The following is a 46,682-nucleotide window of genomic DNA, read 5'->3' as shown; positions in this document are numbered from 1 at the left end:
CGTAGTAAAAAGTAAAGTACCATATAGCCGAGATTATATATGCCTTGACCCTAGAGAAAAGAATATTAATAATAGCTCCTCAAAAAATGTGGCTTAAAATTTTGATTTTACTAGAGTATATCACCCGGTCGCACTTAAGTTTGAGGCAAATAAGAGAGATCTTTAAAAAGCAGCCTTGATTTTTTTTGCTTCGTTTTTTGGATTAAGCCAAAAAATGAAGTCGGGTTTGGGCGAAGCGCCAATTCTACTTTTCTCATCTAAGGGGATAAAGTAGAAGCCTGTCCGGCTTGAGGACAATAAACAAAACCTACTCCTCTTTGGAAATCAAGCGAGCTTTCTGCACCAACTGTTCCGTTACTTCAGCAATATTGTAGAGCAGGACCAGTTTCTGACGATGAGTTCCTCTATCGGTTTCATGCAAGGTATCGCTAAGTCTTTCAATTACCTTCCCCAATCCTAAATTGGAATCGCAAGGATTATTTTCCCGTATAGCCGCAGCCGCCTTCGCCAATACATTTTCTACCTCCTTATAAATTACATGTTCTTCCTTATTCATATAATCAGGCGTATTTCGGTGCGCACCCAAAGCCGATAAATAGGAGAGAAGAGCATGATTTAAATAGGTAAGAGAGAAAGCTCTTTTCTGTAGCTTCTGATGTTTCTTGGGCTCCAGTTTCATTCCTCTCCAAGCCAGTGTTAAGGAGTTATCCGCCTGATGCGCCTGATATCTCGAAATTCTATAGTTCAGGTCGTCCTCATCCGATTGATCGTATTCCTTTAGGATACTACTGAAATACTCCTTGTTTTTTTCAACGGCAGTAGCCAGTAAGTTGGGCAACCTTTTGTATTGCCAGTCGGGCCACATGAATCGAACCACTCCTATGGCCAAAACGGCGCCAATTATGGTATCTAAAATTCGTGGACCCATAACCGCAACTCCTTTGCCTGCGATAATATTAAAAGCAGCAATCACAAAAATGGTAACAAAGACAACCGATAGGGCATAGTTTTTCTTTAGCCACACAAAGAATGCATAAGCAGCCGTGAGCAGTAAAACAATTTGCCCTGCCATAGTCGGAAGAACCTGTACAATTAATACCCCTGCAACCACACCACTTAAAGTGCCCAATATTCGCTGGAAGAGTCTGCGTCGTGTCTCGCTATAACTGGGCTGACAAACAAACAAGCTGGTCAGTAAAATCCAATGTCCTTTTTCCAGATGCAGAAAATGCAGCAGTAGGTAGCCAATCAAAAAACAGGTACTCAAGCGAATTGCATACCGTAGTTTAGGATGGTTCCAATTCAGTTGACTGGTAAATCTTTTCCAAAGACTTTCTTCATCTCTGTCAACGCGGGGAAGCAATCCGGTTTCCAGATTGTAATTCATATTTTGCAGCGACAGATGAGATTGGCTAAGGTTGTGAAGCAGTAAACCCAGATCGTTTTTCTTTGTATCGGCTTTTGCCTTTTTAATTTGACTTCGCAAAGCATTAATGGTCCATTTTATGGATATGGGATGCTGGTACACCGTTCCCATCAGTAAACTTTTTGACAATTCGTGTGCCGCCTGAGAAAGTTGAACCATAAGCTGACCCAAACCTTCCAATATTTCAGCATTCACCTCATCTTTACTCAGTAAATCGTATTTTTCATGACTCGATGCTGCTCTTTCGTGCAAACTTTGCAGCAGGATAAATTTGTGCAGATAAGGTCGAAGTTTATTTTGATCCTCAATGGCATCGGCAAAACTGTTCAGAACATTTTTACATCTTCCCAGGGAGTTGACCAATTGAATGTTCAAAGTTGCCAATCGGTTTCTGGTTTTTTTCTGTACAGATTCCTCGCTGGGAAAGAGTTTGGCTTTCTCTTTCATATAAATCGATAAATCCTCAAAACCTTCTGCCAACTGCTCTTCCAGTAAGCGTGCCGGATGAAATATCAACAAACCCAGTGAAAGCAAGCCGTAACACAAAGCACCCAAAGGCAACAAAATAGGCTGAGTGTACCAATTGGGCGAAATATCAGATCCCAGCATGGTATAAATGGCTACCAGTAAGGCACCAAAAGTGACCCCGCGGTATCGCTCACCCAATCCGCCAAGGATAATAAAAGTAACAGTAGAACCCACCAAGCCTACTCCAAATAAAATGGGATAAGGCATTAAGATCTCTACCGAAGCGCTCGATACGGCAAAACTAAGGATAGTTAAAAACAGGGCTTTTACTCTTCCTTTCGGATGGTCATCGGTTTCCGATAAGGCTCCGGCCAATGCTCCTAAGGCTAAGGTAACGCCAACAAATTCAGAACCCATAAGTACAAAAGGAATTAGTAAAACCCCCATGGCAATGGCAGCCTTTAAAGCCAACAACCTGTTGGGATAACGCCACATGGTGCGTATCCAGAATTCATACCACATTTTCCCCTGAAATCGATTGACCTTTACTCTATTTTGCATGTATTCTTACAATTTGAAGAAGCAAAGATAAAAGATTCCTTCTAATAGCATTTTATCTGTAATTTTAGAATTCGGATGCTTAAGACCTGACTCATGAAATATTGATTGACGTATTATTCTTTTAGAGATCTAAGCCGTATGATAAATGTTTTTAAGAAAGGAATAGTACAGTATTTTACTAACTTTTCATTTGATATTACGTAGAATAGGGGTTATGATGTGATTAAGATTTTTTTAAGAATACTTGAATTCTTCATACTTCAGAAAACAATTCTCTCCACCATTCGTGATAAGACGAATATTGAAAATATAGATGAGTTAAGTTGTTAATGACCGAATATTGTATACTTCGGATTTCATTGTTGACAAAAATAAGATAATCGAATAGTATTGATTGCGAAATTTAGTTTTTCCATTTGTTGGTTCTTCTTTTCTGATTACTTGCTAAATATTAATTGCTTAACAAATAAATATTGCCATAAGTAATAATAAGCTATCTCATGAAAAAACAAAAAATAATTCAAGGACTGCTACAGAATTCAATTGAACTAGCTCATGCAAAAAAATATGTTTTTTCAGGACTAACTCTTGTTCAGCTTAAGCTTATGATTCGAAATGGAATAAAATCTTTATCCAAAACTGATATAGAATCAGATATTGTTAGAACTCTATTGAAACTAAATATTGAAAAATTTATAAGTGCTATGTTAACAGATTCGAAACGACGATTTATGACTAAGCGACTTGAACACCGATCATTTGTTAATGCTCAATTTGACATTAAAGTTTTATGGCCATTTTACTAAATCGATACGAATGAACGACTTTATTTGACTTCTATAATTACTTATAAAGTTGAGATAAAAAGAAAGCAGATTAAGTATGAATATACTTCTTATATCTCCGGTGCCCTGTGAAAATGTAAGAACAAAAAAGGAGTTAATGATTCCGCAACTTGCTCTTTACATCTTAAAAGGATTAACTCCATTGAACCATCATGTTCAAATTGTAGAGGAAGAAGTGTCAAAAATTGATTTAAATTATGATTGTGATTTGGTGGGAATTAGTTGTATGACTGCCAATGCACCAAGAGCTTATGAGCTTTGTGAGGAATTTAGGAATAGAGGTAAGGTTGTTATATTGGGCGGAGTACACCCCACAATTCTGCCCAATGAAGCTTTAAAACATTGCAATAGTGTGGTGATTGGAGAAGCAGAAGGTGTTTGGGAATCCTTACTAAATGATTTGGAGAAGGGAGAATTGAAATCGATTTACCATCAGGAAAATCCTGCATTAGATGAATACATTCCTAAAGATTTTAGTGAGCTCCTGAAAAAGAGATTGTTCAATATTATCCCAATTCTGACCAGTAGAGGCTGCCCATATAACTGTGAATTTTGTTGTGTATCCAATTTGTTTGGTGAAAGAATTAGACATATTCCAATTCCAAATATCATTAAAGACATAAGAAGTTCAAAAGCCAAAAATTTCATCTTTCTTGATGATAATATTATTGGAGATCTTGCTTATGCAAAAGAACTTTTTAAAGCCATAAAACCCTTAAGGATTAACTGGGTTGGGCAAGCTTCTATTGCTTTGTTGACTCAAAATGAAGAAATCTTGGAGCTAGCTGCCCAAAGTGGATGTAAATCCTTGTTTATTGGATTGGAAAGTGTCACAGAAGATAAGATGAAATTTTTGCATAAGAGTTTTAATGAAATTAATAAACTCGAAGATGCTTTGAATAAAATAAGCAAAATGGGAATATTAATTCATGCTTCAATAGTCTTTGGGTTTGATACAGACACTACTGAGATTTTTAGTAAAACGACTGATTTTCTAATTAAGAACAGAGTTAGTACGGTATCATTTAATGTTTTAACCCCTTACCCGGGAACTAAGGTGTACGAAGAATTCAAAAAAGAAGATCGTTTGCTCACAACAGATTGGAAATATTACAATCACAATACAGTGGTTTTTTATCCTAAAAATATGACACCTTACGAATTACAGTATGGTAAAACTTATGCCCGCAAAAAATTCTATCGATTCAATTCACTTGTGAAGCGTTTTTATAAAAATTCGCACAATCCCTTCGTTTATTTTTTAACCAATTATGGACATAGGCAGCAAGTAAAAGTTGAATTGAAAAGAATCACTGAATTGAAATATGATTTATTTGAGAATATCCCTAGTCGAATCGATAATTAATGAGTATGAAAGATAAGAAAGCTAAAGAGAAAATATTGGAAGAGGAAAGAATACGTTTTATTGCCACTATTGCTCATGAAATAAGAACGCCTTTAATTGGAATTATTAACTTCTCAGGACTTCTGAATAAGCCAAATATATCCGTTGAAAAGGTTAAATCGTATTCCAAATATATTAATACATGTGCTAGCAAATTGATGACTCTTCTAAACAATTTGATAGATATTTCAAAATTCAATTCCAACAAAGATAAGATCTCAAGAGATACACTGGATTTAAACTTATTCCTCAAAGAGTCAACAAGCCATTTCACGATGCAAAGTGATATATTGGGCGTTCAATTCAAGATTTCATATGGCTTAGATAATAAATCTGCACAAATATATACTGATGCTTTAAAGCTAAATGTAATTTTAAACAATCTAATTGGAAATGCAGTTAAGTTTACCAAAAAGGGATTCGTTGATGTTGGCTATATTAAGAAAAATGATTGCCTCGAGTTTTATATAAAGGATACGGGTGTTGGAATTTCAGAGAACGATCAAAAAACAATATTTACTCCCTTTTATCAAGTGAAAGATAATAATGAATGCAAAGTAAATAGTTCGGGTCTGGGACTTTCAATCACTAAAAATCTGGTGGAGTTGTTAGGAGGAAAAATATGGGTAGAATCTAAATTGAACGAAGGATCGGTATTTTCATTTACTATTCCATATGAACAGTTTGAATTACCTGTAGAAGTTCTTAAAATGATAGAATTGTAGTTGAATGGCTTATTATATTTCTCAATTCGCCTTGGCTTTTTAGAAGATTTCCCTGAAACCGATTCACTCATAATCTATTTTGCATTGACCTTACTAATTTGAAGGCACAAGGATAAGAGTTTCCTTTTGATAACATTTGATACCCTAATTATCCCCCGAAAGGATTCCCAAAGTATTGGAAATATCTTCATATATTATATACACAAAGAGATTGTATCATTTATCGATATGGTGGATTGATATGCTATGAATTAAAACAAGTTGATGCGATGAAAATAATTAAGGAGTTCAAAGAGTTTGCAATCAAAGGAAATATGTTTGATATGGCTATTGGTATCATTATAGGTGTAGCATTTAATAAAATTGTATCCTCTTTAGTGAATGACGTGATATTGCCAATGTTTAGTGTAATAGTTGGGAAGGTTAATTTTCAAAGTCTTACTCTTGTGTTGAAAGAGAAAAAGATAGATGCTAATGGAGGGATACTACAGGAGTTGGTGGAGGTGAAATATGGTAATTTTATTCAAGTCACATTGGATTTTTTGATTATTGCATTGGTCATATTTGCTGTAATAAAAGTGATTAACAAGATTAGAAGAAAAGGGGAGGATGTTAAGGATGAAACGGTTTCTACACCAAAAGATATAGAGTTGCTTACAGAAATAAGAGATTTACTGAAGCAAAATAGTGAAAAGTAAAGCTTCAAAAACAATATAGTATTGGCACATTTACTTTTCGTATTTAATCCAGAAATCAAATTTGTTAAGGTGATTTCGCTTTTGGGGTGGATAAATACATTCTCCAATTACATCTTTGAAATCATTTATTAAAAAAACTATCGCCCCGAAGAAGCAGTATACTTCTCTTATTTCGTATACTGCCTTCAGAACGCAATCACATTATTTATTTCAATGGTTTCAGGAACAAGATTACCTCTTTGTATCAATCATCTTCTGTAATAGAAGTTTACAATTTCCACAATCGGTACCCGCTCCTGTTAGTTCTCCTAATTTTTCAACAGTATCCGCTCCATTATTTACTGCGTCAACAACAGTTTCCATAGTAATCATTTTGCAGCTACAGGCTAAGGCAACTATTTTTTTAATATCCTCAATACAGTTCCCACATTCGGTACCCGCTCCTGTAATTTCCTGTATATCCTCTACAGTACGGGCACCAGCAAGCATTGCCTTCCTGATATCACCGTAACTAACCTGTTTGCAGTGGCAAATAATTCTGTTTACAGGTATAAGAATAGCCGTTACATATAGTTCTTTATCCGTCTTAATTGTATGCATCGAACCAGCAGGCGCAAGCATTACATCTCCTACAGTTAACTCTACTTCTTTACCGTCTACTATGCCAAGCCCGGAACCCTTGATGCAATAAAAAATTTCATCTTGAGTTCCATGTTCATGATAAGGGACTTTTAAATCTGGATGGATATGATATACATTTGTTTTGATTGCTTCTTCAATTCTTTTTGTATCCATTATTGTTGTTGTATGTTTTAATTATTCTATGCTTTGTCTTAAATCAATAATATGCTTCTTATAGCAGAGAAAATCATGGACTTAAAAATCCATTAGTGAATTAAGAATAAACTTCTTTTAAATATTGTTCCACCGAAGTGGCTTTTCTACCAATCAATTGTTCAATTACTGAGTTTGTATTCTCAAGTTCTCCCTGCTCCATTGCCAATGAAAATCCTGCAAACAAACCGATATACATTTCTGGTACTCCTGCTTCAGTCAATGTTTTATGGAACTCTTCAACAGAAGGTGATGTGTAGCCAACTGTTTTACCACTAATGCCAGAAATAATCGCTGCAATATCATGATACGAATGAGCTTTATCGGAAGTAATATCGTACTCTTTGTTTGCATGCCCGTCGGTAGTAAGAATGTGTGCTGCAACTTCTGCCATATCCTCGCGAAGTGTAAAAGCCGCTTTCCCATTACCAGCCGGTTGATAAATTACGCCTGTTTCAAGTACTTTTTCACCAATAAACAAGGGCAGCATATCCATATATAAATTGTGTTTTAATAGGGTATAATTCATTCCGGATTCTTTTAACTGTATTTCCGTATCGATATGATCAGTAACTACAAATGAAATTGGTGAAGCTGAGCTTTCATCTTTTCGTAGGAAACTGGTGTATACAACATGCTTAATACCGACTTCTTTAGCTGCGTTTACTACATTCTCATGCTGTTTTGAACGACCTTCAAACTCGCTGCCCGAGATAAAATAAAGCTTATCGATTCCTTTAAATGCATCAACTAGCGACTGGTAATTCGTGTAATCGCCAATTCGCACATCCATCCCCAGGGATTTCAAATCACTAGCTTTTTCTATATTTCGAACCAATACAGCTATATTTTCGGCTTTTGTCTTTTTCAATACATACTTGATAACAGATTTACCTAGATTTCCTGAAGCTCCTGTAATTAAAATTTTACTCATCTTTCTATTTTTTAACTCTTAAATAAAACTTGATTACTAAATTACTTTAACTTACTTTTAGTGCGTCAAAGCTAATTAAAGAGTGCCTGTAATACAATAAGTTACGCCATGGTTAGATACTTACTTTGGAGTAACTATTATTGAAAATCAATAGGATAAAATGGAAAAAAAATTAGAAATATTTTCTCATTTTGAGGAATGCCCAGTAAGAAAAGTATTAGATAGAGTTGGAGATAAATGGTCTATATTAATACTCATGGTTTTAGGTGAAGTCGACAATATGCGTTTTAATAAATTGCATAAAACAATTGGTGACATATCGCAGAAGATGCTAACAGTTACTCTACGTACTCTTGAAGCAGACGGATTAGTCAAACGAACCATCTACCCGGAGATTCCTCCCAGAGTTGAGTATGAAATTACGGAGAGAGGTAAAACTTTATTAATCCACATTAATAAACTGGCTGATTGGGCTGGTGAGAATATGGAGGCTATTCTGGAATCAAGAGCTCAATTTAAGTCTTGATTTGTACCTTTATATAGTGCTGTGTATTTTTGAACTATCATAGGAATAGCGCCACATACTGCGTATCCAGAATTCCAATTCTTATCTTAGTCTCTAGCCTAATACTACCCAAATTTGATTTTCGATAAAGTAAAATCAGAGGTAGGATGGGCATTGGAAGGACAAGCTGATTTATTTGTAGTAAAACTTCTAGTAAGACGTGGAAGCTACCCCCGGACTAGAATTTGTAAGCATTTGTTTTTCAAATGCCACAAAATTCAGAATTGGGAGTAGATCACCTCGCCGCACTTAAAGTTTTCAAGAATAATTAGTTTGTGCTTACGCGCCCTGGATTTTTTGCTTCCTTTTTGATCAATGCAAAAAGGAAGAGCCCATCCGGCTTTAGGATAAAAACAGAGTAAGATGTAGTTTACCAGTACCATACACTACAATAAGACCTCAATCGTAACACAACCCAAATTTAATTTCCGATAAAGTAAAATCAGAGGTAGGATGGGCATTGGAAGGACAAGCTGATTTATTTGTAGTAAAACTTCTAGTAAGACGTGGAAGCTACTCCCGGACTAGAATTTGTAAGCATTTGTTTTTCAAATGCCACAAAATTCAGAATTGGGAGTAGATCACCTCGCCGCACTTAAAGTTTTCAAGAATAATTAGTTTGTGCTTACGCGCCCTAGATTTTTTGCTTCCTTTTTGATCAATGCAAAAAGGAAGAGCCCATCCGGCTCGAGGATAAATGATTTGTTAGCATTACACACTACAACTATACCCGTTGTAGAATCCAATCCTTTCTTTTATTTAATATTGAGTAGTGTACATTTTGTTCTCTAATTCTCCAATAATTATTTTGGCTTCATCTTTACCAATCTGTTTGCCTATCAACTTCTTTTTTCTTCCATATTTAAAGCTTACATGAATAGGTGATAGACCAAGCATTCCTATCCCAATGTCCCCAAATTTATTTGTAGAGTCATCTAATTCTATATTACGAATTTTAGGTTTTAAATATTTTTTTGAATGGCTTATTTTCCAAACGTTTCGTGTATGTTTGATATAATTATCATGAATTTCAATAATTTCATTCCCAACAATTATATAATAGAAGTTGAATAAATTGTAATATGCTGCCCAAAAGAAAAATCCTACAATTAGTATAAGAATTGGGTTTAAATCTGCTGTAAGCATTTGATTAACTATCTGTATTAAAATAAAAACAAAGCCAAGAAGAATCAATGATAGGAAACCAACCATCCCCCAATTTATTTTATTCGGCTTAATGGTTATTATTGAATTATCTTCTTGTTTTTTTATTTTTAAACTCATGCTATAGGTATTAAATTCCTTTTGTCACTAATATTAATAACAAGTAGCTTATAATATTGGCGTAAATTGTGTTGATCCAAATCCTGCTTCTTATTTTTTTAGATTTTAGGATGATTGTATTTATAGGAATTTCAATTAGAATGGTTAATATCCACGCAATTAAAAAGAAGGCGATCTTAAAATATACAGAAGTATGATCAATATCTAGTGTAAATGTTTCAATTGACCAGTCTATCAAAGCTCTCCAAAAAATACCTAAAGTTAAAAAACCAAAAATAGTACTGCTACTATTTGAAATGGTAACGGCAATAATTACGTTTAGTTTAATGAATTGTTGAAATAGCTTTTTACTAATAAATATGACTTCTACTAAGATCACTACTAATAGCATTACAAGAGCAAGCTGTAAGCCATAAGTTCCAATCATAATATTTAACAGTTCCATATGTACTTTATTTTATCGATATAGTTTTAACTTTTGTTAGCCTCTGGTTGTTTACTAACTAGTTCCGCTAATTTTGCAAGCAATCCCAAAAATTGCTTTTTTGTTCCCATTTGAGTTTGACTAATTTCCGAATTGTCTTTTAGTCTTAGTAGTATTTCATTGTTCTGTGTTGGGAAAAGGTAGAATTCTGGTAATAAATATCTTGCAATAGGTTTAAATTCCTTATTAAATCCAATTTGGTCTATATCTACGATTGAAACCTTTTTAATATTACTCATAAATGATATAATATTTTTATGCTCTATCAAGAGATAATCATTTGTCAATACTATTCTGGAAGTTCTTGATAGTAGAATAACGCATAGAGCAACAAGTGAAAATATTGTAAAGGCGAGTGGGTTAATTTCAAAATTATAAATACACAAAGCAATTACGATAATACTTATAATTCGTACTGAATATGTATATAATTCTATTGGCTCAATCTTGAATATTATCTGTGAATCCATTTTTTACTTTTTTCTTATCATCTTCAATAAATACTCTAAAGTGTAATCCTTATCATTTAACAAGTCGTCTAAGGATGGTTCTACATTATAATCTGGTGTGACGATTATTTATTCATCTCTATTTTTTCTGAATCGATAATTTTGTCAATGATATGTGGCAAAACAATTGAAGTCGCTCCAATGAATAAAATATAACCTTTTATTTTTGACGGAAAATGTAGTTCGCTATTAACAAATTCCATTAATAGAATAAGTAAGTATGTTCCAAAACTTATCATTGCTCCAAGTTCAAAATAACGGTTAAGATTCTTTTTCTTATTCGTTTTATACCAGTCAATATAATTATCATTAGTTGGGTGTTTTTCTAATAATTTTTCAAATTCAATATTAGATTCTTTATACCTTTTTAGTCTGCCTAAACATAAACCTCGCTGAAATATACATGCTTCAATATGAAGTTTGTACAATTTTGAATGAGTTCTTATCTTTTCTAAATAGATTTCGATTCCTTCTAGTTCTTTTAATGCTTCTGTGTAAAAACCTTCTCTACTCAAAGGACTGATATAGTTGGATATTTTAATTTCGAGAACAAATTCAATATCTTCCCGTCTTCCGTTTTGTAAAAGGTCATTAAAGAAAATCTTGTTCTTTTTATATTCCTCGATGTATTCAAAATCCTTCCTATTCGAGTTAAAGAATGTTTTTATTTTGCTCCTATTTGTCATAGATTCGTGTTTATTCAATAGTTACACAACTGTTTTTTTAAAAATTTACAGACGCTTATAATCAGCGTCTTATTTAGAACTGTTTGCGTTTATTTTTTTCTTATCATCTTCAATAAATACTCTAAACTGTAATTCTTATCATTTAACAAATCATCTAAGGAGGGGTTTACATGATAATCAGGTTGTACTCCATTGATCGTATCCTTATTATTGCATGGGAAATACACTCTTTCAAGTGAGGTAACACAGGTCATTTTAGTTGTTGGTAATATAAAATGAGCCATACCACCATTACTTAACAGAGGCTGCCCCGATTCTTCTCCAACTAGTAGCGCTGTTTTGTAGCATTTGGCTGAGGCAGAAAAGCATGTGGCAGCAGAGTAGGATAAAGGTCCGGTTAAAATATATGTGGTACCTGTAAACCGATGCTTACGATCTCGACTTTTGGGTGGGAATTCCTGAACAAAATAGCCGTCTTTACGATATCCATTCGATTTTTTGCTATCGACATAATCCTTTGTAAGGGAACTTATTTTGCTTTCTTTTTTCTCGAAGGAAGAAAATGGTTTATTAGTAAAATAAGTCATCAAAGTATCCGACAGATCAGTTAGTCCGCCACCAATAAGATTATCTATTATTAAATATTCAATTGGTTTTTCAGCAATTGCATGAAATGCTGAATCCATGAAATGTATAAATTCATTTGGAGGGAAAAATTTCCGTTTGCAAATATAGGCTATGTTCTTATCGTAAAAGCGCAATTCAAAAGTTGGTTTTTTGGCTTCATCAATGTCCGACCAATTTGCACCTTTGCATTTCCACTCTTTCTTATTTACTGTAATGTCAAATTCCGGAAAGGCTCCATATACGATTTGATAATAGTAGTTAAAATTCTTTTCAAGCTTTTTTAGTTTAAAAACATCTCTTTCGCCAGGAACATATCTGGTAAGATTATCAATGAGATCTTTGGATGATACACCATTTATTTTTTCAACAATCATCCCTTTTGAAATTGATTTGTTATCCGAATGATTCTCTTTTATATAGATGGTATGATCGTATATCACAATTTTAAAAGGAAATAAGGGATTCGGATAGTTAGGGTATACCTCTCCATTGCAAATAAGAGAGGTGTGTCCGTCGACACAAACTATCGGCTGCATCATCCGGTAAAAAGCAGCAGCACTCATAGGAGTATCGATCGTTTTTTTAATCTTGTCGATCTTACTTTCTAATTTATTCTCTTGATAGTAATGGGAAAAGGTCGGATGAGATGTCTTCAGTTTAGAAATCAATGTATCAATATCTGCTTTTAGCAATGCTGGTTCAAAAAGTTGAGCAGCATCCCTTTGTCCGTATAAAACAGAAGGGATTGTCAAAATGAATAGGATAAGAAACTTTTTCATCTTACAAGATTTTTAATCGTATATATTAACTAATCAGTTCTTACTGTGTTGTTTGTGCGATATCCAACTACTGTCTTATCAAAACTTCCCAATAATTTAAACTTTTGTTACCTCTCGTTTTTATTTCATTCGAGTCAGTAAATAGACGCATGTAATAATATCCGAATCATTTGCCATTTGTTTAATTTTTTCAAGATCACACTTTACTTTCCAATTTATTCGTTTTCTGTCTCTTCCATATTCAAAGTCAAAATTTTCTCTAATAAATGATATGTCTTCAATAAACTTATTTAATTTGAATTTTGTACCGAAAAAACGACCTCCATATATGTTATGATGTTCAAGGTTAAAACCTAAATTCTCATCATCTATTTCAATTTCAATAAAAAGATTTGGTGGTGGTGGAATAGGGACTGAAAATCCATTTAGAAATACAGAATTCTCCACTATGGGGAGCTCACCTTCATTACCAGCACTCATACTATACCACTTTCTTTTCCTTTTAGATAAAAACAATAAAACCTTTTGTCCTACCTCATACTTTGTCCATCTCTGTGCACAAGCCCAATTTTCAAATCGTTCTATTTTTATTATTTCTCTGTTTGAAGTTAAGCTACTATCTATACTTAGAGTGAAAGTTTTAGAATCAATTTCTACAATAGTACCATAAACAATCTTCTCCGCTTTTATAATCATACTGTATAAATCGTCACGATAATACTTAGCTGAACTAGTTGAATATAGTCCTAGAAAAAGTATTATTAATATTAGTCGATTCAGTTTCTTCATAATAATGAGAGGTAACGTATGTATAACATACATCTTTGTGTTGTTATTCACTTCGAATTTAGATGCGTAAGATCATTTTTTAAAATAATTCGATATTAAATTTACGAATACTTAAAAGACATAATATCCTTAAATTCAAAAAAAGAGGAGAGCGTACCAATATGGAATCTATCTACATAATCTGTTGTAATGCAAAACAGTAGCCACAAGTTGAAAACTTGCGGCAATTAGGGGTACTTGATTAATTCGATTTATCATCCAATCTTGTTAGAATCCATTCTTTTTCGATATTTTCAAAAAAGTATTCAATATGATATCCATTGTCATTACCTCCTAGAAATAAGGTGAACTTTGAAATATAACTGTCTAAATGGGCGTTATTAAGTCTAAATAGAGGAAATCTCGATTCGTCTTTGTAAGGTTGGATTAAGTCCAGATCATTACGCTGAATTAAAAATGTTGTGTCTTTTGAATCAAAATTATCACCAATCCAGGTGTTTAGTTCCAGTGGATACTTGATATGTGTCTTTTGAAATATTGAATCAGAAAAGAACTTTGAAATATAAGATGGAATTTCATTTTTAGTTATTTCTAGCGTAACTACTTTTAAGTCGATAAGATGCCAAAGATTATCAATTCGGTTAAAAATGTAATCAATCATTAAATTATCTTTTGGGTAAATCCATGAAATAATTGCATTATCTCCAAAGTCTTTATTATACCCAAAATTAAAATCGTGTCCTTCAAAAAGATAAAATGTATATGGCAGATCAATAAATTGTCGATCATGTTGCCAATCACCTTTGTTAATTATTGAATCACCCAACTTGATAGGAAAATCAATTCGCGATTTTTGAAAACTTGAATCAGCTGAGAATTTCCACATAAAATTAAAAATATTCTCTGGAGGAATGTGAGTTTTTTCACTACTTTCAGTAAATCCAATATTTATCTTATTTCCAACTGAATCATGTTCAGATTGTTTTGTAAAGCCTTGATTGCTAATTAGTGAAATTAAAATAATCAATTGTAAAATTCTTTTCATTTGTATAAGATTTTCAATTTAACATGATCCCCTGTATGACCTACAGTATATCTGAATACACTTATGCTTGTTATTTCACAAATTCAATTTGGAGGTGGAATATCATCTTTTAAAAACAATTCGATATTAAATTTACGAATACTTGCACTACATAATATTCAAAATTGCAAAAAAAGAGGAGAGTGTACCAATATGGAATCTATCTACATAATCTGTTGTGATGCAAAACAGTAGCCACATATTGCAAACTTGCGGCAATTAGGGTTTATTGTTTTAACTACTTAATTTTTTTGAGTGTCACCGCTCATTAATTTTTATCAGCTTTAATTTCAAATCTGTCTTTATAATACTCATGAAAAATAATGCCTTTTTTATCCATCTCAATTGCCTCAATTAGAGTTAATGTAATTCGACCCTTCTTAGCAATTATTAATCCATTTGAGATATTTTCAATATTACCACCATTTAAATAATAATCAGTTAACCTAACTCGATCGTAAATAACTTCAGCTTTGTTCAATGGGATAATAGCGTGCAAAAAAGAAACAACATCTTTCTTCTTCTTTCTAATATTTCGAAATTCACTGAACGAAAATTTAGTTTTCGTTAGTTTGCATATAAAAAGTGCGTTTAAATAATTCATTACTTTAAGTTTCTTAATTCAGATTATCTATATCGTAATCGACTTTTCAATTACGAATTTGTAAATCGTAAAAACATAATCAAGTAGCATACATTTAAATTAATCCTCTTTACTGCACGAGTTCTCTTGCCTGGTTCCACTTAAGAAAAGAACGCGATAAAATCGCGCACCAGCAATGAACAGCTCTTGCTTAAGTTTTTTCTTTCATAAATTTATTTAACCTTCACATAAAAGGGTATTTCAAAAAATAATGGACGTACATCATGTAATATATTTTGTTCTGACTCATCCTCATAGTAGCTAATGTAATCATGTATAATCCCTCTCAATATATTTTCTCCTTTGTGATATTTAGTAGTTGTATAATGCACTTTGAAGTCAACTTTCTCATCCATTCTATCCGACAATGTGTCTGAATAGGTGTATTTATTATAATTGGTGTCAAAATCACCAAAAATGACCATCATATTCATATTAAAATAGGATGCCTCTAGTTTAACGTCTACACTAAAAACTTCTCCCATTTTAATTGTGTCTTTCATTGAAAGTAATGAGAAGTAATTGCTAGTTTTATTATCTATTTTTCCATTTTCAGTATATTTTATAAACTGATTTAAATAGGATGAATCATTTCTTATTATATAAGATTGTTTACATGATAATTTTCCCATTTCATATACCAATAATTCTCCGCAAATAATCCCATTTCTATAGTGTGATATTTGCTCTATTATTCCGTCTTTGTTATAATATTGTTGTATACTATCTTGTATTCCCTTTTTAAAATAAGCACGGACTTCCAGACAACCATTGGTATAGTAACTTTTATACTCACCGTGCCGTTGATTATTTAATTTGAAACTTTCAGATTTTATCTTTCCGTTTTCATGATAAGTAACAACTTTCTGCAATTTATTTTCGCGATTGTTGCAGGCAAATAAAAGTAAACAGATACATACGGTGATGTATTTCGGCATTATATTTTTCACATTATATATCAACATTTATTCAATCAGGTATTTATTTTCCAGGGAATTCCCCTTAACACTCTTTAATTTTAACTTTTATTGGCATTAGTAATTTTTAGAATACTTGCTATCGAGTTCTCCTATTTTAAAAGTTGTAAATCCAGAATCATCGTCAAAAGATGATGTTGTCTTATATAACTCAAGAGTATTTTCAATAAACTTCCACCCAAAATATTCCATTTCACCTGAGTCATTTTCCATACCTATTGCATCGAAAGAAAAAGGAGTATATGTTTCAAGCCCTAATGAAATATATTTTATTTTTGAAATGGTTTCTTTAGGCAAATAGTCATCTGTAAAGAGTCTTTTAATAACGTAGTCCATTAAATCATTTTCATCTTTTATTATACTCATCAATTTATCACTCGACCTTTTGAAAATTCTGGAATTTGGATGATCTCCAATATAAATAGCAGTTAAATCTCTTGAGTAAGAATACTTTGTTTCTCCCCATTCTGAAATAGCGACAAATGTTTTCTCATTTTCTGAGTAGAATAAAATTTCTCCGAAATCCATATGACCACCAGCTAATAAAGTGTCACTTTCGTTTATTGATAAGAACAGGTCAGCATAGAATACATGTTTCCAGGAAGAGATTTGCTTTTTGTCAAATATAGAATCTGTGAGTATGGTTGATACCCAATTTCCTTTTAATTCAGGTAAGAGTTCATTATCCATTAATTCGACACTATCAACCTTGATCATATAATGCATCTTAGTGGCATCCAATATTTTTTCAACGAATATACTTTGACTGAAATTGTAACCAAAGAATAGAATTATCAACACTTGCATGATCTTAATCATATGTATCCTTTATTATTAAATACTAAGGTTTGATATAACAAGCTTATGCTTGTTGTTTTACACCTACAATTTTTTTAAAAATAGTCGATATTAAATTTACGAATACTTGCACTACATAATATTCAAAATTGCAAAAAAAGAGGAGAGTCTACCAATATGGAATCTATCTACATAATCTGTTGTAATGCAAAACAGTAGCCACAAGTTGCAAACTTACGGCAATTAGGGGCTAATGTACTTGTCCGTGTCAGTTTATTTAATTTAAGCAGTTTGATGATAAGGAGACAATTGTAATAAGGCTGCAATTCTAAAAAAAAAGCAGCCCTATTGGTTTTAAAAAAGTATAGTATGTAGTAATTAGTTTGTGCTTACGCGCCTTGGATTTTTTGCTTCCTTTTTGATCAATGCAAAAAGGAAGAGCCCATCCGGCTCGAGGATCAAAACAGTGTAACATGTAGTTTGCTATCATCATACATTACAATAAGACCTATAGCTTAATACTACCCAAATTTGATTTTCTATACAGTAAAATCAGAGGTAGGATGGGCATTGGAAGGACAAGCTGATTTATTTGTAGTAAAACTTCTAGTAAGACGTGGAAGCTACTCCCGGACTAGAATTTGTAAGCATTTGTTTTTGAAATGCCACAAAATTCAGATTCGGGAGTAGATAACCTCGCCGCACTTAAAGTTTTCAAGAATAATTAGTTTGTGCTTACGCGCCCTGGAATTTTTGCTTCCTTTTTGATCAATGCAAAAAGGAAGAGCCCATCCGGCTTTAGGATAAAAACAGTGTAACATATAGTTTGTTAGCAGCATACACTATAGTAAGTTCCATTGTAGTATCCAATCCTTACTTTAAAGCCTCAAGCGTAATACTATCCACATTCGACTTTTGCCCCACAATTTGTGTTTTGTATAGGTAGTAAGCGTAGTAAGATCTGGTTTCTGGTTTTAGAGGATCCAGTCGCGGTTTTTTGTCTTTCCAAACATGGTGGGTAATGGTTTCCTCATATTCACTTTCCTGATCGCCAGAGTTCATGTTGCAAAACAATCGAATGCCATCAAAAACTGATTTTTTGAATTTAATTTGAGGAACACCCGATACCAGTTCAACATGTATTATTGGTTGCTGTGTATCGGTATCGATAACACGATGACTTGGGTTGAGTCCAAAATCTTCCAGAATTGCCGGTGTGCAATTGGGATTGTTCAAAAGTTCTTTTCGCAGGTCGCGAAGTACCTTTACACAAATAGGATGATTGGTATCGTACTCTTTGGTGGTAGAACGCGATTGAGCCTGGGTAATGTTCTTCTTTTCGCTCAAAGCCTTATCATTCTGAATGCTGGCAGTAATTGAAGCAACTTGTTCATCGCTAAGACCTAGGGTAGCCTGATGTACAAGAAGTTTTGCAAGAATATTTTCGCCCTGTGCATTAAATTCCTCTTCAGGTTTGGCAATGTAATCACTTGTAACTTTAACTTGTGTCATTTTTATAGGGTTTTTTGTTTAGATTATAAAATGATTAGTAAGATTAAAATATTTTGTTATTTAAAGAGTGTATATTAAAGTTGGCATGTATTTTTCAAAATGTCAAGAATAAATACCATAAAAAATATCATTGGTCATAAAATAAATCTCTTAAATCCAGTGAATATGAACGTTAGGTGATAATTTGCAGAGATGAAATGTTTTTAAAAAAAATAAAAATTAGAGATGATTTAGCCCAAAAATCAATTATCCTATTTTGGGTTAAAAGCATATGATAAATAAAGTATATTTTATTATGCGAATTAAGTAATTTTCACTCCACACTCTATAAGTGAAAGAGCCAGTAAATACAGGTGGTTTTCATGGTAAGAAGGCTAAAGCTTGTTTTAGGAAGAATTTTGTAATTTAGATATGGTTTTATAGACTAGGTGTTAAATTGTTCTGTAGGCACTGTAAATAAAGAGTATTTGTAAAGGGTGGGGTGGTAGACTTAAAACAATTAAGTTTATAAAAATATTCCTGCTCTTGGCTCTTATTTTTCGAAAAAAGACAAAAAAGTGCTGCAAAAATGTTTTTTGAAGGGGAAAAACAACATTTTCCATCATAGAAAATGGATTTCCTAAAATAAGTTAGAGCCTACGGAAAGTATTTACAAGAGTACGGAACTTAGGAAATGCTCTACGGATGCTAAATAGGACCTAACGGAAGCTTAAAAAAGAGGTTTTGATGTTCCGTTGGAGCTAGCGGAAGACAAAATGAGTACATTTTAGGCTCAAAAATCATTTTCCTAAGTTCCGTTGGCTCTAACAAATGTTCCGTTGGCTCCAACAAATCTTCCGTTGGCTCTAATAAATGTTCCGTCATGAGTTTTTAATTTTCCCTTAGGACCTATTAAAACTTCGTACTTAGCAATTAATAAATTGTATAGAAGTAAAAATTATAGCGCGGATTGATGCTTTTTGATGAGGGAAGGTAGAGATACTTTTTATAGAGCACGAGCGAAATACGCTCGCGCTAGTTTTGGATTGTATATTCGGACTATCTAGGGAAAAGGTAGAATATAATTATATTCTTGACCTCTGGAACCACAATTTGCCAAATGGCTTAATTGTTATTGAATGTCAGTACGTTAGTTCAGAGTTTCACCTGTTTATTTATCTATTGTATTCGCCTTTGTATTCTAAGTTAGTATTATAATTTACTTCAATTTAAGACTTTAAAAGGAAACTGTGAAAAATATTGTAATGTGTACCTAAATGAGCATGTATTGGAGATTGTTCCTTATTCCTCTTTAGTAATGAATACTGAATCATAAATAGAATCATAACCTGTTTTCAAAAAAACTCGATTTGATGCCGGATTATCAGCATTTGAAAGCAAACCACAAATATTATAACCAGATTTATGTAGCCCTTCAGTTACTGTATGCAGTAACTTGTATGCATACCCTTTACTGCGAGAAATTGGCTTTGTATAAAGACTTCCAATCATAGGCTTATCTCTATCATAACTTATAACCATTAAAATACTATGGATTACATTGTCAATTCTTAAACAATAAAGAATTCCAGATTGAATGGCACTTATTATATTTGATTCAATTTCTTGGTCTGTTTTTTCGGTTAAACCAAATTCTTCTCTATGATAATGTATACCAAGATTTACTAATTGATCTAGATATTCAATGGATGCATTTTCTACAATTCCTTTAATTTCGGAAGTTATTGGCATTACTTTTTTACATGTATAAACGTGCCTATTCTTTCTGGTTGTAGCTTCGACATTCACTCTGCTAAGTAATGAAGTTGTTAAGTCACGTTGCCCTATAAATGCATAATTATTAAATTTTGGGAAGTCTATTCTTTCATTTACTTTTATAGCCATTTCTGTAGTCCATTCATTGCTATAAGAAAAAAATGTACTGTCAACCCAAATACAAATTATTGTTCTATCGTGATCATCTACAATGTTGAAAGCATCGAATACTTGAATTCCACTATCATTTGTATTATCTAGTATTTTGATAAAATTGAAGTATATATAATAATTATCTAAAAATTCAGATTGATTATAAGTCCAAAAATCATGGAAAGTGTTGAAAGTTTTTATCTCGATCATAATCTTATTCTTTGTTAGTATATTTAATCAATATCTATTTGTGTTTGTTTTGCCTCTAACAGTCTTGCTTGTGTTTATTAATTAAACGTAACTCTTACGTAGCTTGCTAGCGCCCATGAAATTAGATTTTTCATTGCAGTATTTTTCGATTATTTGTTGAATACAAACTCTTTATCACCAACAGTAATTATTGTTTTAATTCCTTTGTCTATTAAATTCATCCCTAAGTTAATTGGTTCTTTTGCCTCTTTACTTTTAAATGAGCAATATACCTCAGCTGTACCATAGAAAACCATTTTCATTCCTATTAATCCAAATTCATCTGGTTTATGAAATTGATAATAAAAAACTTCGGGATTTTCTCCTTTAAATTCAGTATTAAGTTCTGTCTCAACTGCAAATCTCTCTTTCAAAAATTTCTTGAAAGTTTGTATATTTTCATCCTCATACTCTAAGAATTCTAAAATTAATCTAAGTTCACCTTCAAAGGTTTTCTTAAATTCATGATAATATAACCCAAATGCAATATGTTCAAGGCAATGATTCAATCTTTGGTTATTAGGATTTCCAAACGATACTGTAATAGTTTTACCCTTTGGAGTGCTAATTGTTTTTAATCTATGATTGCGTAATATTTCTTTTTCTATAAAATTTTTATTTTTTCTTTTAAGTGCTCTGTTTGCTTTTGTTCGTTGATGAAAACTTCCAATGGGATTATTTTTTAGTAATCCAGATAATGATAACATAAGGAATTCATCATCATCAGATTTTAATAAATTATGTATGTCACAAGATGGTACAGTAATAAGTTCTTTTCTGAAATTTATTCCTCTAGTATCTTTTTTTTCCGGGAATAGGCATTTGGGTGGAACATGCTCATTTGAAGTAGCGTATCTATTACACATGTAGCACTTTTCATTATTCGTCATTTATTCTATTTTGTTTGTTGTATATTTAATTTTTTGTCAATTTTTGATTTTACTTTTATTAATTCTTTTATCTCTTCTTGACCAAAATCAAATGCAGATATTATTCTATTTGCAAAGCTTAACAAGTATATTTTGTAAAAAAGATCTAAGTTGCTTATTAGAAAAGTTTGATCTTGTTTATCATCTATATTTGTTTCAATTCTTTCAATTAAATCATATACAGTAGTTAGAACAAATTGAAAATTAAGAAATATACCATACGTATTAAATCTCTCATTTTTATATTTTAGGTATGATTTCGAATTTTTGCCATTTTTAGAATATTGACGATTTATAGCCTCATTAAGAGCATCAATCCCATTATAAGTAACGACTAGAGGTTGTATGTTTGATTCTTTAATGCTTGTTTCTATTGGTATAACAACTACAAATTGAAGATCATGTAAGCGATTTTTCACTTCATCAAGTAATGATAAATGCCTATTGTATTGATTAGATTTATTATTTTCTCTTTTTTCATCGGCTAAGGCAATAGATTGGTTGTCATTTGCTTTTATTTGTTCTTTGAATGAAATATATACTAAAAAAGCACCAAAGAGGTTTATCACTGGGGCTGAAATACCTCCTATCGTATCTCCTACTGGACCTGTTTCCGAAAAATCCCATATATCAAATATGGCAGGTCTTGTAAAAAGATACATTGCAATGAAAACTAAAATTACTCCAACTATTAATATTGTAAAATTTTTGATATTCATATTTTAATATTATTTAATTAGCAATTAGATCTTTGTTAAGGATTATTATAGTACAATAAAATTCTTACTAAAGTATTAAATCCAAACGAAGTTTCATACTGTAAAGTTTAATGACTTTTCAATTTTGGTGAATGATTTATAGGGAAGTGTTAAACATAGGAGAAGACTTTGTGTCCTATGTATTTTCATATTTAATAATTTCACCCAGATAGTCCGAGCTTGTAAAGACTGCTGGTGCGAGCGTGTCGCTCGTATCTATTTTCAAAGAAAATATTTTAAATACAAGCCACTTGCATGTAAAAAATAAGAGTGGGTTTTTCATACAGTAGCATGCCAAGGCTAATTTCCATCTGTTACCAATTGTATTTAGCTTAAGTGCAAATTCAAACGAAAGATTGCTCTTCGTAAACCCTGTATTCACAGAGTCCGAGCGAGGAACGCTCGAACTAGCGGTCAACTGGGACAATCTGGGACTTTATAATGAGCAATTGGATTTACTCTTTCTACTTTATCGTCATAAAACACTCTAGTTGCCCCACCACCATTTTCATCATATATTTTCTTTGTATTCATATTCATTGGGGTATTACAATTCTTTTTATAATTCTGTCTCTCTTTCTTTCCCAACTAGTAAAATCAATTGGATTAATATCGAATACTTTTTCAAGTTTCTCTTTAAATAAATTTAGTTTTAAACTATCATTTATTTTAAAGCCTTGTGTCAATGGAATAACACCTTTAATATTTTCAAAATCAAATGGTGGTATTAAAATAGGAATATGTTCAGATGTTTTAATCCAAGTTGCCCCCATTTCACACAAACAAACAGGGCTAGAGTAAAAGTTTTCTGATAAAACAAAAAGAACTAGAACTTCTTCATTTAATTCATTTTTAATCCTTTCCAAAAAATTCTCTCCTAAATCAATACCATAGCCTTCAAAAGAACTACAAAAAATTTGTGTACTTTTCACGCCAATAGTTTCTAAAATATCAATTAGTTCTTCAACATTGTCTTTGTCTTTAGTTGAGTGGCTGATAAACACTTTATTTACACCTGATTGTTCAGTGTGTTTTGATTCTACTATTTGCGGAGCTTCTTCGAACTCTTCTATATACAACGCAATTTGCTTCTTTGCTATTTCAAAGTCACGCCTGAAGCACCTCAAATGCTCTGAGGAATAATCTTCTCCCAAATACGAAATCATAGGATTGTAGAAAAATTTCAACTTCCTAAATTCATCCAACTCAAAAGATTCACTGCCAAACACTTTAATCAAGGTTCTTTCAACTAAATTTTTCCATACTTTGAAATCTGGGTCACTACTATCCTCTCTTGTTATTTTCGATGCCTTATTTAGGAGTTTCTTAAGTGATCCTATTTGATTAGTTACTGTCATATTGGATTTTCTATTTGATATCAAGTTTAGGTTTAATAACCGCTAACGGTTTGTGTAGTGTGTAATTAAAAACACGAAACTTTCAGACACGCACGGAGTCAATTCATTTATTCAATATTTCTAATTTTTCGTCAATCGTAAAAGACGGATTGGCGGTGTCGCAACAGTGAGCCGCAACCCAAAAAATCACTGAAACCCGCATTACATATGACACTTTGTTATAGCCAGTTTTTTTATTTTATTTGAACAAAAATTTCATTACTTCTTGCAACACATACATTATTCTTAATTACGTAACACTCAACCCAGTGAGTTCCTGTATATGAAGTATGGTCTGAGTACCTTAACCCACCAGCTCCAGCTGTCGTAGCTTTAAAAATAGAACCTCGCAATTGACCATCATTTTTCGCTTCTTCACCTGTATTTACAACTTGCCAAAAAACATCAAATGGCTTTTTAACATTTGTCCTAGCCACGAATACTACTGTTTTGTTTTTGGGTAGTATAGTTTCCGGAGTAACCGTTAACCAAGAGTTTTCATCCTTGTATCTGGCAGATACAAAAATCGTATTTTGTAATCTCATTGTCCATTTTGGTGCTTCTTTATGATTAGCAAAATTAACGATTGATTTATGTCTGGTTAATGCATGTGATGATTCTGAAATTATTTCAATTCCAGCATTTCTATAAGATTCATTAACGATTCTATTACCCATGTTTTCTCCCAATAGAATCCTTGCATCATTAACTGTCTTTGTTCCAACTATATTTACCAGGTCGATTTTTGCTTTTGAAATCCAATCTCGAAAATTCGTTTCTTTTGTTGGATATTTTTCCCACTGGTCAGCAAAGTTTTCACCTGGATTAATTGGATTCCTTACCCAAGTAATACCATTTATGGATTCCATAAATAAAGGCATTTTTAGAAGAATATTTTTTAATGCGTCAACAATATTATCCTCATTGGCGTATGCTTTTGCTGCTAGGGTAGTTATTATAATAGATATTGGTTTATCCAAATCGCTTCCAAACATTATGTCTCGATGACGTTTTAATATTTGCACCGCTCTTTGAAGTGGCGTTTTTACCTCATATTCTTTTATTTTATCAATCGAAACATTTCGATGTTCTGCAAGAAATTCTAAACGTCTTGAAAATTGGGCTGTCATTTGCTCTTTGAACCAAGCAGAATAACCTTTGGGGTTACTTTTTCGCCAATTTTCACTAATTATTCTGTATTCCAAAGCACTTTTGTCAGTAATACAAATGGCAGTTTGAGCTAATTTTTGTGGAACTGAAAGTTCCAGTAACCATTGTGATTCATCAATTATTGAAGGAAGGATATCAATAAAGAATTTGGGGTCTTCCTGATACTCCAATGTCCAACACATTTCACTTTCTTCTAAAAGCATTCTATTATAGTCAGAGTTAGCTTTTAGTCTATCGCCGATTTTATTCTTTACACGTTCCTGTGTAGTATGAGTTTTATGTAAATTTAGTTTGCAAACCAAGTCTATATCAAACTCATCTTCACCAGATAATGGTTTAATTACAGTGCCTAAGCTGAAAGAACCTTGAACATAAATGTCGGGATTATATATTCGTAAAGGAGAACTTTCTCTTGTTAACCAATCTGCGACTGCTTCATAATGCGAGATTGCTTTTTCAAATTGTTCATTTGAGATATCTAAATTCTTAGCTAAACTTTTGTAGAGTTTATTATAGCCAGAAACTGTGGTTGTTAGCATGTCGATATATTTGGGTAGTAATTTATAAGTCTAATTCATCTTGTAAATAAGTTTCTTCTCCTTCTTTTATTCCTTCTTGCGCTTGCATATAATCCTTTTTTGAAGTAGGATAAGATTCAGCCACTTTGTTTATTCTGTTAATTTCATCACCAATTTCTTCTAAATTTTCAAGTACTTTATCAGTCGAAATTAGTTTGTCTTTAATTGTAGCTTGAAGCCTATCGCATTTTTTTAATACAGCTAAATAATCATTACCACATTTCCTGTGACCTTCCACCTTTTCATTAAAATTAAAATACGTTTGTAAGCCACCTAGAATTGCTGCAATAAAGGCGAAAATAACAGGCAGAAATTTAAGCCAACTTTCTACATTTTCAGTTAATAGTATAAATAATGATGTTCCCGTTACTATATTAACTAATACAAGGGGAATACCTATCCAATAGTGAATATTCTGTTTTCTATCTGCGGCATTAAAATGTTTTTTCTTACCATAGATTGAATCAACTTTAATCCTCTTTATTTTTTCTATAATATTGTTCATAGCATCATTTTTAAAATAGTATCGAAACTAAAATTACAAATACTAATAAGGCATAATGTAGAATATATGTAAAAGATATAAGATAAATACTAATATAGAAACTGTCTACATAATATATTTTAAGGGAATGGTATGGGGAATGCTTGCACCTGCGCTACTGCAGGTAATGCAATTAAGAAAAGAGCACGATAAAATCACGTACCAACAGTGAACTCTTGTAAATATTTACTCTGTATTTGCAGAGCAGAAGTGAAAGGCTTGCTCTAGCTTTGGTTTGCATCTACTCAGATAATTTGGGCTTCTTAAGGAGGTTCTTTAGGTAGGTGTTTAATGTCTTTTTAGTTGGTTAAGGTCTGAGCAGGATTTATGCAATGGCTCTATGTGCTACTAAAAAGTATTTGCCATCTTCATCCATTTTCATTTATAAGAGGTTATTCAAATGCCTTATTGCTTTTCAAGGCGACTTAATACCTGCTCTTTATAATTTCTGCCAATGGTAAATTGTTTATTGTCTAGCTTAATATACGATGATGTATAATGATCTATTTGCTCGATATTAATAATAAAAGAACGGTGGATGCGTATAAATAGCCGGGCAGGTAATTTCTTTTCTATACCAGATAATGATTCGTAACAGATAAGATTATTGGTAGTAGTTTTAATTTTGATGTAGTTATCTACACCTTCAACATATAGTATGTTTTCTGCGGTAATATTATAATTCTTTTTATCTGCCTTAATATGAACAATTTCTTTTGGCTTTGAGAGGTGTGTTTGTTCCAGTATAAGAAATTTATTGATCGCCTTTAAAAACCTTCCGGTAGAAATAGGCTTTACAAGGTAATCGAGAGCGTTAAGATCAAAAGCATCAACAGCATATTCTCTGTAAGCAGTTGTAAAAATCACATAGGGTTGATTGGGAATGGCTTTTAAAAATTCAATGCCCGAAATGGATGGCATATTAATATCTAAAAACAAGATGTCAATTTCTCCTTTGTGTAAAAGAGGCATTGCTTCAATGGGTTTCGTATGGGTTCCAACACATTCAAACTGATCTTTGAAATTTTCAAGGTGTTCCTGTATCACTTTTATTGCCAATGGTTCATCGTCAATAATCAGACAAGTATATTTTTTTTTACCAGTCATTATCGTATAATTTTCAGTTTAACGTCAAATGTATTGTTGTCTGTTGATATTTGTAAATCATATCTATTTTGATACAAGAGATCAAGTCTTTCGCGCACATTTTTGAGACCTAAACCTTTACTCTTTTTAGTTTTATATTCTGCTAGTGTGGTATCATGCTTATAATTGTTTATACTGAACTGTATTCTGGGCAGACTAATTTCTAATTTCATGGCAATAAAATCCTTGTTGCTTTGTTTTAGTCCGTGCTTGAAAGCATTTTCGACAAAGGGGAATAAAACCAATGGGGCAATTTTTATCCCGGATATGTTTTTAGGAAAATCGGTTGTAACATTAAAATGTTTGTCGTGTCTTATTTTTTCAAGTTCAATATAATTGTTGATGAATTGAATTTCTTTGCTTAACTCCACTTTTTCTGTATTGCATTCGTAAAGCATATATTCCAGTAAATCTGATAAACGTACAATAACTTCTCTTGAAAGAGCAGTGCTCTCATTTACCAGGGCATAAAGGTTATTCATCATGTTGAAGATAAAATGAGGATGGATTTGCTCCTTAAGAAGTTCCAGTTGCACTTCTTTAAATTTTAATTCCAGGGTGTTTTTTTCCTTTTCAATAATTAATTTTTCTTCTTTTGATTGATAGGATTCTTTCGTAAAATAAAAAACAGATGACAGTAAGGAAATTAAATAGGTTCCTGTGAGAAGAATAATAACATCTTCGAGCGAAGGCAAAATTGTATTGGGAAGGGCAATGCTGCTATACAAAGTGATAATAAAAAGAGCAAAGCTAATCAACCATAAGGATATAACAATTAGGAAAAGGAGCAAGTATAAAAACAAGGCTTGTTTACCCTTAAATAAAAATTTAGGAATTAAAATTTTATTGGTTACCCGGGCACTTGCAAAGCTTATAATTAAAAGTAAAATAGATAGATTGGTACGGATATGAATATCGTAATGCCTGTTGCTAAAAACAAAAAACATGAAGAAGGATGCTATTAACCAATAAATGATTTCCCAAATTGGAAAGCGATTTTGTATCGATTTTATGTTTTTGGTAAGAGTCATAACGAACAAATATAAAACGAAAATAAGTTTTTTATTAAATACAGTACTTATTTTATGCCAACAGCACGAAACGCACCCTGAATAACAAAATTGCTATTTATTGTTTTAAATTTGTTGTTGAAGGTGGCATTTGTGTTGTTCCTATAATATGTTTTTAAAGCTTATCATGAATATTTACTATTGTTCCATTACTAATTTTTAAATTTAAAGTCATGATAATTAGATTCTTTTATGAAGGCGGTCCCACTTTTATGTCTCTTGTTTACCTAATGTGGATCATTGTAATTACTCAAGCTATCCGTTTTATTTTTTTGTACCGTGCTAATAAAGCCCCTCAGAAACTTATAAAAACAAACAATAGTATTTTGTTTTTTGGCAGTTTAGCATTCTTAGTTGGGATTACCGGGCAAATGGTTGGTCTTATTCAAGCTTTCGATACTATTCAGATTATGGATAGTTCTAGTATCAACCCACGAATTCTCGCTGGTGGTTTAAAAGTCTCTTTCATCGCTCCATTTTTTGGCATGATGCTACTTATATTATCAGCAATAACTTGGTTTGTATTTCGAAATCTAAAAGAATACCCCTTACAGACAACAAGCTTAAATCAGTAAGTGAAAATTTGAAATCACCATCCGTACCGCACGAGTCTTCTCGTGTGGTTCTATTTAAGAAAGGAACACGATAAAATCGCGTACCAACAGTGAACTCTTGTAAATATTTACTCTGTATTTGCAGAGTAGGAGCGAAAGGTTTGCGCTAGCTTTGGTTTGTATATACTCGGACTATCAGGGATATTTTATAGTTTCTTTTTCTTCGTCAGAATGATTTTCCATCCCTTTATACTTTCATCTATTGAGTTTGGCAAATCGGGGATTTTTCCAGTTTCTTTATAAATATCTAAGTTTTTCAGGAGTATTAGTAGTGTAATTAGGAGTAAAATAGAAACTACTATCATTGAAATTACACCAAAAACAATAGCTAATACTTTAGTAATGACACCTGTTTTTTCACCTATAACAAATTTGTCATTTATTATCAGACCTTCCAATACGCCAGATTCGCCTAAAATCATTGATGCGCGAATATCCTTTGGCAAATCATCTTTAAATATAGCTATAGGCAAATCTTTGGTGCTTAATTTATACTTTATTGAGCCTGGTTGCAAATAGTTGTTTTCATAAAAGAAATCTAAGATTCCCCTATGGTTATTCTGATTAGCTTGAAAAACAAGTCTGTATGGTTGGTTGTTAAGAATAATATCTAAGGCTAAATAAGAGGTTGTACTTTGATTTAAATAATCTAAACTGATTTGTTGAATGTTAACCGGCAGGTAGTCTATATTTTCTTTTTTAATCCCCTTTTTTATTAAGGACGGACCAAATTGAAAAAGTACAACATAAGTAAATAAAAATATAAAAGTGTACTGTAAAAGGTAATTGATGAATTTCATTCAAATTAAATTTTATCGAAACGTCTTGTCTGATATGTGTTTTGAACGTACCGCCTTGTTTCTAATGGTCTTACTGAAAATATGTGGGCGATAGTTTTAGTCAAATTCATTCATCTTCTATGATTCTATTTAAGAAAAGAAGGCGATAGTATTGCTCACCCAATAATGAGCTATTGAGGCTTATTGCATTTCAATAGCCACCTTGCTTTTTTGATCAGCCAGATTTTTAAGTTCTTTTTTGGATAATTTTATTTTTTGGAAAATCAAATCTTGTTGATCTTTATCGTATACAAGAAAATCAAGTTGTTTCTTATCAATTGCGCTAAGAGGGAGAATCTTATCGTATAGAATAAAAAAGATATTGTTCTCTAACTTAACAGTTTCCAGAGGAATGTTTCGAACCACACCCATTTTACAATTTGATGCAAAGGCTACAGTATCGACCTTATTCCTTTCCCAATCAGAAAAGCTATAATAGTTTTTCCTGATTAAGTTTTGGATGTCAGTTTGCGTCATTTGAACGCTAGATGGCTTTACCTTTTGAAAAATCATTGTTCGATTAAAGCTTGTGAATTCAAATATCGAATCGTTAATGTAATAACCTAAACCATGGGTATTGGAATCGCTGTTCTTTATAATCAAATTCGATCCTTTGGTATGGTAAGAGAAACCATAGTTTTGATTTGCGGATAGATCATTGGTAGTAAAAAATCCGATGGAATCTTTACTTATTTTAACAAGCATCTGGTTGTGTTTTCTATAATCTTCTTTTGATGATTTGCTAGAAATGGTCTTGGACAAAATCCAAAAAGTTTCCTGACTTTGAACGGTAAAATTGATAAATATCAATCCGAATACTAAGAGGTAATTTTTCATTCTATTGTATTTAAGTGGGTAATTCTTATTGTAGTGAACTCTTTCTTATTGAACGAAACGCACTTCGATAAATTCAATCCTCTCCTGTGCTTCTATTTTAGAAAGATGGCGATGGAATCGTACAGCAGTAGGGGAGTATTTTTTCAGTGTTTAAATTATCAGACTAAATTCCATTATTCAAGGTTTGAGTAAATTCGGTAAGCAATGCATCAACTTCCTGAATTTTGCAGGTAATACGGTTTTAAAATTTTGTAGAATCTAATGGTTAATATTGTACAAAAATTCTCCAATAGCTTCTCCGGCATTATACATTTTACCAATTATCAAGAAAATTAAGATTCCTCCAATACCTAAATTTACAATTGATTTTTTCTTTTTTGATAATGATTGATATTTTACAATGATTTTATCCATAAAAAATTTTATTTTCTTGAGTTTCTATTTACTATTCTAAAGTCTCTGAGAATTGAATATTTCAAATTTTGAAAACTCTTGGCCATATTTCGTTTTCCTTAGCCACTTCCTTACATCTTTTCAAAGTCGGACAATAGTTCAATTGAAAGTGAATTTAATACTTTCCAATCCTCTGTCTTCATGTATTCGATAATGTTTGGTAGTGCATTGTTCGATGGATTGGAGCGAATCGTTAGCTCAGTATCAAATTTTTCCAATTGATTTAATTGCTTAGGAGTAAAAGCTTCTGTTAAGACTTCAGAATCGGAAGTGTAAAAATCGTTCCACTGTTCAAATAATTCTGATGAAACATTTATTGACGGGTCACTTTCTTGATACTCTAGCTGTTCTTTTTTTGAAGACCATAATTTTAGAATGCTAACAATGCTATTGCGTGTGAATTCGAGAAATTCCGAATCCTCAATACTGTTGTCTTCGGATTCGATTTTTTCTTCCGTCTTTATTTCATTTCTCAAGGGTCTCTTTTTAATTTTTACCCGGTAGTAATATATTGGGGCGTACAAAACACTGAAAAAAAAGAGTGGAAATATTGATTTAGAATACCTGTCGTATTTGAATAAGAATCGAATACAATAGCACCAATGAAAGAAGGTTAATGCATTAAAAAATAGATAAATAAACTTATAGATATTCATTCCTCTATCAAATAGCATGTTGGTTGAAATCGGGATCGTTATCATTATTATTGGCATGCCAATAAAAATAAAGGGTACGAATAATATATTTATCCAATAACTAAAATAGGCTAATCTTTCAAGCATAAATGTGTTGTGTTTACTGTTGTTTTGGTTTTACTATGTTTCTGTTTATTCGTTTAAGAATTAACACTCGTAAAGTTTATTTTTTTTTAACTTATTGTATTTTTCAATCCCCATGCCTAGTCCTACTCCAATTGAATAAGCTAGTAAATCGCTCCATAAAAAACCTTTTCCTAATACCAATGCACCGAGAAAATGGTTTCGAATTGCATTCAACCAATCTACTTGTATCAACTGACTAAACTCGACAAGAAAACAGATACTTAGGCTTAAAATTGTCAATCGTACAATAGGAATCCGGGGAAAGAGGAAAGCCATCATCCAATATATCATCAATGCCCATAAGCTATCACCTAGTCCTAAATTAACAACGTCAGGAAGGTATTCTGAGTAGAATCGTGATGTCAAACCAATGATGATCGTTGCTACACTAAAAATTAGATAATGAATTCTGTTTCTTTTCATTTTTTGAACAATTACTTTGGGTTATTCCAGCCGCTTAAAAATTCCCCTAAAACAGTATCAAGAAAGATGACAATCACAATTATCGATACAATAATTCCAATGATTCTTACTACTTTTTTATTCATTTTTATGTGTTTATTTATCCGTTAATGTTTATTAAAGTGCTGATCTGTTGCAGTTTTGTTGCAGTTTTGTGGCAATTTACAATTATCGCTTTATCGAAAGCGCCCAGCGTTTAATTGTTTTTGTTATATATGTGGTTGAGCATCAGCGCCCATAAATTTATACTTTTATTGTGAGCAGTTTTAGCTTTCCCAAAATGAGTAAATCTTTTCTTTGATCCATTCACCATTTATAAATTTGTAAAGGTATGTTGCACCACCTCCTGATTTTTTATAGCTCTGACTTCCAATTTGTATAATGCAATAAGTTTTATCTAAGTTAAAAATTGGCATGGAATAAAAATTAAGACTCCCATCATATTTCTTATAGTATTTTTCCCAGAAATCTTTCTTTTTAAAAAGTCTTTCAAGCTTTTTGGAATTAATAATTTCTGCTCCTGAAATTGTTTCATCATTCCACTCAAACTCTTGTAGTTTTTTTAATTGCAGTCTAAGATATTTAATATCTTTTTGGGAAAAATGAGTTGTATCATTGAGAAAGGAAACAGAATCTTTGTTAATAAAATATCTTTCGGACTTACTAGCTAAAATAATATTGCTCTTGTTTTCTATAAAGATGCCCTTAGACATAAATTCATGAATTTCATTTTCTGAAGGTAAAGTCTGTCCAATTAAATTTGTTGTCAGTAAAATAAAGGCATAAACAAAAATAAAGGATAGTTTAGTTCTCATAGTCGTATTTATTATTAATTCTCAAACTCTAACTGAATTGCCTGCAACGTTTATATATAAACCCCGTTGCCGCCCGAAACTCCTCGTGTAGTTCTACTTAAGAATTAAGCGCGATGGAATCGTGAATCAGTAGGGGTTTTAGTTCTGCTTCATTCTTCATTTTCAAACTAATGTCATTTTTTATATAAAAGTCCAAGTGTACCCATCATCATTTTGTGCTTAAATACTTCACCTTCTTGTATTCTATTCGGAACTTTGAATTCAATTTTTCTATTAACGTTCAAGTTTTCAGTTAGAACTGTAACCTGATAAGTCGTTCCATATTTTGTAATATTCTTTCTTGAGTCTATTACCTTTCCCGAAACTGTAATCTCTTTTTGATCTCCAAACAATCTATTGGTAAGCAAAGTTGCACCCGATAAAAGTCCGTAAATCATTGCAATCATCCCGAAACTTAAAATAGGAATCCAAAAAATAAGTCGAATCATTTTAGCTCCATTTGATAAGTATTTTACTGTTTTATGAGATAATAAACTCACGGAGTAGAATATTCCTAAAATCACAGAAATTATCATTGCAAGAACGACAACCCAAGCAGGTATTAATGCAAAAATCATAAATGATTCTGTAATCTCATGTGTGATTGGATCAAATGCACCAATCACAATGCTTAGAAATATAAAAATGTATAATATCGTATATCTTTTTTTCAAACCGGTTTATTTTATGAATTCTATTTTTAGAATTACTTGCCCTCACTACTGCACTAGTCCTCTTGTGTGGTTCTACTTAAGAATTAAGCGCGATGGAATTGTGAATCAGTGAGGTAGTTTGAGCAGGTTTTATACCTTATTGTTTAGTGCTTAGTTTCCCATTACTTATAGCAATATGTTTGCTTTTGTACTAGCGCTATTTCTTCTTGCTTAAAATTTTAAATTTATGATTTTCGAGAGTATAGAATATTTTTTTGGTTCCTCCAGTTGGATTTGCATTGGAATCATTCTCTTGATATATGGGAAACTCTCTTACCAGAAGGGCATTTTCAATATAAAAAGTATCGTGCCCCATATATCCTTCGAATTCAGCTTTATTTCTAATATCACTTTCTGAATTTTCCGGTAGTGAGCATTGAATTATTTTAACATTGCTATCCGAAATAAAAGCATATACTTTTCCATAACTTCCAGAACCTGCACTTGTAGTTATAAGGTACAGTTCTTGGTATCCATTTTTGTCCAGATCAGCCAGAAAAACATCTGTAATTGGTTCAGTTTCCATGTTTATCGAAACATCTTCTTTAAAATCTTTCGAAGTGATCTTTACTTTATTAATACTAGCAGATTCTGAATTGTCCACTTCTATTTCCAGTGTTTTTCCAGATTTATATGTCACAGTATACAAAGGACCCAAACTTGTTGAAGCAATTTTTACAGGTGCTACATACGAGCAAATTTTCTCATCACCTTTATAATAAGTAAAATCTCCATGATGTGACCAAAAGACAAAGTTACCATCATTAGTTTGGTATTTTGCACCACTTGCAGAAGGTACAAGTTTCATCTGATGCTTTTCTGTTAAATTGTCTTTTGTAACTTCAATGTACAAACCATCCTTATCTATATTTGAATATCGAATGGTATAAGCATTGTCGCAGTTTAAACTAATAAGTTCTTGTTTTATTTCATTGTTGGTTTTTAACTTATTTGAGCTATTGTCATTCGCTGCTGATTTTTTTTCGCTAGTTGTACAGCTAAATGTTACTAATAGTATTAGCAATACTGTTGTAATTCTTGCTTCCATTTATTTATCTCTTGTTAAAAATTTCGTTAAATATGTTGATTTTTTGTCAATAATTTTCAATCATATGGTATGAAACTTAATGTGTATACATAACCGCCTTGCAACTGCATGAAATGCAATTCGATGAAATCAATCCTCTCCTGTGCTTCTATGTAAGTAAAGGAGAGGATAGAATTGTTTACCAATAGTGGAACTCTTTTAAATATTTACTCCGTATTCACAGTGCAGGAGCGAAAGGTCCGCGCTAGCTTTGCTTGCATGCGCTCCTGCTATTGAGGGTTAGACCATTGATTGTTTTTCATCCAAATGGTATTTTTGTTTATTGTTAATGTATATCCTTTTTGCTTCTTGTAAACAATTGTTCCAATAACAACAATAGCGATAGTTGAAAAACGAAAAATATTAGAGTAAAAACCCCCAAATGCATTATCACCTGCAGAGAATAGCATCCAAAGTAGATTCATAAACAAATGCAAGAATATTGGAACCCATAAATTATTATTCCATTCTATATATGTCCAGCCAAATAATGCTGAACCTAAGAAGGTTGTGGAGAAAATACCAATTACCGTTGATATTTCTTGACTTTGATACAAATGCGCTGAAGCAAATATTAATGAAGGTATGATAAGTGAAAGAATAAAACCAAATCTTGTAAACCTAAAGATCTGACCAAAAAAGTAGCCTCTAAAATATACTTCTTCAAAAAATGCCGCTGCTAATGCTCCCACTATTATTTGTTTCAAACTTATTTCAAAATTAAACTTGAAAACCAAAGAGTAACCTATCAACATGGGTAGAGTGCATAGTAAGGAAAATAGTAAGCCCGTACTTATATTTTTACTTAATCCTATGGACTGGAAAAAATCTTTTGGTTGGTGAACTATTGGAATTGCAACAAATATTGGAATCCCAATTAGGAGATATGCTATAATATAACTTAGTGTATAAACTTGGAAAATATCATTCAGAATATTTATTAGTTGTTTAAAAAATAAGTTGTGAAGCATAAAATACACTCCAAATGCGATTATGGTACTTATGAGTACTTTTGTTGTTTTATTCATATCTACTGTTTTTATTACTTGAGTTCCTCAGCCTTGTTTTGTGGTATAGACAGTTCCATAGAGCGATGCTTTTTGAACACTGTTGGGCAAGCATATTCTATTTATATCAAAGTGTTTTTGAGCAAAACAAACTCATTTATAGGTGTTTCCTTATAAAAATCCTTTAGGCAATGGTTTTATTTTTAATTTAACATTGGTTCTGCCAATACTAGAATTACGTGAGTAAATAGGTGAGCGATAAATGCACATTCCAATCCTTTCTTCCAATAAAGCCATCCAAATATTAATCCACCAATTGAGTTTCCAATTAAAATGAAAGTCAATAAACCTGTTGATGGGTTTGCAATGGACTGATAGGCAATTGGGAAATGCCCAATGGCAAAAATTAGTGACGCAAGTAGTATCCCAATCCAATAAACAATTGGTTTTGTTCCTTTAAATATTTTAGATGCGATCCAAACGATCAATGTCATTAGTCCAAATCGCATGAGAATTTCTTCTGTTAACCCTCCATATAAAAACCTGGCAACTAAAGTCAGTTGTAATGATTCTCCTAACTCAATAAATTCTGTAGGTAGCATCGGTTTAAATATAAAACCAAGAAGACTTAATAAAATCCCTGATAAAATACCTCCAATAACACCGTATTTTAAGATATTCGAGAAGTTGTATTCATTATGCTTTATGCCCACTATTTTTTCAATTAGTGGAACTTTAAGATTGACTTTTTCATAAAGAATACTTCCTATAATTACCATAAACATAACCAGTATGGTTGGATTGATTAAGGTCAGTAGCTTTATTTGTAAAGGGGTAAATTTATCTTTTAGAATAGCTTCTGCTTCTGGAGGTAGAGGAATATCCATTGTAAGCGTAGATAGAATTCCTATTAAGCCGAATCCAAATAGAATTAATCCCAAAAAGATTTTCTTCTTTTTCATATTTCTAAATTTTAGAGTTACTATGTTTTTCTTTTGCTTGTTATTCTACTATTCATAAAAAGGGTGTTTTTATCCCTGCGGTTGGGTACATAACTATACCTTTTAAAATAATAATGAAAATAAAATTACAAATACTAATAAGACATAATATCAAAATCAAATAAAAAAGTAGTCTAATTACTAATATGGAAGCTGTCTACATAATGTATTTTAAGAGAATTGTTTCGGGAGCAGTTGTGCTTATAGGGCATCTTTAAATTGTTAAGCCTTCTTGATCATTAGAAATCTTCGTTTAGTATGCCGCACTCCGGTCAGGAGTCATCAAATTTTATTGAAATTGAAGTATTCTTTTTTGAGTTTTCATCTCTCTCAATTCGTGCAGAATGCCAGCCATACTAGAACCAATCAAGTATGATTCTTTTAATTGGATTCGAGTGTGTTTATTGGCTTACTTTCTTGTCTAATAAATGTATAATAAAAATGTTATGGAAATATACTTTCCTTTATTTATTAGATATGCATGTTTTTACTTATGTCTATTTGTGTTGTTTAATAAATAAAATACAGTTGTTAATCAAAAGTTAATGTATTCTTAAAGTTTAAGTTCCATTAGAAGTCTTTAATTCTGTACTTTAGGGCTCCTAAAAAAACCATTTTATAGATTGTATACATTTATTATTACAAACTAATCAATCACATTTATTACAAAACCTATGATTACACTTTACACGTGTTACAGGCGGTGTTTGCTCACATTGCTTGCTTTTTTTATGATCTCTATTCAGCTCAGTTTTGGGCAGGGATTAGAGGATTTTACTAATATGACTCTTACGGGCAGTTCATACCAAACAGGAAGCTTTATTGGTAATAACTCAATTACTTGGAATTATACTTCTTGTAGGGGAGATCAAAAAATTGATGGAAAAGCAATTTGTACTGGAAAAAGTACAAGTACAATACAAGCAGAAAATATTCCCAATGGAGTTGGAAGCTTGAGTTTTAAATATCGACAAGCCTTTTCGAAGAGTTCCACAATGACCATATCTATTAATGGTTCGGAAATAGAAGTTGTTAGTGTTAATAGTACTACAGTTAGTGCATACACTAAGGATGTTAGTGTATCAGGAGATTTTACAATTGAGCTTAAAACTACAGAAAGAGTTATAATTGACGACATAGAATGGACATCCTATGGTTCAAGTTCGTCTCAAAGTTCTGCCAAAGCGATTACCTCATTTGCAGTTGATGGCAAATCAGCAACAATTGATGAATCCGCACACACGCTAAGTCTTACTGTTCCGGCAAGTGCTAATCTTGCTAGCTTGTCTCCTACAATAGAAATATCTGCTAAAGCAAGTATTCTACCTGCAAGTGGTAGTACGGTAGATTTTACAAATCCAGTTACTTATACGGTAACGGCTGAAGATGGATCGACTCAAGCTTATGAGATTACCATAGCTAAAGAAACTGTTGTAACATCCAGTTTGTTAATTAATGAGTTGGATTGTGATCAGGCAAAAAATGATGAAGGCAAAGAAGATACATGGGAGTTTATCGAACTATACGATGGAGGAGCAGGTAATTCTTCTCTTGACGGTCATGTATTAGTATTTTATAATGGTAGTAATGATGAATCATACCTAACAATAGATTTATCTGGAAATAGTACCAATGCGGAAGGCTTTTTTGTGGTTGGGAATTCAGCTGTAGCTAATGTTGGAGTAACATTTGCTGATAATAAACTACAGAATGGTGCCGATGCAGTTGCTTTGTATAAGGCATCAGAAAGTGACTTTTCTAATGGCACAGCCTTTACTACAAGTAATTTAGTAGATTTACTTGTTTATGATACAAGTGATTCAGATGATGCTGGTTTATTGGCAGGCTTATTAAGCGGAGGTCAAATCAATGAAAATGGAGAAGGTGATAAAAACAATCACTCCATTTACAGAGCAACCGACGGAGAAGGTGGAGCTAGAAATACGACGGCTTTTGTCGCGGGTCTACCAACTCCTGGAAAATCCAATGTCAATACTGATATTTCTGTAAATATTGAATTTTCGGCAAATTCAGGAACGGAAGCAGATGCAACAGCAATTACTTTAACAGCAACAGCGAGTGAAGCTGTAAGCGAAGATCAAACTGTAGATTTGTCGATTTCAGGTACAGGAATTACAAGTGATGATTATACGATATCGGCAAGTACCTTAACGATTTTATCTGGTGAAACAATAGCAACAACTACATTAACTATTGTAGACGATTCTGATGAAGAAGGAATAGAAACCATGACTGTTTCTTTAAGCAATCCTTCTGCAGGAATTGTTTTGGGTACAACAACTAGTGGTGATATTAGCATTATCGATAATGATAGTGCTGGAAACGATGGATCGGAAGCCAAGCCGTTTACCATTGCAGAAGCAATAGCATTACCAAATACTGAGAAGACAACTAAAACACGTTATTTTGCTTACGGATATATCGTAGGAGTAGGGAATACCTTTGAAGGACCTTTTTCTAGCGAGTATTATGTAACAGTTGCGGACTCGAAAGACGAAACTAATTTTGACAATTGTCTGAATTTAAAACTAGAAGCAGGAGATAACAGGAACAACTGGAATCTGAAAAATAATCCTGGAAATTTGGGTAAACAAATCAAATTTGACGGATATAGAGGAGAGTATAGCTCACATCAATCTTTCGAAGGAAATGCTGTAATTGAAGAATTGACAGGTCTGGCTTTGCCAAGTATTGAACTTGCTTTGTCTGACAATTCGGGAACGGAAGAGGATGCAACAGCAATTACTTTAACAGTAAGTACATCAGAAGTTGTAAGTGAAAATCAAAGTATTGATTTAGGTGTTTCTGGAACAGGAATAACAGCCGGAGATTATACTTTATCTACAAATCAGATAACAATAGTAGCAGGAGAATCTTCTGCAACTGCAACGCTAACAATTGTTGATGATTCGGATGAGGAGGAAGAGGAAACGCTAACACTTACATTATCGAATCCTTCTGCCGGAATTCAATTGGGTTCTACCATTACAGGTGATATTACTATTGCGGATAATGACAATGTAAATGATGGCTCAGAAGCCAAGCCGTTTACCATTACAGAAGCAATAGCATTACCGAATACTGAGAAGACGACTAAAACGCGTTATTATGCTTATGGATATATTGTAGGTGTAGGAGATACTTTTGAAGGACCTTTTTCTAGCGAGTATTATATAACAGTTGCAGACTCGAAAGACGAAACCAACTTTGATAATTGTCTGAATTTAAAATTGGAATCAGGAGATAATCGCAACAATTGGAATCTGAAAAATAATCCTAAAAATTTGGGTAAACAGATCAAATTTGACGGATATAGAGGAGAATATAGTTCGCATCAGTCTTTCGAAGGAAATGCTGTAATTGAGGAATTGTCATCAGGACCAGCTCTACCAAGTCTAGAACTTGCTTTATCTTCAAATTCAGGGGCAGAAGCAGATGCAACAGCAATTACTTTAACAGTAACTTCATCAGAAACCGTAAGCGAAAATCAAACTGTAGATGTATCGATTTCGGGTACAGGAATAACAGCTTCAGATTATACAATATCGGCAACCAACTTAACGATCTTGTCAGGAGAAACAACAGCTACAGCAACACTAACTGTTGTTGATGATTCGGATGCTGAAGGAACGGAGACGATGACAGTTACCTTAACAAATCCTTCTGCTGGAATTGTTTTAGGAACTACAGTAGCCGGAAACATTAGTATTGCTGATAATGATGGAAGTGCAGGCAGTATTTTGGACAATTACGTTTATCTCGATCCTAGTACAAGTGGAGATGGAAGCATTGTTGTGAATTTAACACCTAAAGAATATGTGGCTACGGTAAGTCCTAGTCATCACATGACAAGTGTGAAGATTCCTGCTGATTATTATAGCGATGCTGTTGGCTTGACAGGTGCTAACTTGAGAGATGAAATTATGACAATCATCAGCACTGGTGCTATAAAATTACCTTATTCAAGTTCTTCAAGCGATGTTTGGGATATGTGTGAAGCGGGTGACCAAAATCCAAAAAATGCGTCACAGGTTTGGCAGATGTATGTTGAGGAAGGAATTGCGAAAACTGCTCACGTTTCAGGAAGTACAGGTTGGAACAGAGAACATACCTGGGCGAAATCTCATGGTGATTTTGGAACATCGGCTGGACCGGGAACTGATGGTCACCACCTAAGAGCAACCGATGCAGGAGAAAATAGTGCGCGTGGGAGTCGTGATTTTGGTAATGATTCACCTGGATATACGCCTCCAAAATCAGCTCGTGGTGATGTGGCTCGTATGATTTTTTATATGGCTACCCGTTGGGAAATGACCGTTGATGATCAATGCAAACAAACGGAGTCTGCTCCTCGTCATGGTAAGTTGTCTCATTTGCTGCAATGGCACGAAGAGGATCCTGTAGATCCATATGAAGTAAGAAGAAACAATGTAATTTTCGGATTTCAGAACAACAGAAACCCTTTTGTTGACCATCCGGAATTGGTACAATATATTTTTGGTGAAGCCAAGGACATTGCCTGGAATGGTGGTATTGGCACGGAACCTTCAAAAATTACAATCTCAGGAGCTTTAGCTGACTTCGAAATGGTGAAGTTTGGAGAGGAATCTTCAGTTCAAACCTTCTCAATTTTAGCAAATGAATTGGTAGAAGATATTGCTATTACAGCACCACAACACTTCTTGTTGTCAACTGATGCGATAAGTTATACTTCTTCATTAAGTCTGCCTCTTAGTTCAGGATCTCTTGCAGAAACTACGATTTCTGTGAAATTTGTGCCTGAATCTGCTGTTAACACAGATATAAGCGGAAGCATACAAATTGTAAGCGGAGAAGAATCTAAAACAATATCTGTTTCAGGAACCGAAGGCGATCCAGCTCTAGTTCCAGTTGCCTTCTTCCAGGAGAATTTTGAAACGAATACTCATGCCAATTGGATTTTGAAATCAATAGTAGGAGATCGCAATTGGGAAATTACAGAGCATTCTGATAACAAATACATGCAAATGTCGGCATATCAAGCATCAGGGGATGTTGTTTCCTGGTTGATTACTCCGGCAATAGATTTGGATGCTTATAGCAATGAGAAGCTAAACTTTAAAACGAAAAACGGTTATTATAAAGGAACTACGCTTGAAGTTTTAATTTCTACAGATTTTGATGGTTCAGATGTTGCCACTGCCACTTGGCAAAGCGTACCTGCGATCATAGATGAAAGAAACAACTCAGCTTACGGAAGTACTTTTGTTGAATCAGGTGCTGTAGATTTATCTAGCTACGAAGGAGAGGTTTATCTTGCCTTTAAGTATTCAGGAAATGGAAGTTCTTTAACCACAACCTATCAGGTGGATGATGTTACGATTGAAGGAAATAAAGTTCCACTTACAGGTACTCTTACAAGTAATTTAACTGAAGATCTCCTATTTCCTTATACCGAAGCAGGAGATGTTAGCGAAACGAAAACCTATGAGTTGAGTTTTGATAAACTGGAAGGTGATATTAGTGTTAAAGCAAGCGACAATTATGAGCTTTCTTTGGATGGTATCGCATGGACTTCAAGTTTAAGTATTGCGAAAACAGAGGAATCACCAAAGTTAATCAACATTAGATTTGCACCTAAAACTTCTGCGATTAACGGAATTACCGGAAGTATTACCAATAAGGCTAAAGGAGCTGCATCTCTAGTTATTAACATGTCTTCAGAAAAATCTGATGAAATTGCTGATGCAACAACTCTAGGTAAAGATAAAACTTTGGATATCGTATCCTGGAATATCGAATGGTTCGGAGCTCCAAACAAATCGAAGAGTGCTTCAAGTTTCTCTGAGCAATTGGATGCTGTTTCTGCCGATATAATCGCATTCGATGCGGATGTATATGCATTGCAAGAATTGGTTTCTGATGATTTGAATGGAGATTATCTTCAGCCTTTGGTAGATAAATTGAATGAATTGGCAGGAAGTGATTCTTATGCAGGAATTATGGGACCAAGATATTCTCATGACGATAGCGATCCAAGTACAGAGTATCCTGCTCAACGTGTTTGCTACGTTTACAATAAAACTAGCGTTAGTAAGCTGAATGATTTTTCAATGTTCTCTGATGAGTACCAAGGTGGATCTACTTCATCTATTGATGGGTATACTGGTGATGCTTCTAAGTTTTGGGCATCGGGTCGTTTGCCATACTTCTTCGAAGCTGAAGTAAATATTAATGGAGCTAGTGAGAGAATTGCTTTTGTAAATATTCATGCCAAGTGTTGTTATGACAGTCATTCAAGAAAATTAGCAGATGCAAAATATCTGTTGAATGCATTGAATACAGATTATCCGAATGATAATTTGGTAATCCTGGGAGATTACAATGATTATCTGGAAGGAAGTATGTCAAGTGGAAAGGCTTCTCCTTACGCTTCATGGTTCGAAACAGGTGATTATTTTGATCATGTATTAACTTCTACAACGAATATCGATCATATCAGTATTTCAAATGAATTGTATGATGAGTATCAGATTTTAACAAACAATACAAGTCAGACCAATACTTCAATTTCTGATCATCACCCAATCATGCTGCGTTTGAAATTGCATGCTTATTCTTCGCAAATTCTAGCAGAAAATGCTGATGATTTGAATTTTGATTTTGTAGATGTTGAGAATTCTGAAGCTCCTTCGGCAGCTAAAACATATACAATTAAAGGAATTGATCTGGAAGAAGATCTTACGGTTTCAGTTGATCAATCTTTCGAGCTTTCCTTAGATGGGAGTACTTGGGCATCATCAGTAAGTATCGCTAAAGAAGAAGCTGCAAGCAAGCAAATTCAGATTCGCTTTAATCCTACAGTGGCTTATACCGAAAAAGTTTCGGCAAATATTACACACAAATCGAATGGAGCAAAAACACTAAGAGTACCGGTTCTAGCATATGGCAAACCAGATCTGTTGGCTCCAGAGTTTGTGAGTGGATATCCGAACATTGATAGTTTTACTTCTTCTTCATTTGTAATGAATGTAAAACTAAATGAAGAAGGGAAGGTTTTCTTTGTTGTTTTGGCAGATAATGCAGATGTACCATCAATTGAAGCCGTGAAAGCTGGAACTGATGCGATTGTTGCGGGATCATTTGATATTGCAACAGATGAAATTGCTCATGAGGTAGTTGGTTTGACCAAAACTACAGATTACGATGTTTATTTAGTTGCAGAAGATGATAATGAGCCTGTAGCAAATACAAGTACTGCGGTAACAAAATTGGAAGTTAAGACCAATGATCATATTTTGTTGCCTTACGAATATATTTCTACAGTTACTGCAGGAGAACATTATGAAAGTACAGGAATTCCGGTAAATTACTATCAGGAAGCTGAAGGCACAAAAGCGGATGTCCTAAAAGACAAATTGGCTGATATTATTAATGCAGGCTTTGTTTCCTATCCATACGAGGAAGAGGGAAGAGGAGATGTTGCTGCAGAGAGCCGCAGATTTGTAACAGGAGCTATTCCTTTAGATGTATACGATATTATGGATGAGGCGGATCGTGATCCGAATAATCCTTCTAAAGTATACATGATTTATAAAGAAATGGTGTATGATGCTGATGCAAAACATTTGGGATTAAATGGATCTCAAGAAAAATGGAATAGAGAGCACGTTTATCCACAGTCAACTGGTGGTTTTAAAAATGCGAGAGCTCCATGGGGATCAGGCTCCTATGCAAATGGGAATATCATCGAAAATGCTGGTGATGATTTAGCCTTGGCTCAATCTGATGCTCATCATTTGAGAAGTTCGGATAAGAATGAGAACAACAAGCGTAACAATTTCCCATTTGCGAATTCAACTTCAGGAAGTAAGTATGCGCCACCATTATCAGCTAAAGGTGATGTTGCTCGTGTTATTTTCTATTTGAATTTACGTTATGGTTTAGATATTTCACAAGTAGGATCAGTTGAAATGTTTAAGGAGTGGTCAGAGCTTGATCCGGTAGATCCGTATGAGGTTAGACACAACAATGTAGTATACAAATATCAGAAGAATAGAAATCCTTTTATCGATTATCCTGAACTGGTAGAGTATATTTATGGTGATAAAATAACCACTGCATGGAAAGCTGTTGAAAAAGAAACTCAAACTATTACGTTTACAGAAATTCCTGATAAAGTATATGATGATGAGGCGTTCAATTTAGTAGCAAGTTCTACCTCTGGTTTAAATGTGACTTTTGAATTGGTTTCAGGACCAGCAGATGTGGTTGGAAATGTATTGACGATTACTGGTGCAGGAACGGTTGTTGTAAAAGCAACTCAAGTAGGGAATGATGATTTTGAAGTTGCAGAGCCTGTAAATCAATCTTTTATTGTTGATAAGGCAAATCAGACCCTTACATTTACAGAGATAGCCGATAAGCTGTTCGGAGATGAAGCCTTCAAATTAGTAGCAAGTGCTACATCCGAATTAGAGGTAGGTTTCAGTGTTATGTCAGGACCAGCGATAATCTCTGGCGATGAGTTGACCATTACCGGCGTAGGATATGTAACATTAGAAGCTTTTCAATCAGGAAATGACAATTATACTGCTGCAGAATCGAAGTACAGAAATTTCGAAGTTTCGAAAGCTTCACAAGTAATCACTTTCGAAGAAATAGCTGATAAAATTTATGGAGTTGCTCCTTTTAAACTGGTAGCAAGTTCATCATCCGAATTAGAGGTAAGTTTCAATCTTATATCAGGACCTGCAACAGTTAGTGGCGATGAATTGACGATTACAGGTGTAGGAAATGTAACTGTAGAGGCGGAACAATTAGGAAATTACAATTATGTTGCTGCAGAAACGAAGAGTAGAACTTTTAAAATTTCGAAAGCAGCTCAGGTAATTACATTCGATGCGATTGCTGATAAGGCATATGGAGAAGCACCTTTTACATTGGTAGCAAGTTCTACATCCAATTTGGCTGTTGACTTTAATGTTATTTCAGGACCAGCAGAAATTACTGGTGATGAATTAACGATAACGGGAGTTGGAAGCGTAACTGTAGTTGCAAGTCAGACCGGAGATGAGAATTACAATGAAGCTGATCCAGCAAGTAGAACTTTCACAGTTTCGAAAGCAGTTCAGGAAATAACATTCGAAGCAATCACTGATAAGGTTTATGGAGATGCTCCTTTTACATTGGTAGCAAGTTCTTCATCTAATTTGGCAGTAAGTTTCAATGTCGTATCCGGACCAGCAACAATTACTGGTGATGAGTTGACAATCACAGGAACAGGAAATGTAACTGTAGAAGCAAGTCAGGCAGGTAATGATACATATGCTGCTGCAGAAGCGAAGAGTAGAACTTTCACAGTTTCGAAAGCAGCTCAGTTGATTACATTTGATGCAATTGCTGATAAAGTTTATGGAGATGCTCCTTTTACATTGGTAGCAAGTTCTTCATCTAATTTGGCAGTAAGTTTCAATGTCGTATCCGGACCAGCAACAATTACAGGTGATGAGTTGACGATCACAGGAACAGGAAATGTAACTGTAGAAGCGACACAATCAGGAAACGAAATGTATGCCACTGCAGAAGCGAAAAGCAGAACTTTCACAGTTG

General features: G+C 33.2%; 40 protein-coding genes. 7 read left to right on the top strand and 33 right to left on the bottom strand.

The annotated features are described in order from the left end of the window. Window positions 1-307: 307 nt before the first annotated feature. Complete coding sequence (gene yccS, locus GCQ56_RS19150; RefSeq protein WP_227006123.1) at window positions 308-2,455, bottom strand: YccS family putative transporter; 2,148 nt, start codon at window positions 2,453-2,455, stop codon at window positions 308-310. Between the two features lie 500 nt (window positions 2,456-2,955). On the opposite strand from yccS, the gene GCQ56_RS19145 reads away from it, so the two are divergent. The 4 genes from GCQ56_RS19145 (at window position 2,956) to mscL (ending at window position 6,128) form a co-directional block, all read left to right on the top strand. Next, entirely contained in the window at window positions 2,956-3,261 is a 306-nt protein-coding gene (locus tag GCQ56_RS19145) for a hypothetical protein (RefSeq protein ID WP_152736150.1), read from the top strand. Window positions 3,262-3,337: 76 nt separating this feature from the next. After that, complete coding sequence (locus GCQ56_RS19140; protein WP_152736149.1) at window positions 3,338-4,666, top strand: B12-binding domain-containing radical SAM protein; 1,329 nt, start codon at window positions 3,338-3,340, stop codon at window positions 4,664-4,666. A gap of 5 nt (window positions 4,667-4,671) precedes the next feature. Beyond that, window positions 4,672-5,430 carry a sensor histidine kinase KdpD gene (locus GCQ56_RS19135; RefSeq protein ID WP_193323845.1) on the top strand — a complete coding sequence of 253 codons (759 nt, stop codon included), beginning with the start codon at window positions 4,672-4,674 and terminating at the stop codon, window positions 5,428-5,430. A gap of 269 nt (window positions 5,431-5,699) precedes the next feature. Further along, the gene (gene mscL, locus GCQ56_RS19130) at window positions 5,700-6,128 is read left to right on the top strand and encodes a large-conductance mechanosensitive channel protein MscL (RefSeq protein ID WP_152736147.1); all 429 of its coding nucleotides are present in this window, start codon (window positions 5,700-5,702) and stop codon (window positions 6,126-6,128) included. A gap of 231 nt (window positions 6,129-6,359) precedes the next feature. On the opposite strand, the gene GCQ56_RS19125 is transcribed toward mscL, so the two are convergent. Both GCQ56_RS19125 and GCQ56_RS19120 read right to left on the bottom strand, forming a co-directional pair. After that, window positions 6,360-6,923 (bottom strand): (2Fe-2S)-binding protein, encoded by a 564-nt coding sequence (locus tag GCQ56_RS19125; protein ID WP_152736146.1) that lies wholly within the window; start codon window positions 6,921-6,923, stop codon window positions 6,360-6,362. Window positions 6,924-7,023: 100 nt separating this feature from the next. Next, the gene (locus GCQ56_RS19120) at window positions 7,024-7,896 is read right to left on the bottom strand and encodes an SDR family oxidoreductase (protein ID WP_152736145.1); all 873 of its coding nucleotides are present in this window, start codon (window positions 7,894-7,896) and stop codon (window positions 7,024-7,026) included. A gap of 160 nt (window positions 7,897-8,056) precedes the next feature. Here GCQ56_RS19120 and GCQ56_RS19115 point away from each other — a divergent pair, with 160 nt between their 5' ends. Next, entirely contained in the window at window positions 8,057-8,422 is a 366-nt protein-coding gene (locus GCQ56_RS19115; RefSeq protein WP_152736144.1) for a helix-turn-helix domain-containing protein, read from the top strand. Window positions 8,423-9,220: 798 nt separating this feature from the next. Here the strand turns inward: GCQ56_RS19115 and GCQ56_RS19110 are convergent. The 20 genes from GCQ56_RS19110 to GCQ56_RS19020 all read right to left on the bottom strand — a co-directional run bounded on the left by GCQ56_RS19110 (window position 9,221) and on the right by GCQ56_RS19020 (window position 28,343). Beyond that, window positions 9,221-9,745 (bottom strand): hypothetical protein, encoded by a 525-nt coding sequence (locus tag GCQ56_RS19110; RefSeq protein ID WP_152736143.1) that lies wholly within the window; start codon window positions 9,743-9,745, stop codon window positions 9,221-9,223. A 10-nt stretch (window positions 9,746-9,755) separates the two neighbouring features. Beyond that, window positions 9,756-10,190: a hypothetical protein gene (locus GCQ56_RS19105; RefSeq protein WP_152736142.1), complete on the bottom strand. Its 435-nt coding sequence runs from the start codon at window positions 10,188-10,190 to the stop codon at window positions 9,756-9,758. Window positions 10,191-10,216: 26 nt separating this feature from the next. Beyond that, window positions 10,217-10,468: a hypothetical protein gene (locus tag GCQ56_RS19100; protein WP_152736141.1), complete on the bottom strand. Its 252-nt coding sequence runs from the start codon at window positions 10,466-10,468 to the stop codon at window positions 10,217-10,219. 335 nt (window positions 10,469-10,803) lie between these two features. Then, window positions 10,804-11,424, bottom strand: a complete 621-nt coding sequence (locus GCQ56_RS19095) for a hypothetical protein (protein ID WP_152736140.1) — start codon at window positions 11,422-11,424, stop codon at window positions 10,804-10,806. An 89-nt stretch (window positions 11,425-11,513) separates the two neighbouring features. Beyond that, entirely contained in the window at window positions 11,514-12,830 is a 1,317-nt protein-coding gene (locus tag GCQ56_RS19090; protein WP_152736139.1) for a S41 family peptidase, read from the bottom strand. A 120-nt stretch (window positions 12,831-12,950) separates the two neighbouring features. Further along, a complete protein-coding gene (locus GCQ56_RS19085; protein WP_152736138.1) occupies window positions 12,951-13,619 on the bottom strand; it encodes a hypothetical protein in 669 nt (222 codons plus the stop codon). A gap of 241 nt (window positions 13,620-13,860) precedes the next feature. Next, a complete protein-coding gene (locus GCQ56_RS19080) occupies window positions 13,861-14,664 on the bottom strand; it encodes a DUF4348 domain-containing protein (RefSeq protein ID WP_152736137.1) in 804 nt (267 codons plus the stop codon). Between the two features lie 307 nt (window positions 14,665-14,971). Then, window positions 14,972-15,307: a hypothetical protein gene (locus tag GCQ56_RS19075; RefSeq protein WP_152736136.1), complete on the bottom strand. Its 336-nt coding sequence runs from the start codon at window positions 15,305-15,307 to the stop codon at window positions 14,972-14,974. A 212-nt stretch (window positions 15,308-15,519) separates the two neighbouring features. Then, a complete protein-coding gene (locus GCQ56_RS19070) occupies window positions 15,520-16,284 on the bottom strand; it encodes a toxin-antitoxin system YwqK family antitoxin (protein ID WP_152736135.1) in 765 nt (254 codons plus the stop codon). A gap of 96 nt (window positions 16,285-16,380) precedes the next feature. After that, complete coding sequence (locus tag GCQ56_RS19065; protein ID WP_152736134.1) at window positions 16,381-17,142, bottom strand: hypothetical protein; 762 nt, start codon at window positions 17,140-17,142, stop codon at window positions 16,381-16,383. 852 nt (window positions 17,143-17,994) lie between these two features. Then, the gene (locus GCQ56_RS19060) at window positions 17,995-18,633 is read right to left on the bottom strand and encodes a hypothetical protein (RefSeq protein ID WP_152736133.1); all 639 of its coding nucleotides are present in this window, start codon (window positions 18,631-18,633) and stop codon (window positions 17,995-17,997) included. A 687-nt stretch (window positions 18,634-19,320) separates the two neighbouring features. Next, window positions 19,321-19,497 (bottom strand): hypothetical protein, encoded by a 177-nt coding sequence (locus GCQ56_RS20380; protein ID WP_193323844.1) that lies wholly within the window; start codon window positions 19,495-19,497, stop codon window positions 19,321-19,323. A gap of 417 nt (window positions 19,498-19,914) precedes the next feature. Then, the gene (locus GCQ56_RS19055) at window positions 19,915-20,751 is read right to left on the bottom strand and encodes a GNAT family N-acetyltransferase (RefSeq protein WP_152736132.1); all 837 of its coding nucleotides are present in this window, start codon (window positions 20,749-20,751) and stop codon (window positions 19,915-19,917) included. Between the two features lie 149 nt (window positions 20,752-20,900). Continuing rightward, entirely contained in the window at window positions 20,901-21,680 is a 780-nt protein-coding gene (locus tag GCQ56_RS19050; protein ID WP_152736131.1) for a hypothetical protein, read from the bottom strand. A gap of 5 nt (window positions 21,681-21,685) precedes the next feature. Further along, window positions 21,686-22,438 carry a hypothetical protein gene (locus GCQ56_RS19045; RefSeq protein WP_152736130.1) on the bottom strand — a complete coding sequence of 251 codons (753 nt, stop codon included), beginning with the start codon at window positions 22,436-22,438 and terminating at the stop codon, window positions 21,686-21,688. A gap of 575 nt (window positions 22,439-23,013) precedes the next feature. Next, the gene (locus tag GCQ56_RS19040) at window positions 23,014-23,835 is read right to left on the bottom strand and encodes a toll/interleukin-1 receptor domain-containing protein (protein ID WP_152736129.1); all 822 of its coding nucleotides are present in this window, start codon (window positions 23,833-23,835) and stop codon (window positions 23,014-23,016) included. A gap of 233 nt (window positions 23,836-24,068) precedes the next feature. Continuing rightward, entirely contained in the window at window positions 24,069-25,583 is a 1,515-nt protein-coding gene (locus tag GCQ56_RS19035) for a nucleotidyltransferase (protein WP_152736128.1), read from the bottom strand. A 22-nt stretch (window positions 25,584-25,605) separates the two neighbouring features. Beyond that, window positions 25,606-26,127: an SLATT domain-containing protein gene (locus GCQ56_RS19030; RefSeq protein WP_152736127.1), complete on the bottom strand. Its 522-nt coding sequence runs from the start codon at window positions 26,125-26,127 to the stop codon at window positions 25,606-25,608. Between the two features lie 444 nt (window positions 26,128-26,571). Beyond that, window positions 26,572-27,273 (bottom strand): LytTR family DNA-binding domain-containing protein, encoded by a 702-nt coding sequence (locus GCQ56_RS19025; protein ID WP_152736126.1) that lies wholly within the window; start codon window positions 27,271-27,273, stop codon window positions 26,572-26,574. Then, window positions 27,273-28,343 carry a sensor histidine kinase gene (locus tag GCQ56_RS19020; RefSeq protein WP_152736125.1) on the bottom strand — a complete coding sequence of 357 codons (1,071 nt, stop codon included), beginning with the start codon at window positions 28,341-28,343 and terminating at the stop codon, window positions 27,273-27,275. Before GCQ56_RS19020 ends, GCQ56_RS19025 begins: the two co-directional genes overlap by 1 nt. Before the next feature lie 212 nt (window positions 28,344-28,555). On the opposite strand from GCQ56_RS19020, the gene GCQ56_RS19015 reads away from it, so the two are divergent. Continuing rightward, window positions 28,556-28,957, top strand: coding sequence for a MotA/TolQ/ExbB proton channel family protein (locus GCQ56_RS19015; protein WP_152736124.1), 402 nt, complete (start codon window positions 28,556-28,558; stop codon window positions 28,955-28,957). A 185-nt stretch (window positions 28,958-29,142) separates the two neighbouring features. On the opposite strand, the gene GCQ56_RS19010 is transcribed toward GCQ56_RS19015, so the two are convergent. The 10 genes from GCQ56_RS19010 to GCQ56_RS18970 form a co-directional block, all read right to left on the bottom strand. Continuing rightward, window positions 29,143-29,796, bottom strand: coding sequence for a hypothetical protein (locus tag GCQ56_RS19010; protein ID WP_152736123.1), 654 nt, complete (start codon window positions 29,794-29,796; stop codon window positions 29,143-29,145). A gap of 180 nt (window positions 29,797-29,976) precedes the next feature. Continuing rightward, window positions 29,977-30,672 carry a hypothetical protein gene (locus tag GCQ56_RS19005; RefSeq protein ID WP_152736122.1) on the bottom strand — a complete coding sequence of 232 codons (696 nt, stop codon included), beginning with the start codon at window positions 30,670-30,672 and terminating at the stop codon, window positions 29,977-29,979. A 258-nt stretch (window positions 30,673-30,930) separates the two neighbouring features. After that, window positions 30,931-31,086 carry a hypothetical protein gene (locus tag GCQ56_RS20375; protein ID WP_193323843.1) on the bottom strand — a complete coding sequence of 52 codons (156 nt, stop codon included), beginning with the start codon at window positions 31,084-31,086 and terminating at the stop codon, window positions 30,931-30,933. Window positions 31,087-31,196: 110 nt separating this feature from the next. Beyond that, window positions 31,197-31,601, bottom strand: coding sequence for a hypothetical protein (locus tag GCQ56_RS19000; RefSeq protein ID WP_152736121.1), 405 nt, complete (start codon window positions 31,599-31,601; stop codon window positions 31,197-31,199). Window positions 31,602-31,967: 366 nt separating this feature from the next. After that, complete coding sequence (locus GCQ56_RS18995; RefSeq protein ID WP_152736120.1) at window positions 31,968-32,369, bottom strand: DUF2809 domain-containing protein; 402 nt, start codon at window positions 32,367-32,369, stop codon at window positions 31,968-31,970. A 305-nt stretch (window positions 32,370-32,674) separates the two neighbouring features. Beyond that, window positions 32,675-33,223 carry a hypothetical protein gene (locus GCQ56_RS18990; RefSeq protein WP_152736119.1) on the bottom strand — a complete coding sequence of 183 codons (549 nt, stop codon included), beginning with the start codon at window positions 33,221-33,223 and terminating at the stop codon, window positions 32,675-32,677. A gap of 173 nt (window positions 33,224-33,396) precedes the next feature. Further along, window positions 33,397-33,936 (bottom strand): DUF4131 domain-containing protein, encoded by a 540-nt coding sequence (locus GCQ56_RS18985; protein WP_152736118.1) that lies wholly within the window; start codon window positions 33,934-33,936, stop codon window positions 33,397-33,399. 196 nt (window positions 33,937-34,132) lie between these two features. Beyond that, the gene (locus tag GCQ56_RS18980; RefSeq protein ID WP_152736117.1) at window positions 34,133-35,023 is read right to left on the bottom strand and encodes an MliC family protein; all 891 of its coding nucleotides are present in this window, start codon (window positions 35,021-35,023) and stop codon (window positions 34,133-34,135) included. 269 nt (window positions 35,024-35,292) lie between these two features. Then, window positions 35,293-36,090: a CPBP family intramembrane glutamic endopeptidase gene (locus GCQ56_RS18975; protein ID WP_152736116.1), complete on the bottom strand. Its 798-nt coding sequence runs from the start codon at window positions 36,088-36,090 to the stop codon at window positions 35,293-35,295. Window positions 36,091-36,272: 182 nt separating this feature from the next. After that, complete coding sequence (locus GCQ56_RS18970) at window positions 36,273-37,031, bottom strand: CPBP family intramembrane glutamic endopeptidase (protein WP_152736115.1); 759 nt, start codon at window positions 37,029-37,031, stop codon at window positions 36,273-36,275. 770 nt (window positions 37,032-37,801) lie between these two features. Between GCQ56_RS18970 and GCQ56_RS18965 the strand changes: the two genes are divergently transcribed. Then, on the top strand, window positions 37,802-46,682 hold an 8,881-nt coding region (locus GCQ56_RS18965; RefSeq protein WP_193323842.1), incomplete at its 3' end, for an endonuclease.

The organism is Marinifilum sp. N1E240 (assembly GCF_009295825.1).
Taxonomy (GTDB): Bacteria; Bacteroidota; Bacteroidia; order Bacteroidales; family Marinifilaceae; genus Marinifilum_A; species Marinifilum_A sediminis.
The sequence above is the reverse complement of the archived record's forward strand: the minus strand, read 5'-3'. Positions and strand labels throughout refer to the sequence as shown.

Coding starts and splice junctions, on each gene's coding strand:
- GCQ56_RS19125 (WP_152736146.1), bottom strand. CDS start 6,923: ATGGATACAAAAAGAATTGAAGAAGCAATCAAAACAAATGTATATCAT.
- GCQ56_RS20375 (WP_193323843.1), bottom strand. CDS start 31,086: ATGGATAAAATCATTGTAAAATATCAATCATTATCAAAAAAGAAAAAA.
- GCQ56_RS19065 (WP_152736134.1), bottom strand. CDS start 17,142: ATGATTAAGATCATGCAAGTGTTGATAATTCTATTCTTTGGTTACAAT.
- GCQ56_RS19050 (WP_152736131.1), bottom strand. CDS start 21,680: ATGACGAATAATGAAAAGTGCTACATGTGTAATAGATACGCTACTTCA.
- GCQ56_RS19085 (WP_152736138.1), bottom strand. CDS start 13,619: ATGAAGAAACTGAATCGACTAATATTAATAATACTTTTTCTAGGACTA.
- GCQ56_RS19120 (WP_152736145.1), bottom strand. CDS start 7,896: ATGAGTAAAATTTTAATTACAGGAGCTTCAGGAAATCTAGGTAAATCT.
- GCQ56_RS18995 (WP_152736120.1), bottom strand. CDS start 32,369: ATGAAAAGAAACAGAATTCATTATCTAATTTTTAGTGTAGCAACGATC.
- GCQ56_RS19105 (WP_152736142.1), bottom strand. CDS start 10,190: ATGGAACTGTTAAATATTATGATTGGAACTTATGGCTTACAGCTTGCT.
- GCQ56_RS19135 (WP_193323845.1), top strand. CDS start 4,672: ATGAAAGATAAGAAAGCTAAAGAGAAAATATTGGAAGAGGAAAGAATA.
- GCQ56_RS19015 (WP_152736124.1), top strand. CDS start 28,556: ATGATAATTAGATTCTTTTATGAAGGCGGTCCCACTTTTATGTCTCTT.
- GCQ56_RS18970 (WP_152736115.1), bottom strand. CDS start 37,031: ATGAAAAAGAAGAAAATCTTTTTGGGATTAATTCTATTTGGATTCGGC.
- GCQ56_RS19140 (WP_152736149.1), top strand. CDS start 3,338: ATGAATATACTTCTTATATCTCCGGTGCCCTGTGAAAATGTAAGAACA.
- GCQ56_RS19095 (WP_152736140.1), bottom strand. CDS start 11,424: ATGACAAATAGGAGCAAAATAAAAACATTCTTTAACTCGAATAGGAAG.
- GCQ56_RS19145 (WP_152736150.1), top strand. CDS start 2,956: ATGAAAAAACAAAAAATAATTCAAGGACTGCTACAGAATTCAATTGAA.
- mscL (WP_152736147.1), top strand. CDS start 5,700: ATGAAAATAATTAAGGAGTTCAAAGAGTTTGCAATCAAAGGAAATATG.
- GCQ56_RS19005 (WP_152736122.1), bottom strand. CDS start 30,672: ATGAAAAATTACCTCTTAGTATTCGGATTGATATTTATCAATTTTACC.
- GCQ56_RS19080 (WP_152736137.1), bottom strand. CDS start 14,664: ATGAAAAGAATTTTACAATTGATTATTTTAATTTCACTAATTAGCAAT.
- GCQ56_RS19040 (WP_152736129.1), bottom strand. CDS start 23,835: ATGACAGTAACTAATCAAATAGGATCACTTAAGAAACTCCTAAATAAG.
- GCQ56_RS19060 (WP_152736133.1), bottom strand. CDS start 18,633: ATGACACAAGTTAAAGTTACAAGTGATTACATTGCCAAACCTGAAGAG.
- GCQ56_RS19010 (WP_152736123.1), bottom strand. CDS start 29,796: ATGAAATTCATCAATTACCTTTTACAGTACACTTTTATATTTTTATTT.
- GCQ56_RS19110 (WP_152736143.1), bottom strand. CDS start 9,745: ATGAGTTTAAAAATAAAAAAACAAGAAGATAATTCAATAATAACCATT.
- GCQ56_RS19115 (WP_152736144.1), top strand. CDS start 8,057: ATGGAAAAAAAATTAGAAATATTTTCTCATTTTGAGGAATGCCCAGTA.
- GCQ56_RS18975 (WP_152736116.1), bottom strand. CDS start 36,090: ATGAATAAAACAACAAAAGTACTCATAAGTACCATAATCGCATTTGGA.
- GCQ56_RS19025 (WP_152736126.1), bottom strand. CDS start 27,273: ATGACTGGTAAAAAAAAATATACTTGTCTGATTATTGACGATGAACCA.
- GCQ56_RS19045 (WP_152736130.1), bottom strand. CDS start 22,438: ATGAATATCAAAAATTTTACAATATTAATAGTTGGAGTAATTTTAGTT.
- GCQ56_RS19055 (WP_152736132.1), bottom strand. CDS start 20,751: ATGATCGAGATAAAAACTTTCAACACTTTCCATGATTTTTGGACTTAT.
- GCQ56_RS20380 (WP_193323844.1), bottom strand. CDS start 19,497: ATGACGGAACATTTATTAGAGCCAACGGAAGATTTGTTGGAGCCAACG.
- GCQ56_RS19075 (WP_152736136.1), bottom strand. CDS start 15,307: ATGAATTATTTAAACGCACTTTTTATATGCAAACTAACGAAAACTAAA.
- GCQ56_RS19070 (WP_152736135.1), bottom strand. CDS start 16,284: ATGCCGAAATACATCACCGTATGTATCTGTTTACTTTTATTTGCCTGC.
- GCQ56_RS19030 (WP_152736127.1), bottom strand. CDS start 26,127: ATGAACAATATTATAGAAAAAATAAAGAGGATTAAAGTTGATTCAATC.
- GCQ56_RS18990 (WP_152736119.1), bottom strand. CDS start 33,223: ATGAGAACTAAACTATCCTTTATTTTTGTTTATGCCTTTATTTTACTG.
- yccS (WP_227006123.1), bottom strand. CDS start 2,455: ATGCAAAATAGAGTAAAGGTCAATCGATTTCAGGGGAAAATGTGGTAT.
- GCQ56_RS19100 (WP_152736141.1), bottom strand. CDS start 10,468: ATGAGTAATATTAAAAAGGTTTCAATCGTAGATATAGACCAAATTGGA.
- GCQ56_RS19020 (WP_152736125.1), bottom strand. CDS start 28,343: ATGACTCTTACCAAAAACATAAAATCGATACAAAATCGCTTTCCAATT.
- GCQ56_RS19035 (WP_152736128.1), bottom strand. CDS start 25,583: ATGCTAACAACCACAGTTTCTGGCTATAATAAACTCTACAAAAGTTTA.
- GCQ56_RS19090 (WP_152736139.1), bottom strand. CDS start 12,830: ATGAAAAAGTTTCTTATCCTATTCATTTTGACAATCCCTTCTGTTTTA.
- GCQ56_RS18980 (WP_152736117.1), bottom strand. CDS start 35,023: ATGGAAGCAAGAATTACAACAGTATTGCTAATACTATTAGTAACATTT.